Annotated in this window: 50 protein-coding genes, 7 tRNA genes and 1 pseudogene; 25 read left to right on the top strand and 33 right to left on the bottom strand. The window is 74.4% G+C overall.

The window, feature by feature from the left end; genetic code table 11:
* The 8 genes from FB00_RS15840 to FB00_RS15805 form a co-directional block, all read right to left on the bottom strand.
* A partial coding sequence (locus FB00_RS15840) for an ABC transporter ATP-binding protein (RefSeq protein WP_052877726.1) occupies positions 1-728 on the bottom strand: 728 nt, incomplete at its 3' end.
* A complete protein-coding gene (locus tag FB00_RS15835; RefSeq protein ID WP_047233865.1) occupies positions 725-1,819 on the bottom strand; it encodes an ABC transporter permease in 1,095 nt (364 codons plus the stop codon). The genes FB00_RS15835 and FB00_RS15840, both read right to left, overlap by 4 nt.
* 123 nt (positions 1,820-1,942) lie before the next feature.
* Positions 1,943-2,428 (bottom strand): CAP domain-containing protein, encoded by a 486-nt coding sequence (locus FB00_RS21255; RefSeq protein ID WP_197088830.1) that lies wholly within the window; start codon positions 2,426-2,428, stop codon positions 1,943-1,945.
* Between the two features lie 59 nt (positions 2,429-2,487).
* Positions 2,488-3,804, bottom strand: a complete 1,317-nt coding sequence (locus FB00_RS15825; RefSeq protein ID WP_047233864.1) for a UDP-glucose dehydrogenase family protein — start codon at positions 3,802-3,804, stop codon at positions 2,488-2,490.
* A complete protein-coding gene (locus FB00_RS15820; RefSeq protein WP_231581892.1) occupies positions 3,801-5,459 on the bottom strand; it encodes a polysaccharide biosynthesis tyrosine autokinase in 1,659 nt (552 codons plus the stop codon). Before FB00_RS15820 ends, FB00_RS15825 begins: the two co-directional genes overlap by 4 nt.
* A gap of 112 nt (positions 5,460-5,571) precedes the next feature.
* A complete protein-coding gene (locus FB00_RS15815; RefSeq protein ID WP_231581891.1) occupies positions 5,572-6,561 on the bottom strand; it encodes a GDP-L-fucose synthase family protein in 990 nt (329 codons plus the stop codon).
* Positions 6,558-7,589 (bottom strand): GDP-mannose 4,6-dehydratase, encoded by a 1,032-nt coding sequence (gene gmd, locus FB00_RS15810; RefSeq protein WP_047233862.1) that lies wholly within the window; start codon positions 7,587-7,589, stop codon positions 6,558-6,560. Before gmd ends, FB00_RS15815 begins: the two co-directional genes overlap by 4 nt.
* Positions 7,586-8,911: a glycosyltransferase gene (locus FB00_RS15805; RefSeq protein WP_082141395.1), complete on the bottom strand. Its 1,326-nt coding sequence runs from the start codon at positions 8,909-8,911 to the stop codon at positions 7,586-7,588. Before FB00_RS15805 ends, gmd begins: the two co-directional genes overlap by 4 nt.
* Before the next feature lie 84 nt (positions 8,912-8,995).
* Here FB00_RS15805 and FB00_RS15800 point away from each other — a divergent pair, with 84 nt between their 5' ends.
* Positions 8,996-9,535, top strand: a complete 540-nt coding sequence (locus FB00_RS15800; protein ID WP_052877728.1) for an acetyltransferase — start codon at positions 8,996-8,998, stop codon at positions 9,533-9,535.
* A 17-nt stretch (positions 9,536-9,552) separates the two neighbouring features.
* On the opposite strand, the gene FB00_RS15795 is transcribed toward FB00_RS15800, so the two are convergent.
* From FB00_RS15795 to FB00_RS15755, 9 genes and pseudogenes are all read right to left on the bottom strand, one after another.
* Positions 9,553-10,140, bottom strand: a complete 588-nt coding sequence (locus FB00_RS15795; protein ID WP_197088829.1) for an acyltransferase — start codon at positions 10,138-10,140, stop codon at positions 9,553-9,555.
* A complete protein-coding gene (locus FB00_RS15790; RefSeq protein WP_052877724.1) occupies positions 10,137-11,234 on the bottom strand; it encodes a glycosyltransferase family 4 protein in 1,098 nt (365 codons plus the stop codon). Before FB00_RS15790 ends, FB00_RS15795 begins: the two co-directional genes overlap by 4 nt.
* The gene (locus tag FB00_RS15785; protein WP_047233861.1) at positions 11,231-12,676 is read right to left on the bottom strand and encodes a hypothetical protein; all 1,446 of its coding nucleotides are present in this window, start codon (positions 12,674-12,676) and stop codon (positions 11,231-11,233) included. The genes FB00_RS15790 and FB00_RS15785 overlap by 4 nt, the downstream gene beginning before the upstream one ends.
* A gap of 19 nt (positions 12,677-12,695) precedes the next feature.
* The gene (locus FB00_RS22865) at positions 12,696-13,736 is read right to left on the bottom strand and encodes a polysaccharide pyruvyl transferase family protein (RefSeq protein WP_047233860.1); all 1,041 of its coding nucleotides are present in this window, start codon (positions 13,734-13,736) and stop codon (positions 12,696-12,698) included.
* The gene (locus tag FB00_RS22860) at positions 13,733-14,359 is read right to left on the bottom strand and encodes a hypothetical protein (RefSeq protein WP_047233859.1); all 627 of its coding nucleotides are present in this window, start codon (positions 14,357-14,359) and stop codon (positions 13,733-13,735) included. Before FB00_RS22860 ends, FB00_RS22865 begins: the two co-directional genes overlap by 4 nt.
* Positions 14,360-14,459: 100 nt before the next feature.
* Positions 14,460-14,990 (bottom strand): annotated as a pseudogene (locus tag FB00_RS23260) (oligosaccharide flippase family protein); the annotation flags it as partial.
* Between the two features lie 12 nt (positions 14,991-15,002).
* The gene (locus FB00_RS15765) at positions 15,003-16,526 is read right to left on the bottom strand and encodes a sugar transferase (protein ID WP_082141392.1); all 1,524 of its coding nucleotides are present in this window, start codon (positions 16,524-16,526) and stop codon (positions 15,003-15,005) included.
* 192 nt (positions 16,527-16,718) lie between these two features.
* The gene (locus FB00_RS15760; RefSeq protein WP_047233857.1) at positions 16,719-17,285 is read right to left on the bottom strand and encodes a hypothetical protein; all 567 of its coding nucleotides are present in this window, start codon (positions 17,283-17,285) and stop codon (positions 16,719-16,721) included.
* Between the two features lie 91 nt (positions 17,286-17,376).
* The gene (locus FB00_RS15755; protein ID WP_047233856.1) at positions 17,377-19,137 is read right to left on the bottom strand and encodes a DUF4012 domain-containing protein; all 1,761 of its coding nucleotides are present in this window, start codon (positions 19,135-19,137) and stop codon (positions 17,377-17,379) included.
* A gap of 244 nt (positions 19,138-19,381) precedes the next feature.
* Here FB00_RS15755 and FB00_RS15750 point away from each other — a divergent pair, with 244 nt between their 5' ends.
* The gene (locus FB00_RS15750) at positions 19,382-19,927 is read left to right on the top strand and encodes a low molecular weight phosphatase family protein (protein ID WP_047233855.1); all 546 of its coding nucleotides are present in this window, start codon (positions 19,382-19,384) and stop codon (positions 19,925-19,927) included.
* Positions 19,928-19,974: 47 nt separating this feature from the next.
* On the opposite strand, the gene FB00_RS15745 is transcribed toward FB00_RS15750, so the two are convergent.
* The 5 genes from FB00_RS15745 to FB00_RS15720 all read right to left on the bottom strand — a co-directional run bounded on the left by FB00_RS15745 (position 19,975) and on the right by FB00_RS15720 (position 23,428).
* Positions 19,975-20,160 (bottom strand): hypothetical protein, encoded by a 186-nt coding sequence (locus FB00_RS15745; RefSeq protein ID WP_047233854.1) that lies wholly within the window; start codon positions 20,158-20,160, stop codon positions 19,975-19,977.
* Between the two features lie 167 nt (positions 20,161-20,327).
* Positions 20,328-20,591 carry a helix-turn-helix domain-containing protein gene (locus FB00_RS15740; RefSeq protein WP_197088828.1) on the bottom strand — a complete coding sequence of 88 codons (264 nt, stop codon included), beginning with the start codon at positions 20,589-20,591 and terminating at the stop codon, positions 20,328-20,330.
* 690 nt (positions 20,592-21,281) lie between these two features.
* Positions 21,282-21,353, bottom strand: a tRNA-Val gene (locus FB00_RS15730).
* A 54-nt stretch (positions 21,354-21,407) separates the two neighbouring features.
* Positions 21,408-22,328: an aminotransferase class IV gene (locus FB00_RS15725; protein ID WP_047233852.1), complete on the bottom strand. Its 921-nt coding sequence runs from the start codon at positions 22,326-22,328 to the stop codon at positions 21,408-21,410.
* Positions 22,325-23,428 carry a chorismate-binding protein gene (locus FB00_RS15720; protein WP_047233851.1) on the bottom strand — a complete coding sequence of 368 codons (1,104 nt, stop codon included), beginning with the start codon at positions 23,426-23,428 and terminating at the stop codon, positions 22,325-22,327. The genes FB00_RS15725 and FB00_RS15720 overlap by 4 nt, the downstream gene beginning before the upstream one ends.
* Positions 23,429-23,604: 176 nt before the next feature.
* On the opposite strand from FB00_RS15720, the gene FB00_RS15715 reads away from it, so the two are divergent.
* From FB00_RS15715 to FB00_RS15675, 9 genes are all read left to right on the top strand, one after another.
* Positions 23,605-23,677: transfer RNA gene (locus tag FB00_RS15715), tRNA-Gly, on the top strand.
* 48 nt (positions 23,678-23,725) lie between these two features.
* Positions 23,726-23,796, top strand: a tRNA-Cys gene (locus tag FB00_RS15710).
* 20 nt (positions 23,797-23,816) lie between these two features.
* A tRNA-Val gene (locus FB00_RS15705) sits at positions 23,817-23,888 on the top strand.
* A 155-nt stretch (positions 23,889-24,043) separates the two neighbouring features.
* Positions 24,044-24,116 (top strand) — tRNA-Gly (locus FB00_RS15700).
* Positions 24,117-24,170: 54 nt separating this feature from the next.
* Positions 24,171-24,241: transfer RNA gene (locus FB00_RS15695), tRNA-Cys, on the top strand.
* Positions 24,242-24,264: 23 nt separating this feature from the next.
* Positions 24,265-24,339, top strand: a tRNA-Val gene (locus FB00_RS15690).
* A 58-nt stretch (positions 24,340-24,397) separates the two neighbouring features.
* Positions 24,398-25,288, top strand: a complete 891-nt coding sequence (locus FB00_RS15685) for a hypothetical protein (protein ID WP_047233850.1) — start codon at positions 24,398-24,400, stop codon at positions 25,286-25,288.
* A 51-nt stretch (positions 25,289-25,339) separates the two neighbouring features.
* Positions 25,340-25,663, top strand: a complete 324-nt coding sequence (locus tag FB00_RS15680; protein ID WP_047233849.1) for a DUF2277 domain-containing protein — start codon at positions 25,340-25,342, stop codon at positions 25,661-25,663.
* Positions 25,664-25,749: 86 nt separating this feature from the next.
* Positions 25,750-26,067 (top strand): hypothetical protein, encoded by a 318-nt coding sequence (locus tag FB00_RS15675; protein WP_231581890.1) that lies wholly within the window; start codon positions 25,750-25,752, stop codon positions 26,065-26,067.
* 3 nt (positions 26,068-26,070) lie between these two features.
* On the opposite strand, the gene FB00_RS15670 is transcribed toward FB00_RS15675, so the two are convergent.
* Positions 26,071-26,286 (bottom strand): hypothetical protein, encoded by a 216-nt coding sequence (locus tag FB00_RS15670; protein WP_047233847.1) that lies wholly within the window; start codon positions 26,284-26,286, stop codon positions 26,071-26,073.
* 207 nt (positions 26,287-26,493) lie between these two features.
* Here FB00_RS15670 and glgX point away from each other — a divergent pair, with 207 nt between their 5' ends.
* The 4 genes from glgX to FB00_RS15650 all read left to right on the top strand — a co-directional run bounded on the left by glgX (position 26,494) and on the right by FB00_RS15650 (position 34,203).
* Positions 26,494-28,683 carry a glycogen debranching protein GlgX gene (gene glgX, locus FB00_RS15665; protein ID WP_047233846.1) on the top strand — a complete coding sequence of 730 codons (2,190 nt, stop codon included), beginning with the start codon at positions 26,494-26,496 and terminating at the stop codon, positions 28,681-28,683.
* Positions 28,680-31,349 (top strand): malto-oligosyltrehalose synthase, encoded by a 2,670-nt coding sequence (gene treY / locus FB00_RS15660; RefSeq protein WP_047233845.1) that lies wholly within the window; start codon positions 28,680-28,682, stop codon positions 31,347-31,349. Before glgX ends, treY begins: the two co-directional genes overlap by 4 nt.
* A 68-nt stretch (positions 31,350-31,417) precedes the next feature.
* Positions 31,418-33,256: a malto-oligosyltrehalose trehalohydrolase gene (gene treZ, locus FB00_RS15655; RefSeq protein WP_047233874.1), complete on the top strand. Its 1,839-nt coding sequence runs from the start codon at positions 31,418-31,420 to the stop codon at positions 33,254-33,256.
* 14 nt (positions 33,257-33,270) lie between these two features.
* Positions 33,271-34,203 carry a PPK2 family polyphosphate kinase gene (locus FB00_RS15650; RefSeq protein ID WP_082141389.1) on the top strand — a complete coding sequence of 311 codons (933 nt, stop codon included), beginning with the start codon at positions 33,271-33,273 and terminating at the stop codon, positions 34,201-34,203.
* Between the two features lie 31 nt (positions 34,204-34,234).
* Here the strand turns inward: FB00_RS15650 and zapE are convergent, their stop codons facing one another.
* Positions 34,235-35,275, bottom strand: coding sequence for a cell division protein ZapE (zapE, locus tag FB00_RS15645; protein WP_047233844.1), 1,041 nt, complete (start codon positions 35,273-35,275; stop codon positions 34,235-34,237).
* A gap of 124 nt (positions 35,276-35,399) precedes the next feature.
* Here zapE and FB00_RS15640 point away from each other — a divergent pair, with 124 nt between their 5' ends.
* Both FB00_RS15640 and FB00_RS15635 read left to right on the top strand, forming a co-directional pair.
* Positions 35,400-36,290, top strand: coding sequence for a dihydrofolate reductase family protein (locus FB00_RS15640; RefSeq protein WP_231581889.1), 891 nt, complete (start codon positions 35,400-35,402; stop codon positions 36,288-36,290).
* 5 nt (positions 36,291-36,295) lie between these two features.
* Positions 36,296-36,781, top strand: coding sequence for a hypothetical protein (locus FB00_RS15635; protein ID WP_047233843.1), 486 nt, complete (start codon positions 36,296-36,298; stop codon positions 36,779-36,781).
* 31 nt (positions 36,782-36,812) lie between these two features.
* Here FB00_RS15635 and FB00_RS22410 read toward each other — a convergent pair whose 3' ends face one another.
* Positions 36,813-37,553 (bottom strand): aspartate/glutamate racemase family protein, encoded by a 741-nt coding sequence (locus FB00_RS22410; protein WP_047233842.1) that lies wholly within the window; start codon positions 37,551-37,553, stop codon positions 36,813-36,815.
* An 84-nt stretch (positions 37,554-37,637) separates the two neighbouring features.
* Between FB00_RS22410 and FB00_RS21740 the strand changes: the two genes are divergently transcribed.
* Together FB00_RS21740 and FB00_RS15620 are read left to right on the top strand one after the other, a co-directional pair.
* Entirely contained in the window at positions 37,638-38,324 is a 687-nt protein-coding gene (locus tag FB00_RS21740) for an HAD family hydrolase (RefSeq protein ID WP_331386750.1), read from the top strand.
* 48 nt (positions 38,325-38,372) lie between these two features.
* The gene (locus FB00_RS15620; protein WP_047233841.1) at positions 38,373-39,605 is read left to right on the top strand and encodes an ATP-grasp domain-containing protein; all 1,233 of its coding nucleotides are present in this window, start codon (positions 38,373-38,375) and stop codon (positions 39,603-39,605) included.
* 44 nt (positions 39,606-39,649) lie between these two features.
* Here the strand turns inward: FB00_RS15620 and FB00_RS15615 are convergent, their stop codons facing one another.
* Together FB00_RS15615 and gndA are read right to left on the bottom strand one after the other, a co-directional pair.
* On the bottom strand, positions 39,650-40,819 hold the full coding sequence (locus FB00_RS15615) for a DegT/DnrJ/EryC1/StrS family aminotransferase (RefSeq protein ID WP_047233840.1): 1,170 nt from the start codon (positions 40,817-40,819) through the stop codon (positions 39,650-39,652).
* Positions 40,820-41,018: 199 nt separating this feature from the next.
* On the bottom strand, positions 41,019-42,455 hold the full coding sequence (gene gndA, locus FB00_RS15610; RefSeq protein ID WP_047233839.1) for an NADP-dependent phosphogluconate dehydrogenase: 1,437 nt from the start codon (positions 42,453-42,455) through the stop codon (positions 41,019-41,021).
* A gap of 261 nt (positions 42,456-42,716) precedes the next feature.
* On the opposite strand from gndA, the gene FB00_RS15605 reads away from it, so the two are divergent.
* The 6 genes from FB00_RS15605 (at position 42,717) to FB00_RS15580 (ending at position 50,010) form a co-directional block, all read left to right on the top strand.
* A complete protein-coding gene (locus tag FB00_RS15605) occupies positions 42,717-43,340 on the top strand; it encodes a DUF3000 domain-containing protein (protein ID WP_231581887.1) in 624 nt (207 codons plus the stop codon).
* A complete protein-coding gene (locus FB00_RS15600) occupies positions 43,337-44,611 on the top strand; it encodes an HRDC domain-containing protein (RefSeq protein ID WP_047233838.1) in 1,275 nt (424 codons plus the stop codon). Before FB00_RS15605 ends, FB00_RS15600 begins: the two co-directional genes overlap by 4 nt.
* Before the next feature lie 21 nt (positions 44,612-44,632).
* On the top strand, positions 44,633-45,676 hold the full coding sequence (locus tag FB00_RS15595) for a lipid II:glycine glycyltransferase FemX (RefSeq protein ID WP_231581886.1): 1,044 nt from the start codon (positions 44,633-44,635) through the stop codon (positions 45,674-45,676).
* 193 nt (positions 45,677-45,869) lie between these two features.
* Positions 45,870-47,153 (top strand): thiolase family protein, encoded by a 1,284-nt coding sequence (locus FB00_RS15590; RefSeq protein WP_047233837.1) that lies wholly within the window; start codon positions 45,870-45,872, stop codon positions 47,151-47,153.
* Between the two features lie 2 nt (positions 47,154-47,155).
* Positions 47,156-49,321, top strand: coding sequence for a 3-hydroxyacyl-CoA dehydrogenase NAD-binding domain-containing protein (locus tag FB00_RS15585; RefSeq protein ID WP_047233836.1), 2,166 nt, complete (start codon positions 47,156-47,158; stop codon positions 49,319-49,321).
* Positions 49,322-49,437: 116 nt separating this feature from the next.
* Positions 49,438-50,010, top strand: a complete 573-nt coding sequence (locus FB00_RS15580) for a hypothetical protein (RefSeq protein ID WP_052877723.1) — start codon at positions 49,438-49,440, stop codon at positions 50,008-50,010.
* Between the two features lies 1 nt (position 50,011).
* Here FB00_RS15580 and FB00_RS15575 read toward each other — a convergent pair whose 3' ends face one another.
* From FB00_RS15575 to FB00_RS15550, 6 genes are all read right to left on the bottom strand, one after another.
* Entirely contained in the window at positions 50,012-50,767 is a 756-nt protein-coding gene (locus FB00_RS15575; RefSeq protein WP_047233835.1) for a PIG-L deacetylase family protein, read from the bottom strand.
* Between the two features lie 59 nt (positions 50,768-50,826).
* Complete coding sequence (locus FB00_RS15570; protein ID WP_082141386.1) at positions 50,827-53,070, bottom strand: DEAD/DEAH box helicase; 2,244 nt, start codon at positions 53,068-53,070, stop codon at positions 50,827-50,829.
* Positions 53,067-53,453 (bottom strand): type II toxin-antitoxin system death-on-curing family toxin, encoded by a 387-nt coding sequence (locus FB00_RS15565; RefSeq protein ID WP_047233834.1) that lies wholly within the window; start codon positions 53,451-53,453, stop codon positions 53,067-53,069. The genes FB00_RS15570 and FB00_RS15565 overlap by 4 nt, the downstream gene beginning before the upstream one ends.
* Before the next feature lie 2 nt (positions 53,454-53,455).
* Positions 53,456-53,653: a CopG family transcriptional regulator gene (locus FB00_RS15560; RefSeq protein WP_108047630.1), complete on the bottom strand. Its 198-nt coding sequence runs from the start codon at positions 53,651-53,653 to the stop codon at positions 53,456-53,458.
* Between the two features lie 60 nt (positions 53,654-53,713).
* Positions 53,714-54,337, bottom strand: coding sequence for a GrpB family protein (locus FB00_RS15555; protein ID WP_082141385.1), 624 nt, complete (start codon positions 54,335-54,337; stop codon positions 53,714-53,716).
* Between the two features lie 131 nt (positions 54,338-54,468).
* Positions 54,469-55,129 (bottom strand): radical SAM protein (locus FB00_RS15550; protein ID WP_047233833.1); only part of this gene is annotated, 661 nt, incomplete at its 5' end.

The following is a 55,129-nucleotide window of genomic DNA, read 5'->3' as shown; positions in this document are numbered from 1 at the left end:
AACGTCGGGCCGCGGCGCCACGTCCGCCCGAGCCCGCCTGCCGGCGGGCGGGTCGCGACCGTGAGCCGCCCGGGCGCGGCGGCGCGCACGTCGTCGGGCGTCCCCGCGGCGAGCACCGTGCCGGCGTCGAGCACGACGACGTCGGCGGCCCGCTCGGCCTCGTCGAGGTACGTCGTCGTGACGAGGACCGCCGCACCGGACGCCGCCGACTCCGCGACGAGCCGCCACAGCTCGACGCGGCTCACGGGGTCCACCCCGGTGCTCGGCTCGTCGAGGAGCAGGACGTCCGGCTCGTGCAGCATCGCGAGGCACACCCCGAGCTTCTGCCGCATCCCCCCGGACAGCTGCGACCCGAGCCGGCCGCGCGCCTCGGCGAGGCCCGCCCGCTCGAGCAGCTCGTCCGCGCGCCGTTCCCTGCGGGCGGCCGGCATGCGGTACGCGTCGCCGACGAGCTCGACGTTCTCCGCGACGCTCAGCGCCGGCCAGACGCCGCTGGAGGACGGCTGGTAGCCGACGCGGTCGCGCGTCGGGACGTCCACGGTGCCGCCCGCGACCGGCACCTGCCCGAGCAGCGCGCGCACGAGCGTCGTCTTGCCCGCTCCGTCGCCGCCCACCACCGAGGTGACCTGCCCCCGCGGGAGGTCGAGGTCCACGCCGGCGAGCGCGCGGACCACGTGCCCGGGCGCGGCGCGGAAGGTGACGTCGAGACCGCGCGCTCCCCAGGTCACCGGACCGCTCCGCTCGCCGCGGACGTCGCGGCCTCAGGCGCGGCGGGTCGGTGCCGGCGGGGATCTCTCGCGGGCGAGAGCTCGCGCGAGAGCCGCAGGACGGCCAGCCCGAACACGGCCACGGCCATCACGGCGAGCACCAGGAGCGGCAGCCAGAGCGCGGACCACGACGCACCGCGGACCATGACGCCCTGCGAGACCTCGGTGAACCACGTCAGGGGCAGGAGGTACCCGATCCAGCGCACCCCGGCCGCCATGGCGTCGAGCGGGAAGATCATGCCCGAGAGCAGGACCTGCGGGAGCATCGTCATGAGCGCGACCTGCACCGCCTGCCCGGTGGTCTGCGACACGGTCGAGATGAGCGCGCCGATGCCGAGGACGACGAAGAGGAACAGGGCCGCGCCCACGACGAACGGTCCGACGGGGCCGGCGAACGGCACGTCGAAGATCCACATGCCGAGCAGCGTCACGGCGACCATGTCGAGGCACGCCAGCAGGAAGTAGGGCGTGATCTTCCCCAGGATCACCGCGGCGGGGCCCAGCGGCATCACCGCGAGCTGCTCGAACGTCCCCGCCTCGCGCTCCTTGACGAGCCCGATCGACGTGATGATCGTCCCGATGAACGTGAGGATGAGGCCGATCAGCGCCGGCACCATCACCCACGAGGTGTCGAGGTCCGGGTTGAAGAGGATCTCCGAGTCCACCGCGTCCCCGAGGGAGGCGACGAGCACCTTCGCCGACTGCGCGGCGAAGAGGTTGGACCCGTCGATGTAGACCGTCGGCTTGTCCTGCCCCGGCGTGGGCGCGACGACCGCGACGTCGCTGCGGTCGTCGCGCAGCGCCGCGCGGGCGTCGGCGTCCGTGCCCGCGGGGTCCACGCTCACGACGTCGAGCGTGTCCGCGGCGGAAGGGTTCGCCTCGATCGCGTCCACCGCCTGCTCGGCGCCCGGCCCGACGGCCGTGACGGTCAGCGTCTCGACCGTGAAGTTTGCCGCGAACCCGAACACGACGAGCAGCAGCAGCGGCATCCCGACGAGCATCGCGACGGTGCGCCGGTCCCGGCGCAGCTCGCGGAACTCCTTGACGACCATCGCACGCACGGCGACCTCCCCGACTCCCCGCGCGTCGTCGCGCAGGACGAATTCAACACCCGTTGAAAGAGACGCTAGGTCGACCGTCGCGACGGGTCAAGGGTGCCGGGGCGGAGACGGTGGTCAGCCGAGGAAGACCTGCGCGCAGACGAGGCCGCCGACGTCCTCGGTCGCGTCTGCCACGCATGCGACCCCCACGGACGTCAGCGCCTGGTCGAGGAGGTTCGCCCGGTGCCCGTGGGACGCCATCCACGCGTCGACGACGGCCTCCGGCTCGGCGGCGGCGCGGCTGAGGTTCTCCGCCGCGGTGCCGCGCGCAGGAGCGCAGGCGGCCACGACCTCGTCGAGGGGTGCGTGCTCGAGCGGGGCGCCGACGAGCGCTCTGGCACGGGACAGCGCCTCCTCGGTCGCGCAGCCGCTCTCCTCCAACCGGGGCACCCCTGCCTCGTCGCGTTCCTCCTGCGTCGCCGCCAGCAGCCGGGCGGCGTACTCCGTCGGCTCCCACTGCTGCGTCGCCGGGGGGTCGGCGGCGCTCGGATCCCCCTGCTCACCGTCGTGGCTCGGCGCGCACGCCGCGACGGACAGGCTCGCGAGCGTGGTCACCAGCACCGCGAGCCCGCGTGCTCCGGCGCGGGGCCCGGAACCGACACGCGCCGCCGGGACGCCGTTCACCGCCGACCGAGCGCGCGATACGTCCACCCCGCGTCGCGCCACGCGGCCGCGTCGAGCGCGTTCCGGCCGTCGACGACGCGGGGGGCCGCCACGAGGCCGTACAGCTTGCCCGGGTCCAAGTCCCGGTACTCCCGCCACTCCGTGAGGACCAGCACGGCGTCCACACCGTCCACCGCCTCCTCGACGGTCTCGGCGAAGCCCAGCAAGGGGGCCTTGGCGCGCGCGTTCGCCAGCGCACGCGGGTCGGTGACGACGACGCGCGCGCTCCGGTGGTGCAGCCGCTCCGCGACGTCGAGCGCCGGCGAGTCGCGGACGTCGTCGCTGTCCGGCTTGAAGGCCGCGCCCAGCACCGCGATCCGCGCCCCCGCCAGCGGGCGGCCGTCGAGGACGCCGACCGTGAGGTCGACCATGCGCTCGCGCCGGCGCAGGTTGATCGAGTCCACCTCCCGCAGGAAGCTCACGGCGGGGTCCGCGTGCAGCTCCTCGGCCCGTGCCATGAACGCGCGGATGTCCTTCGGCAGGCACCCGCCGCCGAACCCGAGCCCGGCGTTGAGGAATCGCCGACCGATCCGCTCGTCGAGGCCGATCGCGTCGGCGAGGAGCGTCACGTCTCCCCCGGCGACCTCGCACAGCTCTGCCATCGCGTTGATGAACGAGATCTTCGTCGCGAGGAAGGAGTTCGCCGCGACCTTGACGAGCTCGGCCGTCGCACGGTCGACCACGAGCCGCGGCGTGCCGTCGCCGAGGGCTGCGGCGTAGACCGCGTCGAGCATGTCGACGGCACGAGCGCCGGCCGCGTCGTCGGGCACGCCGTAGACGAGCCGGTCCGGCCGCAACGTGTCCTGGACGGCGAACCCCTCGCGCAGGAACTCGGGGTTCCAGACGAGCGCCGCGGTGGGGCGGACGGCGGCGAGCTCGTCCGCGAGCCGCGCGGCCGTGCCCACGGGGACGGTCGACTTGCCCACCACGACCGCGTCGGCCGCGAGGTGCGGCACGAGGGCCTGGAAGGCGGCGTCCACGGACGACAGGTCGGCGGCGTACGAGTCGGCGCGCTGGGGCGTCCCCACGCACACGAAGTGGACCTCTGCGTCGGCCGCCGCGGCGGGGTCGGTCGTGAAGGTGAGCCGTCCGGAGGCGCTCGCCTCCGCGAGCAGCCCGTCGAGCCCCGGCTCGTAGAACGGTGCCCGCCCGTCGCGCAGCGCGCCGACCTTCCGTGCGTCGACGTCCACCCCGACCACGTCGTGGCCCAGCGTCGCCATGCACGCCGCGTGCACCGCCCCCAGGTAGCCGCAACCGATCACCGAGATCCTCATGTGCTCCCCTTGCTCGAACGTCGGCCGTCACCCTGTCGGCGCGGTCGTGGCCGACAGCTGCGGGCACGGACCGACCGCTGCCCTATTTCTTGCGCGGTACCACGACGTCGTCGAACGACCGGACGGGCCCGGACGGCACCGCGGCCGGGAACCCCCGGTCCGCGACCGGAGGCGGCGGGGGCGGGGCGCCCTCGCTCCCCGGCGTCCCGGCCCCTCCCGGCGCGGGCGCGGGCCGACGCGCGTGCTGGTGCGCCCGCCCCCTGCGGTCGGCGGGACGTCCCGACCGGGTGGGCGGGCCGGTCTCCGCCACGTACTCGTAGTACCCGTACTCGTGCGCGCCCGGACCCTTCACGGGTACCCGGTTCACGACCACCCCGAGCATCCGCACGCCGACCGTGCCGAGCGCCGAGAGGGCGGTCTCGAGCTGGTTGCGGTGCACGGTCCCCGCCCCGACGACGAGGATGGCGCCCCCCCACGGCCCTCGCGAGGACCGCCGCATCGGTGACCGGGAGCAGCGGAGGGGTGTCGATCACGATCGCGTCGTACTCCGCGCGGAGCCGGTCGAGCAGGTCGGCCATCGGGGCGGCACCCAGCAGCTCGCTCGGGTTCGGCGGCACCTGCCCCGCGGCGATCACGTCGAGGTTGCCGTTGCCCCAAGGCTGCACGGCGTCCTCGAGCCCGACCTTGCCGATGAGGACCGTGGTGAGCCCGACCGAGCCCTCGATCCCCATGTACCGCGCGACGGAGGGTCGGCGGAGGTCCGCGTCGACGAGGACCACGCGCTGGCCCGCGTCCGCGAGGGTGATCGCCAGGTTGATGCTCGTCGTCGTCTTGCCCTCGCCCGGCAGGGCCGACGTCATGACGTACGTGCGGGCGGCAGGTCCGAGCTCGAGGAACTGCAGGTTGGTGCGCAGCCGGCGGAACGACTCGGCCCGGATCGCCTTCGGCGACTCCTGCACGATGAGCGGGTGCTGCGGGGCGTCCTCCTCGTACCCGATGACCCCGAGCACGGGCGCGTCCGTCACGTCCTCGACGTCGGCCGTCGACCGGACGCGCGTGTCCAGGAGCTCGCGCACGACCGCCACCGCGACGCCGAGCACGAGGCCGACGACCAGCCCCAGCGCCAGGTTGAGCCGGACGTTCGGCGACGCGGCGGCGGTCGGCACGGTCGCCGCGCGGACGGTGCTGATCTGCACCGGCGAGTCCCCGCCCCCGGTCGGGGTCTCGAGCTCCCCCACGACCGACGCGAGCGACCGGGCCGTCGCGTTCGCGATCTCGGCCGCGAGCTGCGGGGACTCGTCCGTCGCGGTGACGTTGATGAGCGCCGTGTCGAGCGGGGAGTCGGCGCGGACGCGCTGCGCGAGCGAGCCGGCGTCGTCCGCGAGGCCCAGCTCCTCGACCACCGGGTCCAGGACCCGCGGGCTCGTCACGAGCTCGATGTACGACTTGACCTGGCGCACGGTGAAGTTCGAACCCTGCAGCAGGTCCGTGGTGGAGTCGGAGCCCTGCACCGACACGTACACCTGGGACCGCGCGGAGTACGTCGGCGTGGTCAGGAGCGAGTACGCACCCGCGATCGCCAGCCCGAGCGCACCGGCGACCACGATCGTGACCCACCTCTTGCGCAGCAGGACGAGGTAGTCCCTGAGCTCCATCGTCGTCCCCCTCACCGGGCCGCTCCCCCTGAGCGTCCACCCACGACCGCCTCAATCTCGCACAGGGCACCGCACGTCGCGAGCCTGGGCGGCGTCTCCGCCCGCACCGGGGTCACGCGCGGACCCTCCCGGCCTGCTCGCGGTACCACGCCACGGTGCGCTCGATCCCCTCGCGCAGGCCGGTGCTCGCCTCCCAGCCGCTCGCGCGCAGACGGGACACGTCGAGCAGCTTCTGCGGCGTGCCGTCCGGCCTCGACGTGTCCCAGTGCGTCGCGCCGTCGTACCCGACGACGTCGGCGACCGTCTCGGCGAGCTCGCGGACGGTGACGTCCTGCCCGGTACCGACGTTGACCTGGACGGGGCCGTCGTAGTGCTCCAGGAGATGCAGGCACGCGTCCGCCATGTCGTCGCTGTGCAGGAACTCTCGCCGTGGCGACCCCGTCCCCCAGTTCGTCACCTCCCGGGCACCGGTCCGCACGGCCTCGTCGTAGCGCCGGATCAGCGCGGGCAGCACGTGCGACCCGGTCGGCGAGAAGTTGTCACCGGGGCCGTAGAGGTTCGTCGGCATGGCCGAGATCCACGGCAGCCCGTCCTGGCGGCGGACCGCCTGGACGTGCAGGATGCCGGTGATCTTCGCGATGGCGTAGGCGTCGTTGGTCGGCTCGAGGGGTCCCGTCAGCAGCGCGTCCTCGACGATGGGCTGCGGCGCGAGCCGCGGGTAGATGCACGACGAGCCCAGGAACAGCAGCCGCTCGACCTCGGACGCCCGCGCCGCGTCGAGGACGTTCACCTGGATGCGCACGTTCTCGCTGAGGAAGTCGACGGGGTACGCCGCGTTCGCCATGATCCCGCCGACCTTCGCCGCCGCGAGGACGACGTAGCGCGGGCGGTGCGCACGGAAGAAGTCGTGCACCGCGTCGCGGTCGGTGAGGTCGAGCTCCGCGGAGGTCCGTCCCACGAGCCGGGAGAACCCGGCACGTTCCAGCCGGCGCCAGATCGCCGAGCCGACCAGGCCGCGGTGGCCGGCGACGTAGAAGACGGCGTCCCGGTCGAGCGGTGCCGGTTCGTGGCGGACGAGGTCGCGCTCGTCGGGCGACGTCACGCCGCGTCCCACGTCGCGAGCGCGACCCTGTCGATCCACGGCGACCCGGCGTGGCCCAGGGCCTCGACGTCCGCGTCGACCATGATGCGCGCGAGCTCGCGCCCGTCGACGGTCGGCTTCCACCCGAGGTCGGCGTGCGCCCTGCTGGGGTCGCCGATGAGGGCGTCGACCTCCGTCGGACGCAGGTAGCGCTCGTCGAACCGCACGTGGCGCTCCCAGTCGAGACCCGCGTGGGCGAACGCCTCCTGGAGGAAGTCGCGCACCGACAGCCCTATCCCCGTGGCGAGGACGTAGTCGTCCGGCTCCTCGGCCTGCAGCATGCGCCACATGCCCTCGACGTACTCGGCCGCGTACCCCCAGTCGCGGACCGCGTCGAGGTTGCCCAGGTACAGGTGCTCCTGACGACCGGCCTGGATGGCCGCCACGGCGCGCGTGATCTTGCGGGTCACGAACGTCTCGCCGCGGCGCGGGCTCTCGTGGTTGAAGAGGATCCCGTTGACCGCGAACATGTCGTAGGCCTCGCGATAGTTCTTCGTGATCCAGTACGCGTAGAGCTTGGCGGCCGCGTAGGGCGACCGCGGGTAGAACGGCGTCGTCTCGTTCTGCGGCGGCGGCGTCGCGCCGTAGAGCTCGGACGACGACGCCTGGTAGTACCGCGTCTCCACACCCGCCAGACGCACCGCCTCGAGCAGGCGGATCGCCCCCGTCCCGGTGGTGTCCGCCGTGTGCTCGGGCTCGTCGAACGAGACCCGGACGTGCGACTGCGCCGCGAGGTTGTACACCTCGTCCGGGCAGATCTGCGCGATGAGCGACACGAGGCGCGCACCGTCGGAGAGGTCGGCGTAGTGCAGGAACAGCCGCGCGTCCTCCTCGTGCGGGTCCTGGTAGAGGTGGTCGATCCGCGCCGTGTTGAACGTCGAGGCGCGGCGGATCAGCCCGTGCACCTCGTAGCCCTTGCGGAGCAGGAGCTCCGCGAGGTACGAGCCGTCCTGCCCCGTGATCCCCGAGATCAGTGCCTTCTTCGTCATACCGTCTCCCCCTTGCTCTCCCGGAGCCCACCCGGACCGGTGAGCACCCTCTCCTCGTCGTCCCGCACGGGCCGGGGCGGTTCGTCCCCCGGCCCTCCCGCACGCCAGCGCGACAGCCATCGCTCGAAGCGCGTCACCGCCGCGTCCTCGGAGAGGACGGAGCGGCGGTACTGCCGCCCGGCGGCCCCGAGCCGGTCCGCGCCGGCCGGGTCGTCGGCGAGCCGCACGACCGCGTCGACGAGCGCGCCCGGGTCCTCCGGCTCGACGCGCAGCCCCGCACCGGCGGCCGCGAGCTCCTCGGCCGTCGTCGACCCGGCTGCGGTCGCGGCGAGCACCGGCCGGCCGGCGTCGAAGTACGACGTCAGCTTGCTCGGCACGGACATCTGCGACAGCCCGGCCAGCTCGTTGACCAGGAGGACGTCGGCCGCCGCCATCGCCGCGACGAAGCCCTCGTCGGGCAGCGGGTCGACGAACTGGACCGACCTGATCCCGCCCGCCGCCGCCTCGAGCTCGCGGCGCCGGCTGCCGTCGCCCAGCAGCACGAACCGGACCCGCAGCCCGCGCCGGTCGACCAGCCGCCCGGCCTCGACGACGTTCTCGAGCCCCTGCTTCGCGCCCTGGTTGCCCGCGTGGAGCACGACGACCTCGTCGTCGCGCCAGCCCAGCGCGCGCCGTGCCGCAGCGCGGTCGACGGGCGCGCGCTCCGGCAGGTGGGTCCAGTTGCGGACGGTCGTGACGCGCTCCGGCGGCACGCCCAGGACGCGCACGAGGTGCGCGGCGAACCGGTCGTGGATCGCGACGACCGCGTCGGACCCGCGCGTCACCGCGCGCTCCACGGCCTGGACGACCCGCGCGACGGCACCGGTCGCGGTCCCGGTCTCCTCGACCCCGAGGGAGTACAGGTCCTGCGTCCAGAGCACGACCCGGCGCTCGCGTCCCACGACGCGCGAGAGCCGTGCGCGGGCCAGGGCCGCGGCCGCCGCGAAGAGCGACGGCGAGACGAGCAGGACGACGTCGCTCGCCGGCCAGCGCACCGCGGCCGAGCGGACACCGAACGACGTCTCGGCAGCCAGCCGGCGACCGGGTGTCGGCACGCGCGGCACGTAGTGGCGCAGGCGCCGGACCGGTACCCCGTCGACGACCTCGCGCGAGGACCAGGCGCCGTAACCGGCGCGCACGCGCCACTCCGGATAGTGCGGGTGGGTGGTGATGACCCGGACGTCGTGCCCGCGCTCCGCGAGCCGCCGCGCGAGGGCGGACGTGTACGGGGCGTTGCCCGACGGCTCGGGCGCGTAGTTCGCGCCGATCACGAGCACGCGCATCCTCGACGCCGTAGGGTCGGCAGCGGCAGACCGATCGTCTCGACCCCGGGGGCTGTGTTGACGACCGAACGGAACGACCAGGACGTGCCCGTCGTCCCGCTGCGGCGGGCGCCCGGCGAGAGGCAGGCGTGGGACCGGCCCGCCGCCGTCGTGTACCTGTGGGGCGTCGTCGAGCTGCTGCTCGTGACGAACCCCTGGCAGGTCAGCTCGCGCCTGCGCGTCGCGGCGCTGCGGGCCTTCGGCGCCCGCATCGGGGAAGGGGTGATCATCCGACCCCGCACCCGCGTCCGCTTCCCGTGGAAGCTGCGCGTCGGCGACGGCTCGTGGATCGGCGAGGGCGTCTGGTTCCACAACCAGGACCTCGTGGACGTCGGCCACGACGTGGTCGTCTCCCAGGACACCTTCGTCACCACGGGCAGCCACCGGCACCGCACGGACATGGGGCTCGTCACCGCCCCCGTGCGGATCCGTGACGGCTCCTGGGTGACGGCGCGCTGCGTCGTGCTCGGCGGCACGGACATCGGCCGCTCCGCGCTCGTCGCCCCGGCCTCCGTCGTGCGCGGCCAGGTGCCGGACGGCCGCGTCTGGGAGGGCCGGGCGCTCACCGAGCGCCGCAGGTTCTGACCGGTCGACCCACGGGGTCATCGCTGCCTCCTCCGGGCTCGCTCGTCGAGCGCCCTGCTGTGCCGGGCCGCGTCCGCGGCGTCGAAGCGTCGACGCACGACCCGCGCGGGCGAGCCCACGGCGATCGAGTACGGCGGGACGTCCTCGGTGACGACCGAGCCCGCGCCCACGATGCTGCCCTCCCCGATCGAGACGCCACTGAGCACGACCGACCCCCCTCCGACCCACACGTCGCGCCCGATGCGCACCGCGTCACGCGGCGTCGCAGGCCGGTCCCCGGACCACGTCGACTCGGAGACCGGGGTCCCCACCTCGTCGAACGCGTGATCGTCGCGACCGACGACCTGGACCGCCTGGCCGATGAGCGTGAAGTCGCCGATCTCGCCGTCGACCTCGACGATCGACCACGGGCCGATGGACACGTCGTCCCCGATGACGAGCCGGTGGGGCGCGCTGACCACGGCGAACCGGCCGAGCCTCAGGCCCCGGCCGTGAGTCACGTGCTGCCGCACCGCGAGGCGGCGCATGACGGCGCGGACCGGCCGCACGAGGAGCGGGGACAGCTGGGTGCGGGTGCCGTACACCGGCGTCGTGCCGCTCGTCATGCGACCCCCACCTCCTGCGTCCGCGCGACGCCCGCACCGAGCGCGTCGACCAGGCCGTGGGCCATCGACTCCGCGGAGTAGGCCTCGCGGACCCACGCGGACAGCTCGCGGTCGGGGACCTGCTCCCGCTCGTCCCACGCGGCGAGCACGGCGTGCGCGAGACCCTCCACGGAGTCGGTCGGGAACCACCGGACCGCACCGTGGTCGGCCAGCTCGATCTCCGGCGAGTGCGGCTCGTCGCGCGACACGAGGGTCGGCACGCCGAAGCCCGCGGCCTGCGTGAGGGACAGCCCGGCGAAGCCCGGGGAGACGGCCGCGAAGGCGCGCGCGTACACCGCCCGGAGCTCCTCGACCTCGTCGACCCATCCCGCGAACGTCACCACGTCCTGAAGCCCCTCGGCGCGGACGAGCCGTTCCAGCTCGGGCTTCTGCTCGCCGTCGCCGACGAGGGTGAGTCGCATCCCGGCGCGCCGACGGTGCGCGGCGGCGAACGCTCGCACGAGCAGGTCGACCTTCTTGGCCCGGACGAACCGGCCGACGTACACGAGCTCGTCCCGGACACCGCCCGTGTCCGCGGACACCCGGATCGCGTCGCGAGGGTAGAGCGCGTTCGTCGCGACCCAGACCGGCGAGCCGGGCAGCTCGGCCCGCGCGTCGGCGGCGTCGGCGACCGTGTAGGAGATCGTGCCGTGCGCGAGGCGGCGCATGAGGCGGCGCACCGGTGCGGTCCGCGCGTCCTGCCCCGCCCGGGGATGGACGTGGCCCCACACCAGCACCCGTCGCCCCGTCGCCCGCCGCAGACCGAGCAGCAGCCACGCGGTCACGCTGCGCGGGTTCAGGTCGACGACGGTCGTGCCCTGGCGCCACGCGTCGCGCCAGTGCCCCACCTGGAGGAAGACGGCGGGGCGGCGCACCCGGACCATGCGCACCCGCTCGTACCACCCGACGCCCGTGTCGGTCCGCACGCTCGGGTCCTGGTGCGCCTCGCTCACCCACACGGAGAGGTCGCCGGGATACCGCTCCCGGACGATCTCCGTGCACGCGCGCCGGTAGCGCGGCATCACGGCGAGGTAGAAGCCTGCGCTCTCTCTCATGGCACACCCTTCGTCAGGTGGTCGGGTACTTGGGACGGCGAGGGCGGCGGGGCCGCCTCACCCGCGCCGGGCGGGTCTGCGTGGCGGGACCGGGGCGGTCCCGGGCCCAGGAGGAGCCGCAGCAGCCAGAGGCCGACGATCGTGACGACCACGACCTGCGCGAGGATGGCGAGCTGCGCGGCCGGGTTGCCGCGGACGACGTTCGGGACGAAGGAGATGAAGCCGAGGGTCAGGACGAGCCTCGCGCCCCGCGCCGAGGGCAGGGCCGCCTGGCTCGCGTGCACGAACCACCCGAAGACGAGCATGCCCAGCACGACCCCCGCGAGGGCGAAGTCGAGGTAGAGGGCGCCCGGCAGGCTCGGCACGGGGCACAGGTACTCGGCGCACGAGCCGCCGAACATGGCGCGCAGCCGCACGTTGCTCCAGGTCTCCGTGCTGAGGACGCCCGCCGGCAGCGGTGCGAGCACCAGCTCCAGCACGGTCCCGCGTCCCCACCCGACCGGCAGGTCTGCGCCCAGTCGCGGCGCCGCGTACGCGACGTAGGAGAACATCTCCGTGTCGTAGGACAACAGGAAGCTCTCCGCGACCCCCCGGGTGCCCTCGACCTCGTAGAACTCCTGCATCGCCGTCCCCAACGACGCCCCCTCCGAGCGCGAACCGGCGCTGCGCACGAACGGGACGATCGCGAGCGCGAGGAGACCGACGACCGCCAGCGCGACGTGGCTCGGCCGGACCCGGCGGTCCCACGCCCTCGCGGACGCCGCGACGACGGCCAGGAGGACCACCGGGAGCAGGAAGCGCCGGGTGCCGAGCGCGGTGGTCGGCACGACGGCGAACGCCACCGCCGCCCAGTAGAGCAGGCGCTCGCCGGGCGTGGGTCGCGTGCGGCGGTCGCGCACGACGCGGACCGCCGCGAGCGCCAGCGCGCCCACGACCGGCAGCGCCATGACGATCGCCGGCATGCCCTCGAGCCGCGCGTCGACCGCGGCCGACCGCCCCGAGAACATGAGCGACAGGAAGCCCGCGCCGCCACCGTAGGCGGCGACGGCCGCGAACCAGAGCAGGACCGTCGCCACGCAGAACGCCGCAGCACCCCAGAGCGGCACGCGCGCGAGGGCGTCCGCCGCCCCGGTCCGTCCGTCGCCACCGTCGCGCGGGACCGCCCCGCCCACCCGCGTCGGCGCGCGCCGCGCGGCGCGCGCCGCGTACCCCACGAAGAGGGAGACCACGGCGACCAGCCCGACCCACGTCGCCTGCTGGAACCCGTCGGTGACCCGCAGACCGTAGAAGTCGTAGGCCGCACGGTCGATCATGAGCAACGGGCGCAAGCCGTAGATCGCGACGAGCATGAACACCGACAGGCCGAGCGGGCCGACGAGCACCCCGCGGCGAGTCCCCCCGAGCGCGAGCAGGAGCACCGCCCCGAGGACGGTGGTCAGCACAGGAACGGTCGGCGACATCTCAGGAGCCACCCTTCAGTCCCTCGGCGCGCGCGACGACGAGCGCCCGTACCTCGTCGACCGCTGCCCGGGCGGCCCGGCGGTCGACCGCGACCGGGTCGCCCAGCGGTGCCAGGAGCGCACCGACGTCGCCGGGCGGCTCCGTCGTGGGGAGCACTGCGAGGGTCGTCGGCAGCTTGTCGCTCGCCGGCGTGCTCACGGGCACGACGACGGCCCCGTTGCGGGCCCCGAGCAGCAGCGCGTGGAGCCGGTCGCTCACCACCACCCGGGCAGAGAGCATCGCCCGGGTCACCCGGGCGAGCTGCTCACGATGGTCGCCGACCCACGCGACGTGGTCGATCCCGTGGACCTGGGCGAGGCGGGCGTGCTGCTCGCCGTCACGGCGGACCTGGGTCACCAGCACCGGGCGCGTCCCGGTGCGCCGCGCCGCCTCCAGCGCGTCCCGGACCAGCGCCTCGTCGACCGGCCGGTCACCGCGGAACGAGAGCACCATCGCGTCCTTCCGCCTTCCCGACGACGACGCGCCGTCGTCGCTCGCGAGGGCGAGGTCCGGCCCGACCCGGACGCGCGGCCCCAGGAGCTCTCGGGTCACCTCGTCGCGCGCCACGTACAGGGACTGCAGGCGGACGCTGGCCGACTCGACGAACCGACCCGCCCGGCTGTCACCGCGCACCGCACGGCCGAGCGTCAGCGACTCGCCCCCACCGAGGCGTACGAGCACGACGTTGGCGAGGTTGGTGAGGCTCTTGAGCAGCGCACGGGGGCGCCCGTCCAGACGTGCTGGTCCGGGCGCGAAGACGAGGAGCGGGCGCTCGCGGCCCACGACGGTCCGCAGGAGCCGCGCCTGGAAGCCCCACGGTCGCGTGACCACGGTCGTCCCGTCCAGGTCGTACGAGGCCCGGTAGGACCGGCCGGCCCGTCCCGCGAACACCACGACCTCGTCGCAGCACTCCCGCAGGACGCGCAGCATCTCCTGCCGGATGACGACGTCACCCAGGTTGTCCTCCTGGGCCAGGATCGAGCAGAAGCCCACGACGGTCATGGCCGCGCCTCCTCGGCCCGCGGCGTGGTGCTCACCGGAGTCGCGCGCACGCTCGGTGTCGCGCGGTGGTGCCCCACCAGCCTCCGCGCCAGCAGCGCCGACTGGAGGACGAGCGCCACGCCGTAGGCCGCGGCCGCCCCTGCCGCGCCCGCGACCAGCGCCCCGACCCCGGCCCCCACGAGCGCGACCGCCGACATCGTCACCGCCGCACCCGAGACGAACCCCGCGTCGCCGTAGCCCTGGAGGAGCGACGTGCAGACCGAGGCGACCGCGCCGAACGGCAGCGCGAGGAGCATGATCTGCACCGGGACGACGGCCGGGCGGTACTCGTGCAGCACGGGGAGCGCCTCGACGAGCGCCGGGACGCACGCCGCGAGCAGCACGTAGACGGCGGCCACGCCGGACACGAGCCAGGCGAGGTGCGACAGCACGCGCCGACGTGCCGCGGTGTCGGGAGCACGCGTCGCGTGCGGGAGCAGCGCGACCGCGAGCGAGGTGGGGACGAGCCGCAGCGGGACGGTCAGCCGGCTCGCCAGCGAGTACAGCCCCCCGGCCGTCGTGCCACCGGTCAGGACGACGATCGGGACGTCCAGGTTCCGCGCCTGCACCGCGACGGTGTTCACCCAGAAGGGCCTCGCCTCGCGGACCACCTGGGCGAGCGGCGCCCGGCGGCCCCCCCGGGAGCCGGCGGCGGTTCGCCGCGTTGAGCCAGACGACGGACAGCAGCGAGCCCGTCGCCATCGCCGTCCCGTACGCGAGGACGGGCTCGGTGCCCCCGGCGCAGAGCGCGGCGAACCCCGCTGCGGCCACCGCTCGGCGGACCACGAGGTTGGCAGTCGCGAGGGGCGCCCGTCCGTCGGCGATCGCGATGCCCGCGACGGTCTCGGCGTTGCGCTCGGCGGCGGCCCACACGGCGAGCGGGAGGACCGGGGCCAGGCTGCCACCACCGAGGACGACGAGGACGAGCCAGCCCGCGAGCGCGGCCGAGGCGAGCAGCGGCCCCGTCGTCAACCGGTTGAGCACCACCGCCGACCGCACGCGCCCGTCGTCCGGGGCCTCGGCACGCGTCCGCACGAGGTAGGTCGACAGGCCGAGGTCCCAGACCGCCTGCAGGACCGTGAGCGTGGCGACGACCGACCCCACGACACCCAGCTCGCTCGGCCCGACGAGCACGGCGAGCGCACCGAAGGTCACCGCCTGCAGCGCCGCGGCCGCGAGCCGGCCGGTGGTGAGCCAGGCGAACGCGCCGATCACGGCTCCCCACCATCAGTACGCACCGTCACGCCCCACCACCGCTCGCAGCGTCCGCAGCAGGATGAGGAGGTCCCCGGTCATGGTCCAGTTCTCGACGTAGTAGAGGTCGAGCCGCACGCTCTCCTCGAGCGTGAGGTTGTTGCGGCCGGAGACCTGCCACAGTCCCGTCAGACCGGGCTTGACGAGCAGGCGCCGACCGATCTCGTCGTCGTACTGGTCGACCTCGAGCGCGACCTGCGGGCGTGGCCCGACGAGGCTCATGGAGCCCCCGAGCACGTTGAGGAGCTGCGGGAGCTCGTCGATCGAGTAGCGGCGGATGAACGCACCCACGCGGGTGACCCGCGGATCCTGCCGGGGCTTGTAGAACACGCCCACGTTCCCCGCGCCGAGGACGTCCTCGAGCCGTGACTCCGCGTCGACGACCATCGAGCGGAACTTGAGGACGGTGAACGGCTCGCCACGCAGCCCCACCCGCTCCTGCGCGAACAGGACCGGACCACGGCTCGTCAGGCGTACCGCGAGCGCCGTCACGAGCAGCGGGACGGAGAAGAGCACGAGCAGCCCGAGGGCGCCGACCACGTCGAACGCGCGCTTGAGCACGTGCTGCGGGCCCGAGTACCCGGGCGCCTCGACGTGCAGGAGCGGCAGCCCGGCGACGGGCCTGGTCCGGATGCGCGGACCCGCGACGTCGGTCAGCGCGGGCGCGAGGACGAGGTCCCGCCCCCAGGGCTCGAGGTCCCACGCGAGCCGCTTGACGGTCCGGGGCGTCACGAGGTCGGACCCGGTGACCATCACGGTGTCGGCCCGCAGCGGCTCGACGAGGCGGGCGGTGTCCCCCACCTCGCCGACGACCGGGACGCCCGCCACCGTCTCGTGCGGCTCGACGGCACCCCCCGGGACGCACGCACCCACGACCTGGTAGCCGCTGTCCGCCGCCTCGCGCAGCCTCTCCACGAGATGGGCGGCGCCGTCGCGCCCGCCGACGACGAGCGTCCGGGACCGGCAACGGCCACGCCGACGCAGGTGGACCAATTGGCGACGGACCGCCCACCGCCCCAGCAGGAGGAGGACCAGCCCGACGGGCAGCGCGATGGCGACGTACCCCCGGGCCAGGTCGTACCTGACGAGGTAGGCGGCGATCGCGACCACGCCGAACACGGCGACCGTCGTGTTGACCACGCGCGCGTACTCGGGCGCACCCGATCCCAGGCTGCGGCTGTCGCGCGAGAACGCCGCCCGCAGCGCGCACCACCAGACGATGAGCAGCGCGACCGAGATGGCGCCGTACTGGAGGTCCAGCACGGTCCCGTCGATCCCGTCGAACCGGACGAGGTACGCCGTCGCGACGGCGGCACCGACGGCGAGCGCGTCGACGGCGGCGACGCGCCGCGCGAGTCGTGTCTTCCAGCCCGGGCGCCGGTAGGCGCCGAGCGCGATCCGGACGAGCTGTCCGGTGTCGAAGGACGGTGCGTCGACCCGCCGTCCCGTGCCGCCGACGTCGACGGCGTCGATCTCCTGATCCTTCTCCAACGTCATGGTGGCCCCCTGCGACGTCCGTGGTGGCGGTCGCCCGCGGGCGACGACGCGGCCGCCCGTGGGGCGTGCGCGCGTCGCCGTCGCCGGACGGCCTGCCGGGTCTCACCGTCGCGGACCGGGACGTCATCGTCGCGGCGACGGTCGGTCGCGTGACGACCGGTGAGCGAGGTCCCGCCCGAGGGCGGGCAGCCCTCAGCCCTTGGTACTCGTGGACTTGCGCCGGCTGCGCGCGACCAGGACGACCGCCGCGCCGCCCGCGACGAGCAGCGCCGCACCGCCGAGCAGCATCACGTCGTCGGACCCGGTCTCGGCGAGCCCGCCCGAGGTCGCGTCACCGGCGCCGTCGGCCGAGTCGCCCCCCGAGCCGGTGCCGCCGGACCCGTCGGAGGCGGGGACGGCGACGATCTGCTGGCTGGAGAGCACCGTGCCGTTCGCGTCGGTCGCGACGAGCGAGTACGTGCCCGGCTCGGAGAGCGTCACCGAGAACGACGCGAAGCCGTCGGTCGTGTTCTTGGTCAGCGCCTTGGTCCCGGCGATCGAGATGGCGCCGTCGGGGACGTCGGGCGACGAGATCGTCAGCGTGATCGTCGGGTTGCCCGCCGGGCCGCCGACCGTCACCGTGAACGTCTCGCCGATCACGGGCGTGGTCGTGGAGACGCCGACCTCGTACTCGTCCGCCTCGTAGGCGGTCGCGACGGCCGGTGCCGCGGCGAGCGCCGCGGCGAGGAGCAGCGTGGTCGCTGCGCGTCGAAGCTTCATGTCAAGGCCCCCTGCGTTCGTGGACTCGTGCGGGGGCGGTGCGGACGGCGTCGTCGACACCGTCCCTCGCACGTGCCCCCGCCGTGCTCCCTCAGGAGAACACACCTGCGCCGCACCCGATAGCCGGGAGGGCGGTCGTCTCGTCCCTGGCACCAGGAGTTTTCCTCACGGAAACATTGGCGCGCTGGTTCTTGCCGCTCACGACCTCGTACTCGTACGTCACCGACTCCCCCGGCGCGACCGCCACCGACCGCGCTCCGACGACGAGCCCGTCGTGCACCTGGGCGAAGAGCCCGCGCCCCGCGTCCCCCGGGGACGCGCCACGGATCCCGCCGCCCTCCGGGGCGTAGACGAGCAGGTTGGTCCGGATCGTGCCGTCCCCTCCCGCACCGAGCACGTACTCCGGCAGCCGTGCCGCCTCGACCTCCGTGAGCGTGGAGGCGAGCGTGACCCGCAGGGTGAAGGCCTGGGAGCCGTCGGGCCGGCAGGTCACGTCACCGAGGGCCACGCTCGAGTCGAGGTAGTAGCCGCTCTTGGACGCGGTGGTCGCGTTGAGGTAGACGCCGACGACGGGCGACGACGGTCCGCCCGCCGGTCCGGCGCGACGGCCCACGAGCTCGCCGGACAGGACCGTGCCGGCGAGGAGGTCCTGCTCCGCGGCCCGCGCGGACCACACGAGCACACGACCGTCCTGCGCCGACCCGGCGAGCGCGGCGACGAGGGGCGCCGCGTCGACCGACCCCGCGGTCAGACTGTCGAGCACCTGCCGGGCGACGAGTGCCAGCACGGCGTCCTGTTCCGCGGGGTCCGCGTGGTCGACGTAGACGCCGTTGAGCAGGTACCCCGCCGCGTCGTCCGCCGTGAGCCGGAGCGTCCCGCCGTCCGGGGTCGCGACCTCGACCGGCCCGGTCGCGCCGAGCACGCTCGCGAGGGCGACGGGGTCGACCGCGACGACCCCGTCGACCTCCTGGCCGGTCTCTCGCAGCCAGGCCTCGCGCGCCACCCGCGCAGCGCGTGGGAAGTCGGGGGTCGACGTGACGTTGAGCATGTACCTGCCGAGGTCGTCGCCGAACAGCGCGGCCTCGGGACCGCTCAGGTCGACCACGCTCTCGGGGAACGGACCGAGCGCGCTGCCCGGGCGGACGTCGAGGAGCTCAACCGCTCCCGAGTCGGCCCGCAGGTGGAGCACCGACCCGGCGATCCCGCCGGTCGCACGCGGCTCGGCGTTGTTCTGGACCAGCACGAGATAGTCGCGCGCCCCCTCGGCACCGAGCATCGGCGGGACGAGCTGGACCGCACGCGCGGCCGTGGCCGTCTGGGACGCGACCCCGCCGAGCTGTTCGCGCAGGTCGTCCACCGCGGAGGCCAGGGGTCCGACCAGCGCCGACGTGTCGATCGCCGCGACGGTCTCGAACGACGCCGTCACGGCCCGGTCGGCCGCGACGACGTCGTCGCGCGCCCGACGGAGCGGCTCCAGGTCGACCGCTCCTCCCGACGGTGCGAGGGCCGACGGCGACGCGACGGCGACCGCGTCGGCGAGGCGCGGCAGCGCGTCCTCGGCGACCCGCTCCACCGCGCCCGTGACCTCGCCGAGGGCTCGTGCGTCGTCGCCGACGAAGGGCAGCGCGTGGGCCACCGTCCACTGGGGCCCGTGCGTCGCGGACGCCGCGACCCCCGCGGCGCGACGGACCTCCTCGATCGCCGCTCCGGCGTCCTGACCCGCCCGCACCTGCTGCTGGAGCTCGGGAAGGGTCGAGGCCACGTCCTCCAGCGCGGCGCGCGCCCGCAGGACGTCCGTGACCAGCCAGGCGGACCACGCCAGCACCGCGACGAGAACGACGCCGGTGGCCACGGCGAGGCGTCTGCGCAGCCGTCGCGACGTCGCTCGTCGGTGCGGCGTCCGCGCCGCGGGACCCTCGTGGCCGGGCCCGGTTCGTTCGGGCGGCGCGACCAGCGTCGCTCCCCCTGACCAGAGTGGACCCCATCCGTCGTGCACCATGCCGCCCCCCGCGACTCGCCCCCGGTGCGACGGCTCCGGTGCGGGCCGCCGCTCGCGCTACATTACCCAGACCCACGGTCGCAAGGAGGTCTGAAGCGTGCTCTCCGTCCTCGTCGTCTGCACCGGGAACATCTGCCGCTCGCCCGCGGCACAACTCGTGCTCGGTTCCGCGCTGGACGACTCCGTGGCCGTGACGAGCGCCGGGACGGGCGCCGTGGTCGGCGCTCCCGTCGCGCCCAGGATGGCCGGTCTCCTGTCGGGCCGCGGTCTCGACCCGTCGGGCTTCGTCGCCCGCCCGCTCACCGAGGGCCTGGTGAGGTCGGCGGACGTCGTGCTCGCGATGACGCGAGGCCACCGTGCCGCGGTCCTCGAGCTCGCGCCCGCGGCGCTCCGGCGGTCGTTCCTCCTCACCGAGCTCGCGGTGATCGCGGAACGGCTGGGACCCGGCACGGCACGGTCCGAGGACGCCGCGCGGCTCGCCGAGGTCGTCGCTGCCGCACCGCGCGCCCGCGCGAGCCTCGACCTGGACCGCGACGCGCCGGACGTCGAGGATCCCTACGGGCGGACGGACGACGTCTACCGCCGGGTGCTCGACCGCATCGAAGCCGAGGCTGCGCGGCTCGTCGCCGCCCTGCGGCGGTGACCGGTCCGCCTCCCTGCCCCCTGCACAAGGAGGAGGACCGGCTGCCGTCACGGTCGCTGGAGCACCGAGACGACGACCACCACGACCGCTCCCCAGAGCGCGAGTCCTCCGCCGCACCCGATGGCGAGGCCCTCGGCACCCGTCGCACCACGCCGACGCGCACGATCGGCAGGGACCACCGCGGTCGCTGCACCAAGGACGACCAGCACCCAGCCGACCGTCACCCAGAACATGCGAGCAGCGTGCACGGCGCTCCGAGCGCTCGCAGACTGGACATCTGTCCAGATGTGTCCGTTTCCACAGGTTAACGACCCTTTGCCCCGAAATCACGGAAGATTTGTCGCGAACATTCACCCGGTCCCGTCGATGGCATCGCTCACATGGCGAGACGACACCCCGCTCAACCGCCGGGCGTGCCCCCCGGACGCTGCGACTCGTCGGCGACCGCTCGTGCGGCAGGCCCGATCCGGTAGCGGCGGTCCGCACCCTGCACGAGCCACCGGTGCGCCACCAGGGTCTGCGCGATCCGGAACGCCCCGGGGCGGCTCACGCCGAGACACGACGCCAGATCGGCCAGGCGCATCGCTCCCGACGCGGCGACCAGCTCGACGGTGCGCACCGTGCGTGACACGGATGCGAGGACGTACGACCCCCTGCTCGACATGCTCGGAACCCTAGGAGCGTTGCCGACCGCTCGCATCGGACGGCGGGTGCGGACCGTGAGGAGGCACGCCGGGGCCGGACCGGTCGACCTCACGCCAGGCCCGCCAGGCGGTACAGCACGAAGCTGCCCGCGACCGCGTCGTCGAGGCTCGCGCCCCGGCCCGCCATCGGGATCGCGACGCACTCGTCGGGGGATCTCGACGCACTCGTCGACGACCACCAGGACGTCGTCCGGCACACCGTGGCGCTCGCGCCCGAGCAGCCCCGGCGGCACGGCGAGGCACGCCCCGACCGCGTCGCACGTGCGCAGGAGCGAGCCGAGGGTGGCGTCGTACGCGACCCACAACGGTGCGACGGTCAGGTGTCCCCAGCAACCGTGGCGGTTCGGGCGACGGGCGCGACGCAGCTCGCGCGGCTCGACTTGGCGCCGCTCATCGGCGCACTGAGGATGCCTCTCGGGTGCGGTTCATCGTGAGGCGCCTTTCAGCGGCGACGCCGGGCCATCGGCGGGCGACGGCGGTGCGCCGTCGCGCGGGCCGTCAGGCTAGCGCGGCCGTCCGGGCGACGACCACCCCGGCCTGCGGAGACGAGACCCACCCGCCTGTCCCAGGCGTGCTTCGATGCCGCGCTCCCACGCGATCCGCACACGACGAAGGCCCGGAACCATGACGGTTCCGGGCCTCGATCTCGGTGGGCGATACTGGGTTCGAACCAGTGACCTCTTCGGTGTGAACGAAGCGCGCTACCACTGCGCCAATCGCCCGAGTGCGAGGTCGATACTAGCCTGAAACGGACCGGATCGAAAAACCGGCCGCGATCAGGGGTCGAGGCGCTCGCGACGACGCCGCTCGAACAGCTCGCGCGCGGCGAGCGACAGCTCCCCGGCGGCCACGTCGACGCCGTCGAGCCAGGTCACGGGCTGAACGTTGCGGACCGAGCCGGCGAGGAGCAGGGCGGCCTCCCCCGCGGTCACCTCGTCGAGCACCGCGAACGGCAGCTCTCCGGGTCGGGCCTCGCGCACCGGCAGCCCGTCCTCGGCGGCCCACTCAAGCAGCAGCTCGCGCGTGATGCCGGCGAGGCAGCCCGACGCCAGGAGCGGCGTGACGAGCTCACCCCCACGCTCGACGAGGACGTTCGCCCCCGTGCCCTCGCACAGGTCGCCCGCCGTGTTCGCCAGGAGCGCCTCGTCGCCGCCCTTCGCGACGGCGTCGGCGAGCGCGACGACGTTCTCGGCGTAGGACGTCGTCTTCAGCCCCGCGACGGCCGACCGCTCGTTGCGCGTCCACGGCGAGCGCACGGCTCGCCCGGCAGGGCTGATGGTCGCGGGGCCCGCGGCGACGACGACGGTCTGCGCGCCGGGCGTCCGTCCGGACCCGAGAGGCCCGACGCCGGCGGTCACGGTGATGCGCAGCCGCCCGACGCCGCCTGCCCCGGCCCGTGTCCGGGCGTCGGCTTCCGCGAGCACGGCCGTGACGCCGTCGAGCACGCGCTGCTCGTCCGGCGCGTCGAGCCCGAGGCCGGCGGCGGACCGCGCGAGCCGGCGCAGGTGCCGGGTGAGCGCGAACGCCTGCCCGTCGAACACGGCGCACGTCTCGAACACGCCGTCCCCGACCGTGAGGCCGTGGTCCACGGCGCTGAGGGCCTCCTCGCGCGGACGGACCAGTCGCCCGTCCGCCCAGATCACGAGGTTCTCGGACGGTCGGTCGGACGTCGGCGTCGTGGCCGCAGGAGTGCTCATGGCTCCAGTGTGCCGGAGGCGAGGCCGACGAGTCGCCGCGCCTTGAGCTCGGTCTCCTCCCACTCGCGCGCGGGGTCGCTCCCCCACGTGATCCCCGCCCCCGTGCCGAAACGGAGCACGCCGTCGGACCACCAGAACGTCCGGATCCCGACGGCGAGCACCGCCTCGTCGCCGTCGACCCACCCGATCGCCCCGCAGTAGGGACCGCGCGGCACGGGCTCGAGCGCGTCGATGATCCGGAGCGCGGACGACTTCGGGGCGCCGGACACGGACGCGGGCGGGAAGGTCGCGTCGAGCAGCGCGGGCCAGAGTGCCGCCGGGTCGCCCAGGCCCGGACGGAGCCTTCCCGCGACGGTGCTCACGAGGTGCACGAGGCCGGGGTGCTGCTCGACCGCGAGCAGGTCCGTGACCTCGACCGTCCCCGGGTCGCACACGCGCTGGAGGTCGTTGCGCACGAGGTCGGTAATCATGACGTTCTCCGCGCGGTCCTTGGCGGTGAGCCCGTCCGGCGTCGGAGCGGTGCCCTTGATCGGTCCGGACGTCACCGTCCCGCCCGCGACGCGGAGGTAGAGCTCGGGGGACGCGGTCACTACCCAGACGGGGTCGACGCCGGAGCTCGCCGGGACGTGCAGGACGCCCGCGTAGGGCGCCGGGTTCCCCCGGGCCAGACGGCGCCCGAGGGCCGCGGCGTCCGGCTCGGTGCCGTCCGGGGCGACGAGCGGGGCGGACAGCACGCGGCAGACGTTGGCCTGGTAGACCTCGCCCTCGCGGACCTCCTCGCGCACGCGGGCGACCGCGGCCTCGTACGCCGCACGGTCCATCGAGCTCTCCCAGTCGGACGGCGCGGGCCCGCGCCATGCGTCCCTTCCGCCCGCCTCCCGCGCGAGCTCCGCCGGGTCGACGCGCTCCGCGAACCGCCAGGCGCGCGCTCGCCCGCCGCGAGCGGGGGCGTCGAAGTCCGCCACGACGAACCACGGGCCCTCGCCGGCGAGCCGCTCCGGCTCGCGCCACAGGTCGACGACCTCCACCACACCGGTGGCGGCGCGGCCCGCGAAGCTCGCGAGCCCCGGCCTCGACGACGTTCTCCCAGGTCCTGGCACGGGACCACGCTACCGAGCACACGCGCGCCACCCGGACGAGCCCGGGTGCGCACCCGACGCGCACGGGACGACGCCGGTTGGACTCCGGGCGCGAACGTGGACTAATGTCTGGGACGCGCCGGAACGCCGGGGGCCGACAGGAAGTGATTCCTCGAAGTTCTCACCCGTCCGGCCGCGCGGATGTGGCTCAGTTGGTAGAGCATCACCTTGCCAAGGTGAGGGTCGCGGGTTCGAGTCCCGTCATCCGCTCGGAGGCCCACTCTCCGACCGCTCTCGCGGCGGCGGAGGGCAGGTCGCGGTGGAGTGGCCGAGAGGCGAGGCAGCGGCCTGCAAAGCCGTATACGTGGGTTCGAATCCCATCTCCACCTCGCAGCAGCACCACCCTTCGGGGCGATTGGCGCAGCGGTAGCGCGCTTCCCTGACACGGAAGAGGTCACTGGTTCGATCCCAGTATCGCCCACGAGCACGACGCGAGAGGCCGCCCCGGCACCGTCCGGAGCGGCCTCTCGCGCGCCGACCATCACCCGGACCGGATGCACGGTCCGGACGGGAAGTCGGCTAGTATGTGCTTCGCGCCGGATCACGAAGGCTCTCAGGAGCCCGACGACCGGCCGCGCGGATGTGGCTCAGTTGGTAGAGCATCACCTTGCCAAGGTGAGGGTCGCGGGTTCGAGTCCCGTCATCCGCTCGGAGGCCCACTCTCTGGCCTGCTCTCTCGGGAGCGAGAGGGAGCACGTCTCATGGTGGAGTGGCCGAGAGGCGAGGCAGCGGCCTGCAAAGCCGTATACGTGGGTTCGAATCCCATCTCCACCTCGCATGCAGTGCAGCATCACCCCGGGCGATTGGCGCAGCGGTAGCGCGCTTCCCTGACACGGAAGAGGTCACTGGTTCGATCCCAGTATCGCCCACCAGCACGAAGGCCGTCCCGGGTTCCCCGGGGCGGCCTTCGTCGTCCACTACTCTCGGCCCATGCCCGATCTGCGCCCCGCCCACGACGTGCTGCCGCTCGGCACCGCCCCGCGCCCCACGACCGCCGCCGAGCTCCTCGCCCGGCTACGCCCCGTCCTGCTCGACGCGCTCGGCCCGACCGTCCAGGGCGCCGAGCGGGCCCGGCTCGACGCCAACCTCGACGGCGCCGACGTCGCGCGGCTCGACGTCGACCTGACCGGGGTGCACGTGCGCGTCGGCGGCGCGTCCCCGAGCACGCCGACGGACACGACGTCGACCGGCCCCACGACCTCTGACGTCGAGGACGTGCGCTCGCGCGAGGACGCGGTCCTGCGCCGGGTGCGCGTCGACGCCCACCCGCTCGTGGTGGAGGACGTGCCGGTGGACGTCGTCGCCGAGGCCGAGGGTCTGCGGTTCCACTGGGTCGAGGACGCGGCCGGCGGCCTCGGGGTCGAGGGCGTCGAGCCCGACGACGCCGCACCCCTCACCGGCCACGTCCGGGTCGCGGCGCCGCGCGACGCGATCGTCGCGACCGCGCGGCGGCTCGTCGCCACGGAGCTCCAGAACCTCGGCCTCACGCTCGCGTCGCTCGACGTCGAGCTCGAGTCGGCGGGACCCCGCAGCGTCACGCTCCGCGCGTTCGCCCGGGTCCGCAAGGGCATCCTCTCCGCGAGCGTCCGCGCGACGGCCACCGCCGAGGTCGACGCCCAGATGGTGCTCGCCGTCCGGGGCCTCGAGCTGTCGAGCCGCAACCCCGTCGTCGCGGCGCTGCTCGTCGCGGCACGCGGCGAGCTCGCCAAGGTCGAGGGTCGCCAGGTCGACCTCGTGTCCGACCTCCCCCCGGGCGTCCGCCTCGCGGACGTCCGCGTCGACGTCGGCGAGACGCTCGCCGTCTCGGCACGGTTCGCCTGACGACGCAGGCCGCTCTTGTGGTGCTCCTCGCCCGCACGTAGCGTCGAGGGCATGTGCCGGAACATCACGACCCTGCGCGGCCTCGAGCCCCCCGCCACGGACGAGGAGATCGAGGCGGCGGCTCGCCAGTTCGTCCGGAAGGTGACCGGGATCCAGCGCACGAGCGCCGCGACGCAGGAGCCGTTCGAGCGGGCGGTCGACGAGGTCACGGCCATCGTCGCGCGGCTCCTCGCCAAGCTGCCGGAACGTCGCAACCCGCCGACGACCGTCCCCCCGCTCCGGCGCGAGGAGGTCCGGGCTCGCATCGCCGCGCGCGAGGCCGCCGAGCGCGAGCACGAGCGGGCGCACGCCCTGGGGATCGCCCACACCCACTGAGACGGCCGGCGGGTCCACGGCCCCGTCCGGTCGGAGACGTGCGCCGCGTGCACGGACCCGCGCGTCGCCGTCTAGGCTCGGGCTCTGTGAGTGCCGCACCCGCCCCGACCCCGCCGCCGGAGCCCACGCGCCCCGAACCCGTCAGCGCGAGCATGCGCCGCGCGAAGGCGGACGCGCGCTCCGCGCACGTGACGATCGGGCAGGTCCGTGAGGACGCGGCCGGGCAGGTGACGATCGACTGCTCGTGCGGCATGTCGCTGACGAACGGTCCGGACTGGACCGTCGACGAGCACATCCGCCTCCATCGCGCCGAGGCGCGCTACCTCGCGCTGAGCGCCGTGGCTCCCGCCGGGATGCCCCGGCTCATCCCGGTCGACGCCGACCGGCTGCCGCGCGTGGACTGACGCTCAGAGCTCGTCGGGGTCGTCCCAGGACGTGCCCGACGACGCGCCGTCGATCGGCCGACGCTCGTTCTCCGAGAGCGACTGCGGGGCCTTGGTCGCGTCCCCACCGGTCAGCACGTCACCGACGGGCTCCCCCTCCTCCTCGCGCCGCGGGGACAGTCGGGCGGAGGCGACGTCGGACTCGTTGAGGTCGTCGCGGTGGTCTGCGTGGGTGCTCATAGGCACGGGTCTACCAGGTCCGTCGCCGCCATGCACGACCGTCCGCGGCGCGGGGCGGCCCGGGCGCCCGACGGTGAGACGGGTGCGCGGCGCACGCCGGTTGTCGTGCGTGCTTGGCACACTATTTCATCTGCGTGGCCCCCGTCACTCGGGATCAGGCGCCTCCTGCGACGACAGCGACCCGGGGTGCGTGGAATCCTCAAGGGCATGCAGACCTGGCCAGGCCACCCCTACCCGTTGGGCGCCACCTACGACGGGACGGGGACGAACTTCGCCCTGTTCTCCGAGGTCGCGGAGCGCGTGGAGCTCTGCCTCCTCGCCGACGACGGCACCGAGACGCGCGTCGACCTCGAGGAGGTGGACGCGCACGTCTGGCACGTCTACCTCCCCGGGAAGGGCCCCGGCACGCGCTACGGCTACCGCGTGCACGGCCCCTACGACCCGGCGAACGGCCACCGCTGCAACCCGGCCAAGCTGCTCCTGGACCCGTACGCGAAGGCGATCGAGGGCCGGGTGGACGGCGACGAGTCCCTGTTCTCCTACCGCTTCGCCGACGGCGGCGACGCGGTGCCCGGGGGCGAGGCCGCCGAGGGTGAGGACGCCGAGGACGCGACCGCTCCCCCGCTCAACGACGACGACTCCGCCGGGCACACGATGGTCTCGGTCGTCATCAACCCGTACTTCGACTGGGGGCACGACCGCCCGCCGAACCGGGACTACCACGACAGCGTGGTCTACGAGGCGCACGTCAAGGGCATGACGATGCTCCACCCGGACGTGCCCGACGAGCTGCGCGGCACGTACGCGGGCATGGCGCACCCCTCCGTGATCGAGCACCTCGTGACGCTGGGCGTCACGGCGGTCGAGCTCATGCCGGTGCACCAGTTCGTCAACGACCCCACGCTCGTCGAGAAGGGGCTGTCGAACTACTGGGGCTACAACACCATCGGGTTCTTCGCGCCCCACAACGGCTACGCGGCGTACGGCACGCGCGGGCAGCAGGTCATGGAGTTCAAGACCATGGTCAAGGCGCTGCACGAGGCCGGCATCGAGGTCATCCTCGACGTCGTCTACAACCACACCGCCGAGGGCAACCACCTCGGCCCGACGCTGAGCTTCCGCGGCATCGACAACAAGGCCTACTACCGGCTGGTCGACGGCGACGAGGCGCACTACTTCGACACGACCGGCACGGGCAACTCGCTGCTCATGCGCTCGCCGCACGTGCTCCAGCTCATCATGGACTCGCTGCGCTACTGGGTGACCGAGATGCACGTCGACGGGTTCCGCTTCGACCTCGCGGCCACGCTCGCGCGCCAGTTCCACGAGGTCGACCGCCTCTCGGCGTTCTTCGACATCGTGCAGCAGGACCCGGTCATCTCCCAGGTCAAGCTCATCGCCGAGCCCTGGGACCTCGGCGACGGCGGCTACCAGGTGGGCGGCTTCCCGCCGCTGTGGACCGAGTGGAACGGGCAGTACCGGGACACCGTGCGCGACTTCTGGCGCGGCGAGCCCTCGACCCTGCCCGAGCTCGCGAGCCGGCTCACGGGCTCGTCGGACCTCTACGAGCACAGCGGCCGCAAGCCCATCGCGTCGATCAACTTCGTCACGGCGCACGACGGCTTCACGCTGAACGACCTCGTCTCCTACGACGAGAAGCACAACGAGGCCAACGGCGAGGGCAACAACGACGGCGAGAGCCACAACCGGTCGTGGAACTGCGGGGTCGAGGGTCCGACGGACGACCCCGAGGTGCGGGCGCTCCGCGCGCGCCAGCGCCGGAACTTCCTCGCCACGCTGCTGCTCTCCCAGGGCGTGCCGATGCTCGCGCACGGCGACGAGATCGCGCGCACCCAGCACGGCAACAACAACGGCTACTGCCAGGACAACGAGATCACCTGGATGGACTGGGGCGGCGAGGAGGGCCTCGACGACGAGCGGGCCGCGCTCCTCGACTTCGCCCGCCGCGTTGTGTGGCTGCGCCGTGACCACCCCGTGCTGCACCGACGGCGCTTCTTCCTGGGACGCGGCGGTGCGGGGACGGCGGACGACGAGCTGCCCGACATCGAGTGGCTCGACATCACCGGGTCGCGCATGGACCAGCAGGACTGGGACCACGCGTACGCGCGGACCGTCATGGTGTTCCTCAACGGCGACGCCATCCCGGAGCAGGACCGGCGCGGCGAGCCGATCGTCGACGACTCGTTCCTCCTGCTGCTCAACGCCCACTCGGACGCCCTCGAGTTCACCGTGCCGCCCGCGGCGTACGGGGAGGAGTGGGACGTCGTGCTGGACACCGACGGCACGGTGAGCGTCGGCGACGCGCTGCACCCGGGCGACACGGTCTCCGTGACGGGCCGCAGCGTCATCGTCCTGACCCGACCGCCGCTGCGATGACGGCCATCCTCCCCACCGTCGGCGCGGCCGGCGCGCACGGTGCGCCGCCCCGCGTCCCGGTCTCGACGTACCGGCTCCAGCTCGGCCCCGACCTGACGTTCGACGACGCCGCGCGCCAGGTGCCCTACCTCGCGTCACTCGGGGTCACGCACCTCTACCTCTCCCCCGTGCTCCAGGCCGCGCCCGGCTCGACGCACGGGTACGACGTCGTCGACCACTCGCGCGTCAGCGACGAGCTCGGGGGGCGCGAGGGGCTCGAGCGCCTGGCCGCGAGCGCCCGGGCGGCGGGCCTGGGCATCGTGCTCGACGTCGTGCCGAACCACATGGCCGTCCCGACGCCCGCCTGGCACAACCGTGCGCTGTGGTCGGTCCTGGAGGACGGTGCCGACTCGCCCTACGCCCGGTGGTTCGACGTCGACTGGTCGGCGGGCGAGGGCGCGGTGCTCATGCCGGTCCTCGGCGCGCGCCTGGGCGACGTGCTCGCGGCGGGCGAGATCGCGGTCGACGAGGTCGAGGTCCCCGGGTCGCCGGAGCCCCGGCGTGTGCTCCGGTACTACGACCACGTCTTTCCCGTGCGGGCGGGCACGGAGGACCTGCCGCTCACCGAGCTGGTGGAGCGCCAGCACTACCGCCTCGCGTACTGGCGCGTGGGCGACGAGGAGCTCAACTACCGGCGCTTCTTCGACGTCGGGTCGCTCGTCGCGGTCCGGGTCGAGGACGAGGAGGTGTTCGACGCGACGCACGCGCTCGTGCTCGGCCTCGTCACGGACGGCACGGTCGACGGCCTGCGCATCGACCACCCGGACGGCCTCGCGGACCCGGCGCAGTACCTCCAGCGGCTCGCGGACCGCACGGACGCCGCGTGGGTCGTGGTGGAGAAGATCCTCGCGGGCGAGGAGCAGGTGCCCCCGGACTGGGCGACGGTCGGGACCACGGGCTACGACGTCGCGTGGCGGCTCCAGCAGCTCTTCGTCGACCCGGGCGGCCGGTCGGGCCTCGACGCGGTGATGACGCGCCTCACGGGCGCGGCGCCGGGCGGCCTGGGCGCGCTCGTCGAGGAGGCGAAGCGCGAGGTCGTCGCGGGGCCGCTGTACGCGGAGGTGCACCGGCTGACCGACCTGGCGGCCGCCGTCTGCCACGACGACCCGCGCCTGCGCGACCACACGTGGCGCGGCCTGCACCAGTGCCTGCGCGAGCTGCTCGTCGCGTTCGACCGGTACCGCGCGTACGTCGTCCCGGGCACGCCGCCGCGGCACGAGGCGGTCCGGGCGGTCGAGGAGGCGGCCGAGCGCGCGCGGGCTCGGCTCGACCCACAGCGCGCGGAGACGCTCGACGTCGTGGTCGACCTCGTGCTGGGCCGGGAGGTGGGGAGCGCGGGCCGGCGCCGGGAGGCGCGGCGCGACGAGCTCGTGGTGCGCTTCCAGCAGGTGTGCGGGGCCGTGACGGCGAAGGGGGTGGAGGACACCGCGTTCTACCGCTGGACGGAGCTCGTGAGCCTGTGCGAGGTGGGGGGCGAGCCGGACCGGTTCAGCCTCGGCGTGCACGACTGGCACGCGTTCGCGCAGCGGTTCGCCGCGCTCACCCCGCACGCCCTCACGGCGGGCTCCACGCACGACACCAAGCGCGGCGAGGACACGCGCGCCGCGCTCGGGGTGCTCTCCGAGGACGCGACGGGCTGGTCACGGCTCGTCGACGAGGTCCGCGCGGCGACCGCGCCCTACCGCGGGGTGCTCGTGGACGGTCTCGCGGAGAACCTCCTGTGGCAGACGGTCGCGGGGACGTGGCTGCCCGACGCGGGCGCCGGGGCAGACCCGGCCGACGTCGCGACCGACGGCACGTCCGTCGCGGCGATCGCGCCCGACCGCCTCGTCGACTACCTGCGCAAGGCGCTCCGCGAGGCCAAGGTCGCGACGTCCTGGACGAGCCCCGACGACGCCTACGAGGAGGCCGTCGCGGACGTCGCGCGGCGCGCGCTCGCCGACCCGGCCGTGACCGGCGCCTTCGCCCGGTGGTCCCGGGAGCACCGCGAGGAGCTGCGCGCCGCGAGCCTCGGGATCACGCTCGTCCGGCTCACGGCGCCCGGCGTCGCGGACGTGTACCAGGGAGCGGAGTCCTACGCGCCGACCCTCGTGGACCCGGACAACCGCCGCCCGGTCGACGTCGAGGCGCTGACGGAGCGGCTCGCGCGGCTCGACGGCGGGGCGCCCGCGCGCACGCTCGCGGACGAGAAGCTGCTCGTCACGGCACGCGCCCTGCGGCTGCGCCGCGCCCTGGCCGACGCGTTCGTGGGCGACGGCGCGGGGTACGCCCCCGTCGCGTCGTCGACGCCGTGCGCGCTCGCGTTCGCGCGCACGACGCCGCGCGGCCCGCGCACGGGCGCCGACGCGGACGCCGCGCCCGTCGCGCGCGTGGTGACCGTCGCGACGCGCCTCGCCGGCACGGTCGACCGGCTCGGCGGGTGGCGCGACCACGTCGTCGCGCTGCCCCAGGGGACGGGGGCGTGGGTCGACGTGCTCACCGGCCGGGAGCACCCGTCCGGCACGGTGCCCGTCGCCGACCTGCTCGCCGACCTCCCGGTCGCGCTCCTCGTCGACCGGGGCGACGCCGTGAGCGCCGCCGTCGCGAGGACGGGCGAGGCGCACGAGCCCGCCGGGGACGCGCCATGACGACCGACCCGACGACCCCGACGCCCGGCGCCCCCGCTCCCCGCGTCCCCCCGCCCCGCTCGACCCCCATGCTCTCCGTGCCCGGGCCACGACCTCTCGTCTGGGCGCCGACGGCGCGCGGTGTCGAGCTGCTCCTGCCCGAGCCCGGCTCGGGCACGTTCGACGGCGCCGAACGACGACCGCTGCGCCTCGTGGGCGCGCACGTGCCCGGCTGGTGGGGCTACGACCACGAGCTGCCGTGGGGCACGGACTACGGGTACGCGGTCGACGGCGGACCGGGCCGGCCCGACCCTCGCAGCCCGTGGCAGCCCTACGGCGTGCACGGTCCGAGCCGCACGTTCGACGCGGCGTTCGCCTGGACCGACGACGCGTGGGCGGGCCGGGACGTGCGGGGCGAGGTCCTCTACGAGCTGCACGTGGGGACGTTCACGCCGCAGGGCACGCTCGACGCCGCGACCGACCGGCTCGACCACCTGGTCGACCTGGGCGTCGGCGCGGTCGAGCTCCTGCCGGTCGCGGCGTTCGGCGGCGAGCGCGGCTGGGGCTACGACGGCGTGCACCTGTACGCGGTGCACGAGCCGTACGGCGGTCCCCGCGCGCTCCAGCGGTTCGTGGACGCCGCGCACGCGCGCGGGCTCGCGGTCGTGCTCGACGTCGTCTACAACCACCTCGGCCCGTCGGGGAACTACCTGCCGGAGTTCGGCCCGTACTTCACCGACGCGCACGAGACTCCTTGGGGCTCGGCGGTGAACCTCGACCGCCCGGGCAGCCGCGAGGTGCGCGAGTGGGTCATCGACAACGCCGAACGATGGTTCGTCGAGTTCCACGTCGACGCGCTGCGCCTCGACGCCGTGCACGCGCTCGTCGACGACTCCCCCACGCACCTGCTGGCCGAGCTCGCGCGACGCGTCGACCGGGTCGAGCAGGAGCTCGGGCGACCGCTCACCCTCGTGGCGGAGTCGGACGAGAACGACCCGGCCACGGTCACGGGCGTCGAGCAGGGCGGGCGCGGAATGCGCGCCCAGTGGGCCGACGACGTCCACCACGCCGTGCACGCGCTCCTCACGGGCGAGCGGCAGGGCTACTACGTCGACTTCGGCTCGGTCGCGGTGCTGCGCAAGGCCCTCACGGGCGTGTTCGTGCACGACGGCACGTTCTCCACGTTCCGCGGCCGCACGTGGGGCCACCCGGTGCCCGCGGGGGCCGACGGGCACGCGTTCGTCGTGAGCGCGCAGAACCACGACCAGGTCGGCAACCGCGCGTTCGGGGACCGGACGTCGGCCACGCTCGACGGCGGGGGGCTCGCCGCGGCCGCGGCGCTCGTGCTCGTCTCCCCGTTCACCCCGCTGCTCTTCATGGGCGAGGAGTGGGGCGCGTCCACGCCGTGGCAGTTCTTCACCGACCACGCCGAGCCGGAGCTCGCCGAGGCGGTCCGGCGCGGCCGTGCCGCCGAGTTCGCCGACCACGGGTGGACCGACGGCGCCCCCGTCCCCGACCCGCAGGCGCGGGAGACCCGCGACGCGAGCGTCCTCGACTGGGACGAGCGCGACCGCGGCGAGCACGCGCGGCTGCTCGCCTGGTACCGGGCGCTCGTGGCGCTGCGGTCGCGCCCGGACGTCCGCTCGGGCGACCTCTCGGTCGTGCGGGTGCACGGGCCCGGTGGCGTGGACGACGACGCGTCCGGCGAGGAGCCGTCCGCGGCGTCCGCCCCGCGCGGCGGTCCCGCGTTCGTCGTGGACCGGCGGACCGTCGCGGTCGCGGTCAACCTCGGCGAGGAGCCCCGGCGGCTCCGGCTGGCGCTCGGCGGCACGCCGCGCGTGCTCGCCGCGTGGGACCCGACGACGAGCGTGCACCGGCGCGGCGTCGACCTCCCCGCGCGTTCGGTCGCCGTCCTGGCCTGGGTGTGACTACGCTCACGCCCATGCCGACGACGAAGAAGAAGTCGAAGAAGAAGCACGGCAAGGGCTCGGCATCCGGCTCCGGTCCCGGCTCCGCGTCGGCGGCGCTCGACGCCGACTGGGAGGTCGCCCCGACCGAGTCGCTGCGCGTGCGCGCCGGGTTCGACCTCGCCTCGTTCGACCGGGGCTCGACCCCGGGCTTCACGGGCGACAAGGCGGCCGGCCAGGCCCTCGTCGCGCGGCACGCGGACGAGCTCTCCGAGCTCCAGGAGCGCCTGTTCGCCGAGGGCCGGTCGGGCGGCTCGCGCTCGGTGCTGCTCGTGCTCCAGGGGATGGACACCGCGGGCAAGGGCGGCATCGTGCGCCACGTCGTCGGCCTCGTCGACCCGCAGGGCGTCGCGCACCGCTCGTTCGGCGTCCCGACGCCCGAGGAACGCAAGCACCACTACCTCTGGCGCATCCGCCGCGCGCTGCCCGAGCCAGGGTACATCGGCGTCTTCGACCGTTCCCACTACGAGGACGTGCTGGTCGCGCGCGTCGACGGTCTCGTGGCGCCCGACGTCTGGGAGGCGCGGTACGACGAGATCAACCGGTTCGAGGAGAAGGTCGTCGCGTCCGGGACCACGATCGTCAAGGTCGCGCTGCTCGTGTCCTACGAGGAGCAGCGCGCTCGGCTCATGGAGCGGCTGGAGCGCCCGGACAAGTTCTGGAAGTACAACCCGAACGACGTCGACTCGCGCCAGAAGTGGCCCGCGTACCAGGAGGCGTACCAGGCCGTCCTCGACCGGACGAGCACCGAGGCCGCGCCCTGGCACGTGGTCCCGGCCGACCGCAAGTGGTTCGCGCGACTCGCGGTGAGCGAGCTGCTGCTCGACGCGCTGCGCCGCCTCGACCTCGGCTGGCCGCCGGCCGACTTCGACATCGAGGTCGAGAAGAGGCGCCTCGCCGCGACGTGAGCCGCGGCACCGTGCTCGCTCGGGCGCGGCGTCAGGCCGACGCGCGCGCGACCGCGCGACCGTCCTCAGCGAGCGCGCCGAGGCGGGAGAGCGCGCGGTAGTACTTCTTGCGGTACCCGCCCCGCAACATCTCCTCGGTGAAGAGGCTCCGCTCGCCGGTGTACCCGTCGGACCCGGCGAGCAGCACGGGCACGTCGCGGTCGTAGAGGCGGTCGACGAGGACCACGAGGCGCAGCGCGGCCGACTGCTCGGTCACGGTGTGCGCGCCGGTGAGCGCGACGACCTCGACGCCGTCGAGCAGGGCACGGTAGCGGCTCGGGTGCACCTGGGAGAGGTGCCCGAGCAGGTCGTCGAACGCGTCCAGCGTGGCTCCGGGCCGGCCGGTGACCGCGGCCCGCACGGCGTCCTCGGGAAGCGGAGCGGAGTCGGTGACGACCGCACGGTGACGGTAGTCCTCGCCGTCGACGCGCAGCACCTCGAACCGGGCCGCGAGCGCCTGGATCTCGCGCAGGAAGTCCTCGGCCGCGAAGCGGCCCTCGCCGAGCGCCTCGGGCAGCGTGTTCGACGTCGCCGCGAGCGCGACGCCACGGTCGGCGAGCTCGCGCAGCAGGCGCGACATGAGGACGGTGTCGCCCGGGTCGTCGAGCTCGAACTCGTCGATGCACACGAGCTTCTTCGTGGCGAGCGCGTCCACGGTCGCCTGGAAGCCGAGCGCGCCCACGAGGTTCGTGTACTCGACGAAGGTGCCGTAGGCGCTCACGTCGAGGCCCACGGCGTGCGCGAGAGACGTGAGGAGGTGGGTCTTGCCGACGCCGAACCCGCCGTCCATGTACACCGCGGGCGCGGTCTGCTTGCGGGGGCCGAAGAGCCCCTTGCGCGCGGGCTTCACGACGGCCGCCGCAACCTCCTCGAGCCGGGCGACGGTGCGCGCCTGGCTCGGGTACGCGGGGTTCGCGCGGTAGGTCGAGAAGCGGGCGTCGGCGAAGTGCCGGGGCGGCAGGAGGTCGGCCAGGAGCCGTGCGGGCGGGACGGACGGGCGGACGTCGGCGAGGGCGCGCGCACGTCCGGGCACGGCGGGAGCCGCGTCGGAGGCCGACGCGCGGGCGGTGCCGGGGAGAGCTGCCGGGGCTGAGGCGCCACCGGCGACGGGCGCAGTCACGAGGATCCAGCCTACGCCTGCGGCTAGCCTGGCCGCTGTGACCTCCACCACGGCACCCTCCGACGAGCCCGCTGCGGCGTCCACCGAGCCGCCCGCGGGACGCACGGACCTCCCCCTGCTCGACGTGCTCCTGCCCGCCGCGGAGCACCTGCCCCCCGACCCGCGCGAGGAGCGGCTCGCGACCCTCTACGCGTACGGGCCGCCGTCGCGCGCCGCCCACGTGGTGCGCGCCAACATGGTCGCGAGCGTCGACGGCGCGGCGTGGGGCCCGGACCACCGCTCGGGGTCCATCAACGACGACGCGGACTGGCGGGTCTTCCGGGTCCTGCGCGCGCTCGCCGACGTCGTGCTCGTCGGCGCGGGGACCGCCCGCGCCGAGGGCTACACCGCGCTCGACCGGCCGCGCGGCCTGCGGCACCTGCACGACGCCCCGCTCGAGCTCGCGATCGTGACCCGGACGGGTCGCGTGCCCGAGGCGCTCACGCACGGTCACCGCCCGCCGTACGTGCTCACCGGACCTGCCGGGGCCGCCACGGCGAGGGGCGACGTGCCCGCAGACCGGGTGCTCGTCGTCGGGCACGACGCCGCGGGCGCGCAGGACGAGCACGAGCCGGGCGCCGGCGTCGACCTCGCCGCGGGGCTCGCCGCGCTCGCCGACCGCGGCCTGGCCCGCGTGCTCACCGAGGGCGGGCCGACCCTCCTGGGCGACCTGCTCGCGGCGGACCTCGTCGACGAGCTGTGCGTCACCACCACCCCGACCGTCGTCGGGCGCGGTCCCGGCCGCATCGTGGCCGGGGCTGTGCGGTCCGGCACGACGGCGCTCCCGCCCCGGGGCGCGCGCCTCGCCCACCTGCTGCACAGCCCCGAGGACCGGCCGGGCTCCCCCGCCGGTACGACCGCCGCGCGCTGGCTCCTGCCGATAGGCTGACCCGCGTGACCGACACGATCCTCGTCCTGACCGAAGACACGCTGAACCCGGCCGACGTGCAGCACATCCTGTCGCTGCACGAGGACGAGCAGCTCGCCTACCGGGTCCTCGTGCCCGCGGACACGGAGCGCAACGTGATCTCCGGGATCATCGACCACCTGAGCGTGGGCGAGCTCAAGGAGGCGTGGGACGAGGTCCTGGGGCGCGAGCCCTCGCCCGTCCAGGCGACGGTGACGGCGGGCGAGCAGCTCGAGCGCAGCGTCGCCGAGCTGCGCGCGGCGGGCCGCGAGGCCGACGGCGCGGTCGTCGACGACGACCCGCTGCCCGCGCTGCACAAGGCCGTCGCCGCGGACGGCGTGCGCGAGATCGTCGTGGTGACCTACCCGCACGCCGTCGAGGACACGTTCCACACCGACTGGGCGTCCCGCGCGCGCGAGGAGCTCCACGTCCCGGTGCTGCACCTGTACTCGGGCACGAGCGAGCTCGGCTGACGCCTTCCCTCGTACCGCTGCAGCGGCCTGGTCAGGCCCCGCGGACGCGGTGCCCCGCGCGGCGGATGGTCGCGCGGGCGAGCTGGTCGGTCGAGTCGAGGTAGAGCGGGTCGGCGAGCAGGTCGTGGTCGACCGCGACGACCGACAGCTCCGTGCAGCCCAGCACGATCACCTGGGCGCCCCGCTCGACGAGCCGCCCCGCGACGGCGCGGAACGTCTCGATGTCGACGGGCCGGCCCGCCTTGACCTGCTCGTAGATGATCTGCGACACGAGGGCCTGGTCGGCGTCGTCCGGGACGAGCGCGTCGACGCCGTGACGGGCGAACGCGTCCTGGTAGACGCCCGACGCCGCGGTGCCCGCCGTCGCGAGCAGCCCCACCGCGCGCAGGTCCGCGACCCGTGACCGGGCCGCGTCGACCGTCGTGTCGATGATGGACACGAACGGGACGCTGATCGCGTCGAGCACCTGCTGGGTGAAGTAGTGCGCCGTGTTGCACGGCATGACGAGGAAGTCCGCCCCGAAGCGCTCGAGCCGCTCCGCGTCGCGCGCGAGCACCGGACCCGGGTCGGCGTCCGAGCGGCCGAGGATGAACGCCGTGCGGTCGGGGATCGTCGCGTGGTTGAGCACGACGGCGTCCACGTGGTCCTGGTCGCGCTCCGCCTCCGTGAGCTCGACGAGGAGCTGGAGGAAGTACGCCGTGGCGAGGGGCCCGACACCTCCGAGCACTCCGACGAGGGGCTGGGCGTGGTCCTGGTCCGGTCGCGACGTCACCCGTGGATCCTACGGCGGCCCGCCCCGCCCGCCGCCACGGCCACAGGTCCCGGCCCGACGACCCCCGCCGCTAGGGTGGCGGCCATGACCGTGCGCCACGTCCTGTTCGACGCCGACGGCGTGCTCCAGCACATCCCTGACGGCTGGTACGCGGCCGTCGCGCAGTACCTGGGCGACCGTGCGCACGACTTCGTCCGGGAGACGTGGAGCGAGGACCTGCCCATGCTCGTGGGCGAGGGCGACTACCTCCCCGTGCTGGCCGCCGGGCTCGAGCGGTACGGCGTGGCGGTGTCGGCGGAGGACGTGTACCGCGCGATCTGGTTCGACGCGCTCGAGGTCGTGGACGCGTCGTTCGACCTCGTGCGGGCGCTGCGCGCGAGCGGCTACGGCGTGCACCTCGGCACCAACCAGGAGCGCCGGCGCGTGCCGTTCATGCGTCACGCGCTCGGGTATGACGCCGAGTTCGACACGAGCTGGTACTCGTGCGAGCTCGGGATCGCCAAGCCGGACCCGCGGTTCTTCCTCGAGGCCGCGCGGCGCATCGGCACGGACCCGGGCGACGTGCTCTTCGTCGACGACACCGCGCGCAACGTCGAGGGCGCGCGCGCCGCCGGCATGGTCGGGGTGCACTGGGACGTCTCGCGGGGCCACGACGAGCTCGTGCGCGTGCTCGCCGGGCACGGCGTCGTCGTCCGCGCCGGTCAGGACCGCGCGGGTGAGGCCGTCGCGGGCGAGGGGGTCGGCCCGGGCGCGGCCGTACCCGGCCCGTAGGATGGCGGACGCCCGCCGACCACACAGAGAAACGGACGACTTTTCGCGATGACGTACGGCAACGCCGAGTTCCTCCCCATCGTCCTGGGGACCAACCTCAACACCTACAACATCGCGAGGTCGTTGCACGAGGCGTACGGCGTCCGCACGCTGGCCCTGGGCCGCTTCCCCCTGCGCGAGACGGCGGACTCCCGCATCGTCGACGTGCGCACCTACCGCGACTTCGACGACCCCGAGCGCATCGTCGCGGTCCTGCGCGAGCTGGCCCAGGAGTTCCCGGGCCGCAAGCGCCTGCTCATCGCGAACATCGAGTTCTACACGAACGTCGTGATCGCGCACCGCGCCGAGCTCGAGGACCTCTACCTCATCCCGCTCGTGGGCCAGGAGCTGGCGGCGCGGCTCATGAACAAGACCGACTTCTACCGCACCTGCGCGGAGCTGGGCGTGCCGCACCCGGAGACGGTGATCGCCACGGCGGCGCACGTCGACGCCCCGGGCTTCGGGGAGGACCTGCCGTTCCCGTACCCCCTCATCCTCAAGCCGTCGGACACGGACACGTACCCGCGCCTGCAGTTCGAGGGCAAGAAGAAGGTCTACCTCGTGCAGGACGCGGCCGAGCTGCGCGACGTCGCGCGCCGCATCTACGCCGCGGGCTACACGGACGACCTCATCGTGCAGGAGTACCTCGCGGGCGACGAGTCGGTCATGCGCGTGGTCAACACGTACTCCGACCGGCACGGCCGGCTGCGGTTCCTGTCCGCCGCCCAGATCGTGCTCGGCGAGTACGACCCGAAGCTCGTGGGCAACTACAACGCCGTCGTGACGATGAAGGACGACAAGCTCACCGAGTCGATCCGGCACCTGCTCGACAGCCTCGGCTACGTCGGTGCCGCGAACCTCGACGTCATGTACGACCGCCGCACCGGCACGAGCAAGATCCTCGAGGTCAACCTGCGCCAGGGCGCGGCAAGCTTCTACACGATGGCCGCGGGCGGCAACCTCGCGCGCTGCTACGTCGAGGACCTGGTGCACGGGCGCGAGCTGCCCGAGCAGGTCACGTCGGAGGCCCGGCTGTGGATCAACGTGCCCTACCCGGTCGTCCGCGCGCTCGTGCCGGTGTCGCTGCGCCACCGCGTGAAGAAGGCCCGCAAGCACGGGGTCTGGCACACGCTGCGCTACGCGCCCGACAGGAGCCTGCGCCGCCGGGTCGACGTGTGGCGCGTCGACCTGCGCCACACGCTCGACTACGTGAAGTTCGCTCGCTCGCGACCGTCGGCATGACCCCGGGCAGTGCTGCGCCGACAGGGATCGCCTGATCGAGGGTCTCAGGCGCCCAGCGCGGACCGCACCGCCTCGACGATCCGGCGCGCCGTCGCGACCCCGACCGTGGTCGGCAGGTTGACGACGCGCGCCACGAGGTCCTCGGTCGTCGCGAGCGCCGGGTCTCCCGGCGTGTACCCGTAGACCGTCGGGTCGTCCGGGCCGGGGAACAGCGCCGGCCGGTACCACTTGCCGACGTAGAAACCGGCCGCCGTGAGCTCCCGCACGAGCCGGTCGGCGGTCGCGGCGTCGGGCGCGAAGAAGGGGAACCGGACCAGCGGCGCGCGCTCGCCGATCCCGGCGGGCACCTCGACGACGTCGGACAGCCCGCGCACGTACTCCGCGACCGTGTCGGCACGGCGCGCCTCGACGTCGCCGCTCGACCGCAGCGCGTCGACCATCCGGCCGGTGACCCACGACGACGGCCGCTGCGGCGGGTGCGCGAGGCCGCCCCGGTTCTCGACGGGGGCGATCGCCGGCTCGTACGCGCCGACGGCGGTGAGCGCGCCGCGCACCTTCCCCGCCGCCCCGCCAGGGAGCCGGTTGAGCACGCGCACCTGCGTCCGGAAGCTGCGCGCGGCGAGGTCGAGCCGTGCGCCCACGACCGGCAGCGCGTCGAGCGCGGAGACGATCGCGGCGCGCAGCCCCGGCTCGAGCGCGGGGTTCACCCACACGGCGCCGCCGAACCGCGTCGGGAGCATCTTCTCCACCCCGAACGAGTGGAACGAGACGTCCGCGACCGGCGACCCGTCGGTGTCCCGCGCGAGGCGCGTCACGCAGTGCGCGCTGTCCTCGACGAGCAGCGCACCGACGGAGCGCGCGGCGGCGCGCAGCCGGAGCGCGGTCGCGTCGTCGACGATGCCGAACGTGTTCTGGAGCACGACGGCGCGCGTGGCCGGCCCGACGACGAGCCGCTCGGGGTCGATCGCGACGGTCGCCGGGGAGACCTCGGCGTAGACGGGCCGCAGCCCGGCGACGAGGACGGGGTCGACCGCCGTCGAGCACGTGAACACCTGCGTGACGACGTCGCCCGTCCCGCGCGCCTCCGCGAGGGCGCGGAACACGACCTCCATCCCGTAGCGGGCCTTGAAGACGAGGAACCAGTCGGCCGGGTCCGTGCCCGTCCGGTCGGCGAGCATCCTCGTCGCGGTCGCGTCCTGCGGGTGGCGGCTCATCGTTCTCCGTGTCGTCCGACGTCAGGGGTGGGGCCGACGCAGCGTCCGGCCGGGTCTAGCCTGCCACGTCGGAGGCGCGTGCGGCCCGGGCCGCACGCGCGCCGTCGTCCCGGGCCAGGCCCGGAGAGGCCGGACGCGCCGACGGCGGCCGCCGCGCCGGAGCGCGACGACCGCCGTCGGGTCGTGCGGTGGTGAGCCGTCAGGCGTCGGACTCGGTCCGGTCGCCCGACCACTCGGTGTGGAACGTGCCCGCCTTGTCGACGCGGCGGTAGGTGTGCGCGCCGAAGAAGTCGCGCTGCGCCTGGATCAGCGCAGCGGGCAGACGCTCGGCCCGGACGCCGTCGTAGTAGGCGAGCGACGACGAGAACGCGGGCGTCGGCACCCCGTTGAGGGCGGCCTGCGCGACGACGCGACGCCACGCCGCGAGGCCGTTGCCCACCGCGCCGGTGAAGTACTCGTCGGCGAGGAGCAGCGGGAGCTGCGCGTCGCGCTCGTACGCCTCGGTGATGCGGTTGAGGAAGCGAGCGCGGATGATGCAGCCGCCGCGCCAGATGCGCGCCATGGCTCCGCGGTCGATGTCCCAGCCGAACTCGGCGGACGCCGCGGCGATCTGGTCGAAGCCCTGCGAGTACGCGACCACCTTCGACGCGTAGAGCGCGAGGCGCACGTCCTCGACGAACGCGTCGCGGTCCTGCACGTCCCACGCCGCGGCGTCGGCGGGCAGCGCGGCGCGGCCCGCCTCGCGCTGCGGGACCGACCCCGACAGCGCGCGGGCGAACGTCGCCTCGGCGATGCCGGTGATCGGCACGCCCAGGTCGAGGCCGTTCTGCACCGTCCAGCGGCCGGTGCCCTTCTGCTCCGCCTGGTCGAGCACGACGTCGACGAACGCCTTGCCGGTCTCCGCGTCCACGTGCTGGAGCACGTCCGCGGTGATCTCGATGAGGAACGACTCGAGGTCGCCCGTGTTCCACTCCTCGAAGATCTTCCCGATCTCCGCGGCGGACGCGCCGAGCCCCTGCTTGAGCAGGTCGTACGCCTCGGCGATGAGCTGCATGTCGGCGTACTCGATGCCGTTGTGCACCATCTTGACGAAGTGGCCGGCGCCGTCGGGCCCGACGTAGGTGCAGCACGGCACGCCGTCGACCTTCGCCGAGATGTCCTCGAGGATCGGGCCGAGGCTCTGGTAGGACTCGCGCGTGCCTCCGGGCATGATCGACGGGCCGTTGAGCGCGCCCTCCTCGCCGCCCGAGACGCCGGTGCCCACGAAGTGCAGGCCCTGGGCCGCGAGCGCCTTCTCCCGGCGGATCGTGTCGGGGAAGTGCGCGTTGCCGGCGTCGACGACGATGTCGCCCTCCTCCAGCAGCGGCACGAGCTCGTCGATGACGGCGTCCGTCGCCGCGCCGGCCTTGACCATGATGACGACCTTGCGCGGGCGCTCGAGCGACGCGACGAAGTCGGCCATCGACTCGGACGGGACGAAGTCGCCCTCGCTGCCCGCCTCGGCGATCAGGGACTCGGTCTTGGCGTACGAGCGGTTGTGCACCGCGACCGTGTAGCCGTGCCGGGCGAAGTTCCGGGCCAGGTTGCGACCCATGACGGCGAGTCCGGTCACACCGATCTGTGCGCGTGCTGACATCTGCTTCCCTGCTCCTCGAGGGTCGGTCCCGGCGCACGACGGCCGCGCGGGGAGGGCGCGGAACCGGACCGGGCCGGGCGGGAGCGCGGCCGGGTGCACCGGTGATGGATACCCCGCCAGCCTAGTCCTCGTGCGCCGCACCGCTCCCGAGCGGCCACGATCCGGTCACCGGAAGCGTTCTTGACGAAGTCGGGATCACGATTCGATGACACCCGCGCGGCGCGCGTCCGGTTCGTCCGGTCGGCTCGTAGTGTGCCGAGGGTGATCACCGCTCACGGGACCGACGCTCCCCCGGAGTTCCGTGCCGTCCTCGACGCCCTCGGCGCGCGGCGGCTGCGACCCGAGGTGACGCTGCGCGAGGTCCCCGCCCCCCGCCGGATCGCGCCGTGGTCGGTCGCGCTCACGGGCGAGGTGGAGGCCGCGCGCTCCGAGGACCCCGACCTCGCGTCGGGCCGGTTCATCGTGCTCCACGACCCCGACGGCCAGGAGGCGTGGCAGGGCACCTTCCGTGTGGTGACCATGGTGCGCGCGACGCTCGAGCCGGAGATGGCGTCGGAGGAGATGCTCGCCGAGGTCGCGTGGACATGGCTCGAGGACGCGCTCCACGACACGGGCGCCGCCGTGCGAGCGGAGGGCGGCACGGTGACGCGCGTCCTGTCGCAGAGCTTCGGCGCGCTCGCCGGGAAGCACAACGACGTGGAGCTGGAGATGCGCGCGTCGTGGACGCCGGTGCCCGCAGGGGGCGCCGGTGCGGCGGACCTCGGAGACCACCTCGCGGCGTGGGCGCAGCTGTTGTGCACGGCCGCCGGGCTGCCTCCCCTGCCCGACGGCGTGACACCCCTCGGTGCTCGGCCCCCCGCGCGACGCAATACCGTGAACCCATGAGCTCGACCGCAGCACCCGCACCCCCGCCGCTCGACCCGACCCCCGCGGCCGGCACGCACCAGACCGTCGTCACGCCGCTCACCGAGCCGTCCGACGGGCTCGGCCGCGTCGTCGACACCCCGGCGGCCTTCGCCCGCATCGTCGACGCGTTCGCCGCCGCGAGCGGCCCGGTCGCCGCCGACGCGGAGCGTGCGTCGGGCTACCGCTACGGTCAGCGCACCTACCTCGTCCAGGTGCGCCGCGAGGGCGCGGGGACGGCGCTCGTCGACCCGGTCGCGGTGCCCGACCTGTCGCCGCTGCGCGAGGCGGTCGGCGACGCCGAGTGGGTCCTGCACGCCGCGTCGCAGGACCTGCCGGGCCTCGCCGAGCACGGCGTGGTCCCGGCGAGCGTGTTCGACACCGAGCTCGCGGCGCGGCTGCTCGGCATGGAGCGCGTCGGCCTCGCCGCCGTCGTCGCCGAGGTGCTCGGCCTGGGCCTCGCGAAGGAGCACTCGGCCGTCGACTGGTCGACCCGCCCGCTCCCGGACGACTGGCTGCGGTACGCCGCGCTCGACGTCGAGGTGCTCGTCCCGCTGCGCCGGGCCCTCGGCGAGCGGCTCGAGGAGGCGGGCAAGGCCGGCTGGGCGGCGGAGGAGTTCGAGGCGGTGCGCACCGCCGGACCGCCGGCACCGCGCCCCGAGCCGTGGCGGCGCACGTCCGGCACGCACACGCTGCGCGACCCCCGTCGCCTGGCGGTCGTGCGGAGCCTGTGGGAGGCCCGCGACGCGACCGCGCGCGCGCGGGACATCGCGCCCGGCCGCGTGCTGCCCGACCGCGCGATCGTCGCCGCTGCCGAGGCGCTGCCCCGCACGGCCGGCCAGCTCGTCGAGCTCCCCCCGTTCGCGGGCAAGGGCACGCGCCGCCGGGCGGCGTACTGGCAGCGCGCGATCGACGCCGCGCTCGCGCTGCCCGCGAGCGCCCTCCCCACGACACGGGGGCCGCGCACGGACGCCCCGCCGCCGCCGCGCGCGTGGGCCGACCGCGACCCCGGCGCCGCGGCCCGCCTCGAAGCGGCGCGCGGCGTCGTGCAGGGGATCTCGGAACGGTTCGCGCTCCCGGTGGAGAACGTGCTCCAGCCCGACGCGCTGCGGCGCCTGTGCTGGACGCCGCCGGACCCGCTCGATGCGGCGGGGATCGCCGCGTTCCTGCACGGGCGCGGCGCGCGCGACTGGCAGGTGGCGCTCGTCGCCGAGCCCCTCGCGCAGGCGTTCGCGAGCATCGGGCGGGCGTAGCGAGCGGGTAGGGTCGTCCGCGTGCACGACGCGAACCTGACGATCCGGACAGTCACCGACCGCGCCTCCTGGGACGCCCGGGTGAACGAGCTCGGCGGCCACCCCCTCCAGCTCTGGGGCTGGGGCGAGGTCAAGGCCACGGGAGCGTGGACCCCGCACCGCGTGGAGGCGGTGGACGCCGACGGCCGCGTCCGCGGCCTGGCCCAGGTGCTCGTGCGCTCGCTCCCGGCGCAGTTCAAGGCGCTGTGCCACGTGCCCCGCGGGCCCGTGATCGCGCCGGCGGGAGACGGCTGGGGCGCCGGCCCGGGCGTGGGCGACGACGCGACGCGCGACGCCGTGACCCGTGCGGTCGTCGCGTGGTGCAAGACGACGGTGGGCGGCGTGGGCGTCACGATCGAGCCCGACTGGCCGGTCGGGACGCACCTCGCGCTGCCCGACGCCCGCCCCGCGGCGAACCCGATCCTCTACCCGGTGACGCTGATCCTCGACCTCACGAAGTCCGAGGACGAGCTGACGAAGGCCATGGGCAAGTCGACGCGGTACGACATCCGCAAGGCGGCGCGCACCGGGCTCGAGGTGCGCCGCGTGACGGACGAGGCCGACGTGCGCCAGGTGCTCGACGTCTACCACGAGACCGCCGAGCGCGCGGGCTTCGCGCTGCACGACGACGAGTACTACCTCGCGATCCACCGCGAGCTCGGCGAGCACTCGGTGCTCGTCGCCGCGTTCTCCGAGGGCGCGCCGGTGTCGTTCGTGTGGTGCGTGTCGTCGGCGACGACGTCGTTCGAGCTCTACGGCGGCATCAACGACGCGGGGCGCAAGCTGCGCGCGAACGCGCCGGTGAAGTGGCACGCGATCACGCTCGCGCAGCAGGCGGGGCTGGTCCGGTACGACATGAACGGGCTGCTCAACGACGGGATCAGCGAGTTCAAGCGCAGCTTCGCCCAGCACGACGACGAGCTCGTGCACAGCGTCGACGTGCCGTTCTCGATGTGGTACTCCGCGTGGAACAAGGGCCTGCCGACCGCGAAGAAGGTCGTGCGCAAGCTCCGCGGGAGCCGCTGACCGGAGCTCGCCGCTTTCCACCACCACTCCGAGAGACCCGGTATCGCAGGATGCGATACCGGGTCTCTTCATGTCGTAGCATCGGTCTCGTGCTTTACCGATACTCGCGGTAGCGTGTATCGCACGTACGACCCCCGAGCGGTGCCGCTCCCGGACACCGCCGTCCCGACCATCTGCATCGGATGGAGATGCCATGACCGTGGCCAACGAGGCCCCCTCTCCCACCTCGGCACCCACCCAGGCCGCGCGCCGCCGCCCCGTGCGCGACGTCGTCTTCGTCGAGGGCGTGCGCAGCCCGTTCGGCAAGGCGCGCCCCGACGGGATCTACGCGGAGACCCGCGCGGACGACCTCGCCGTGAAGACGATCCGCGAGCTGCTGCGCCGCCGCCCCGAGCTGCCCGCCGAGCGCATCGACGAGCTCGCGCTCGCCGCGACCACGCAGACCGGAGACCAGGGCCTCACCCTCGGCCGCAGCGTCGCCGTCCTCGCCGGGCTCCCCAAGTCGGTGCCCGGCTTCGCGATCGACCGCATGTGCGCGGGCGCGATGACGGCGGTCACGACCACCGCGGCGAACGTCGCCGTGGGCGCGCAGGACGTCGTCGTCGCGGGCGGCGTCGAGCACATGGGCCACCACCCCATGGGCGAGGGGTCGGACCCGAACCCGCGGTTCGTCGCCGAGCGCCTCGTCGACTCCTCCGCGCTCGTCATGGGCGCGACGGCCGAGAACCTGCACGACCGGTACCCGCACCTCACCAAGGAGCGCGCCGACGCGTACGCCGTCGCGAGCCAGGCCAAGTACGCGAAGGCCCTCGCGAACGGGGACATCTCCCCCGACCTCGTGCCGGTCGCGACCCGGTCGACCGAGCTCGGGTGGGGCCTGGCCACGGCCGACGAGCTGCCCCGCCCCGGCACCACGGTCGACTCGATCCGCGACCTCAAGACCCCGTTCCGCCCCGGCGGGAAGGTCACCGCGGGCAACGCCTCGCCGCTGACCGACGGCGCGACGGCGTGCCTGCTCGCCGCGGGCGACGTCGCCGAGGAGCTCGGCCTGCCGGCGCGCATGCGCCTCGTCGCCTACGCGTACGCGGGCGTCGACCCCGAGGTCATGGGCATCGGGCCGGTCCCCGCGACCGAGCGCGCGCTCGCGTCCGCGGGCCTGACGATCGACGACATCGGCCTGTTCGAGATCAACGAGGCGTTCGCGGTCCAGGTGCTCGCGTTCCTCGACCACTTCGGCATCGCGGACGACGACGAGCGCGTCAACCAGTACGGCGGCGCCATCGCCATGGGCCACCCGCTCGCGTCGTCGGGCGTGCGCCTCATGACGCAGCTCGCGCGCCAGTTCGAGCAGCACCCCGAGGTGCGCTACGGCCTGACGACCATGTGCGTCGGGCTCGGCATGGGCGGAACCGTGATCTGGGAGAACCCGCACCACGCCGACTACTCCGGCCACACCTTCGAGACCGCGGAGAACTGACGATGAGCGCACCCACCGACACCCAGACCCCCGCGGCCTCGCAGGACGCGACGCAGGACGCCCCCCGCGGCGAGCGCGTCACGCACTCGCTCGTGCGCGACGTCGCGCTCCCCGGCGGCACGGGCACGCTCGCCCTGCTCACGCTCGACAACGGGCTCGACCACACCAAGCCGACGACGCTCGGCCCCGAGGGCCTCGCGGAGCTGCACGCCGCCCTCGAGACGCTCCAGCGCCGGGCCGCGGACGGCGAGATCGTCGCCGTCGCGATCACCGGCAAGCCGTACTTCCTCGCCGCGGGCGCGGACCTCACGCAGGCCGCGGCCGTCCAGGTGCGCGACGACGCGCTCGCCCTCGGGCGGGCCGGTCACGCCGCGTACTCGCTGCTCCAGGACATGGGCGTGCCGACGTTCGCGTTCGTCAACGGCGTCGCGCTCGGCGGCGGCCTGGAGGTCGCGCTGAACTGCACGTACCGGACCGTCGCGTCCGACGCCGGTGCGCTCGCGCTGCCCGAGGTCGGCCTGGGCCTGGTCCCCGGCTGGGGCGGCGCCTACCTCGTGCCGCGCCTGCTGGGGGTCGAGAAGGCGATGGACGTCATCCTCGCCCGCCCGGCCGCGAACAAGCCGTTCAAGGCCAAGGAGGCGTACGAGATCGGGCTCGTCGACGCGCTCTTCGAGGCGCCCGACTTCCTCGAGTCCTCGCTGCGCTGGGCCGAGGCCGTGCTGCGCGGCGAGATCGTCGTCGAGCGGCGCGAGCTCGACCCGCAGCCCGTGTGGGACGCCGTCGTCGCGGGCACGCGCCAGCGCCTCGACGCGGTCGTCGCCGGCTCGCGCCCCGCGCCGTACCGCGCGCTCGACCTCGTCGCGGCCGCGCGCACCGCGTCGCGCGAGGAGGCGTTCGCCGCCGAGGACGAGGCCCTCGCGGACCTCATCATGAGCGACGAGATGCGCGCGAGCGTCTACGCGTTCCAGCTCGTCTCGAAGGGCAAGCGGCCCCAGGGCGCGCCCGACGCGAAGCTCGCCCGCCCCGTCACCCGCGTGGGGATCGTCGGCGCCGGGCTCATGGCCGCGCAGATCGCGCTGCTGTTCGCCCAGCGCCTCCAGGTGCCGGTCGTCATGCGCGACCTCGACCAGGAGCGCGTCGACAAGGGCCTCGGCTACGTGCGCGCGACGGTCGAGAAGCTCGTCGGCTCGGGCCGCATGTCCGCGGACACCGGCGCGCGCATCGTCGGCTCGGTGCACGGCACGACCGAGCTCGGCGACTTCGCGGGCTGCGACGTCGTCATCGAGGCGGTCACGGAGATCCTGGGGCTCAAGAAGAAGGTCTTCGCCGAGCTCGAGGGCGTCCTCTCGCCCGAGGCCGTGCTGCTGACCAACACGTCCGCGCTCTCGATCACGGAGATGGCGGCCGACCTCCAGCACCCCGAGCGCGTCGTCGGGATGCACTTCTTCAACCCGGTCGCCCAGATGCCGCTCGTCGAGATCATCCAGGCGGCGAAGACCGACGACGCCGCCCTCGCCACGGCGTTCGCCATGACGAAGAAGCTCCGCAAGACGGCCGTCCTCGTCGCCGACCGCCCCGGGTTCGTCGTCAACCGCCTCCTCATCCTGCTCATGGGCAAGATCGTCGAGGCGGTCGAGAACGGCACGTCGGTCGAGGTCGCGGACCGGGCGGTCGCGCCGCTCGGCCTGCCGATGCCGCCGTTCGCGCTGTTCGACCTCGTGGGCCCGGCCGTCGGCCTGCACGTCCTCACGTCGCTGCGCGAGGACCTGGGCGAGCGGTTCCCCGAGTCCCCCGGTCTCCAGCGCATCGTCGACGAGCAGATCCCCGTCGTCCTCGACGCGCCGAAGGGCCTGCCCAAGCCCGTCGACCCGGCGATCCAGGCCGTGTTCGGCACGGGTGAGGCGGGCGGCCCAGGAGCGCTGGACGAGGCCGGCGTCCTCGACTCGGTGCTCACCGCGCTCACGCAGGAGATCGGGCGCATGCTCGACGAGGGCGTGGTGGCGAGCCCGTCGCAGATCGACCTGTGCATGATCCTCGGCGCAGGGTGGGGCTTCCACCTCGGCGGCATCACGCCGTACCTCGACCGCACGGGCTACAGCGAGAAGGTCCTGGGCCGCCGACTCCTGCCCGACGGCGTCGCGAACGTCCCGGCGGCGTCGCGCGTCTGACCGACCGCGGTCGGATCTCGGGCCGCGAGCGCCCTCCCGTGGTCGTACGACGACCACGCGGAGGTTCCGCTCGCGGCCCGATCCGTCGCGCTCGCGCGCTCCGTAGCGTCGTGGGCATGACGAACCGCACCCCCGCCCAGCCCGCCACCGGCCTTCCCCTGACCACGACCCCGCGCGGCACGACCGAGCGCCGGATGCTCGGCGCCCTCACGCTCGCTGCCGGTGCCGCGCTCCTCCTGTCCGCGTGCGGCAGCATCGGTGAGGCGGTCGCCGAGAACCGTGCGGGCCACACCAAGACCTACGAGTTCGCGACCGGGAAGGTCGGCAAGGCCGACGCCGTGCTCCCCGACTGGGTCCCCGACTCCGCCACCGACGTGCGCGAGGTGGTCCGTACGACGGGCGACGAGCGGATCCTCACGATGACGGCCGACCTCGGCGCGCTGCCCGCGAGCTGCACTCCCGTCTCGGCGCGGCACCCCCTGGAGCCTCGGCCCGCGCGTGGCGACCTGACCGCCGCCGACTACCGCACGACGGCGACGCTCGAGGCGTCGTGGTGGGACGAGGGCACCGAGCAGTCCGCGACCGCGATGTGCGGGACGTGGTGGGTCGGCTCGCGCGACGGCGCGCTGTTCGGGTTCACCCCCGAGCTGAAGGCCGTCGAGATCGAGGACCAGCCCGGCCCCGCCTGAGTCAGTCTTCCCAGCCCATGCGCAGGACCTCGAACGCGACCGCGTGCGTGACACCCATGCGCTCGCCCGTGGGCGCGCTCATGGACGCGAGGAACGCGGCCGGGTCGAAGTCCGCCCAGCCGAGGCCGTCGAGGTAGGCGGCGTGCGCGCGCAGGGACGCGACGCCCGCGTCGAACGTCGCGCTGACGTCCACGCCGTGCCGGGCGTCGGGCGACGCGGCGACCCACACCTGGCGCACGCCACCCCAGGGCTCGACCCCGTCCGTCTCGACCTGCTCGCGGAACACCCACCGGTTCCCCGCGTCGCGCACGGCGTCGACGACGGCCCGCCCCGTCGCGACGTGGTCCGCCTGGTTGAGCATCCCGCCCGGGAACGTCTCGCGGTAGTTCCCGGTGATCACGACGTCGGGCCGGTGACGCCGGACCGCCCCCGCGATCGCCCGCCGCAGCGGCAGCCCGTACTCGAGCACGCCGTCCGGCAGCCCGAGGAACTCGACCTCCTCGACGCCGACGATCCGCCCGGACTCGATCTCCTCCGCCTCGCGCACGCGTCGCGCCTCGTCGGGGTCCATGCCGTCGATGCCGGCCTCGCCGCTCGTCACCATGCAGTACACGACCCGCTTGCCCTGCCCCGTCCACCGCGCGACCGCCGCGGCGGCGCCGAACTCCATGTCGTCGGGGTGGGCGACGACGGCGAGCGCCGTGGACCAGTCCTCGGGCAACGGGGTGAGCGGGGGCAGGGCGTCCGGAGCGGTCATGACGCCACGCTATGCCGCGCCACGCCAGCGGGCGCGCCGACCGGGTGCACGGCGCCGCGTCATCGCTCGACCGGTTCGTCCTCCACGACGGCGTCGACGACGGGCGCATCCTCGACGGACGTGACCGCCGGATCGACGAACAACCGGGCGCGCTCGGCGTCGACGACCGCGCGCGCGAGCGACGCCTCGGACACGTCGACCGCGCCCGCGACCTCCTCGGCGAGCGCGCTGCGGCGCGCGTACGCGTCGAACAGCCGCGCCTTGGTGCCGAGAAGGCGCACGAGGTGCTCGTCGACGCTGTCGACCGTGAGCAGGCGGTGCACCTGGACGGTCTCGACCTGACCCATGCGGTGGGCGCGGGCGACCGCCTGCGCCTCGGTCGTGGGCTTGGTCTGGGGCTCGCACAGGATGACCACGGAGGCGGCCTGGAGATTGAGGCCCACTCCCCCGACGTCGATCTGGCTGACGAGCACGCGCGGGGCCCCGGAAGCGGCGAAGTCGTCGACGACGGTCTGGCGGGCATGTGCGGGCACCGAGCCGGTGAGGGGTGGGAGCGCGAGGTCGCCGAGCGCGCGCACGACCGCATCCACGACGTCCCGGAAGTACGAGAACACCACGACCTTGCGTCGGTTCTCGGCCGCCTCGCGCGCGAGCTCCACGAGCCGGCGCAGCTTGGCCGAGTCCTCCGGGTGGTCGACCGCGAACGCCGCGCGCCGCATCGCCATGAACGACCCCGCCGCGACCGCCTCGCGGTACGCCGCGCCGTCGACCGCCCCGAGCCGCTCCCACTCGTCGACCTGCACGAGCTCGGGCAGCTCCTCGAGCACGTCCTCGGCGTTGCGCCGCAGGTAGGCGGGCGCGACGGCGTGCCGGAACGCGTCGGGCCCGGCGGCCCCGTGCGCGGCGTCGAGGCGTGCCGCGAGCTCGGGCTGGAGGTAGCCCAGCAGGGTGCGGAACTCCTCGACCCGGTTCTCCATGGGCGTGCCCGTGAGCAGCAGCACGTGCTCGGTCGCCCGCGCGAGGGCCGCGACGGCCACGGACCGCTTCGCGAGCGGGTTCTTCACGAAGTGCGCCTCGTCCACGACGAGCACCGCCGGCGCCGCCGCGGCGAACGCCTCGGTCCCCGCGCGCCGCAGGCCCGCGAAGGTCACGACGGCGACACCGCCCGCAGTGCGCCACGCCGCGGCCGCCTCCTCCCGGTCCTCGCCGTGGACGGCGTGCACCGGGAGGCTCGCGTGCGCGCGCAGCTCGCGCACCCAGTTCTCCAGCACGCTCGCCGGGCACACGACGAGCGCGTGGGTCGCACCGCCGGCGACCAGGTGCGCGACGACGGCGACGGCCTGCACCGTCTTGCCCAGGCCCATCTCGTCGCCCAGGACGACGCGGCGCTGGGCGAGCGCGAAGCGGGCCCCGAACGCCTGGTACCCGCGCAGCGAGACGGTCAGCAGCGACTCGTCGAGCGCCTGCGTCTGCACGCGGTCCACGAGCTCGGCGGGCAGGTGCCCGGCCGCGGCGGCGACGTCGCGGCCCGTGGGGGCGACGCCGTCGAGCAGCGCGTAGTACGCCGCGGACCGGCGGCGGAAGTCCTCCCAGACGTCGTACGGGCGCGCGGGCTCGGCGAGCAGCCCGACGACGCGCCGCGCCTCCTCGGCGAGCCCGGTGGCCCGCGCCCGCTCGGCGACCGCGGCGAGCACCGTGACCGCCGCGGACGCCCGACGCCGCCGCTCGCCCCACGCAAACAGGCGGCGCGGCCCGCTCGCGGCGACCAGCGCGTCGGCGCGCACGCGCTCGTGCTCGGCAAGCGCGGCCCGCACCTGGTCGCCGTAGCGCGCGACGGCGGCGTCGGCCAGGTCGAGCGTGTGCAGCGCCTGGACGAGCGCGGTCGCGACCGGGTCCGTCGGCGTGAGGTCGATCCGGAAGCGCTGGCTCTCGCGCACGGCGCGCGCCACCTGCTCGGCGGCGGCGAGCAGGTGCGTCGCCGTCTGCGGGCCGATCTCGGGGAGCTTCTCCAGCCCGTCGCGCCCGAGCCGCGCGACCTCGCCGACCGTCCGCACGCCCGCGTCCGCGAGCGCCCCGAGCCGCAGGCGCTCGCGCGTGACGTCGCGCAGCGACGCGACGTCGACGGCGTCGAGGCGCGCCAGGACCTTCTCCTCGCGGCTGTCGCCGAACGCGGCGCGCACCTGCTCACGGGCCGTCCCGGGCGCGGCGGAGAGGGTCGCGAGCAGCGCGGCGAGGGCATCCGCGTCCGCGACGACCGCCCGAGCGGTGGCGACGTCGGGCAGCGCGCCGCTCGCGGCGGTCACGACTCGCGGCGCACGACGTGCTCCGCGAGCCTCCGCGCCACGGTCTCGACGTCGTCGATCTCGCCGGCTGCGACACCGACGACGAGGGCGTACGCGGTGTCCTGCGGCATGACGAGCCGCACCCCGTTGAGCGCGTAGAAGAGTCTGACTGCGACCCAGCCCAGTCGCTTGTTCCCGTCGATCAGCGCGTGGTTCTTCGTGACGGAGAGAAGCAGCGCCGCTGCCTTCTCGTCGAGGGCGGGGTAGGCCTCGACGCCGTACATCGACGCGGCCGGACGCGCCAGTGCGGACGACAGGAGCCCGAAGTCGCGGACGGCGGGCGGGTGCCCGAGGAACGCCGTGGCGGCGGCGACGAGGTCGTCCTCGTCGAGGTACACGATCACGGCTACTGCGCGAGCCGGTCGAGCAGCTCCTGGTCCTCCGCCACGATGTCGGCGAGCAGCCGGTCACGCATCTCGCGCCGCTTCGCGTCGTACTCCACGACGGCGCGTGCGACGGCTGTGTTCGCGGAGACGCCCTCGCGGCGGGCGATACGCTCCAGCGCCGCCTGCGCGTCGTCGTCGAGCCGCAAGGTCATAGCCACGTGAGCTCCTCTCGTTTGGTACCACCACGGTATCAGAGCTCGGGCGGCACCGTGCAGGGATCAGGCAGGAGCGTTCGCGCGCTCGGCGAGCCAGCGCTCCATCCGGGACTGCGCCGCGTCGAGGAACGCCGTCTTGTCGCGCGTGTAGTCGTCGTAGTCGTCGGCGTCCGCGTGGCGCGCGGCGAGGTCGCGCTTCGTCGCCTCGTACGCCGCGGCCTCGGCGGGGACGGCGCGCAGCCAGTCGCGGAACGCGACGACGTACGCCGCGAACGGGGAGTCGAGACGCCGGACGTGGAGGATCACGGGCGGCTCGTCGTCGTCACCGGGGCGGGTGAGCAGGCGCTTGGCGTAGAGCTCGGGGGCGGGGTCGGCGCGCGGGCGCGGGACGTCCCGGTACACGCCGGGCGAGTCGGGGCGCGCCCCGCGCTCGATCGAGAACCCGAGCGGCCCGAGCGCGGCGTCGACCTCCGCCTCGGAGGGCAGCGGCGCGACGCGCACCTGGAGGTCGATGATCGGCTTCGCCGCGAGCCCGGGGACGGCCGTCGACCCGATGTGCTCGACGACGACCGGGCCCGTGCGGTCGGGGCTCGCGAGGTCGGCGAGCGCGCCGGCGACGCGCTCCGTCCACCGCCTCCCGGCGTCGGTCCATCGGGGGTCGTGGGCGTCGACGGTCGCTGCAGGCACCCGCGCACCCTACGACCCGACCCCGCCCCGGGGAGCGCGAACCCGCCGAGACGTGAGAAGTGGCCCCGGGAGCACGGCGGTCCGGGACCACTCCTCACGTCTCGGCGAGCGGGCGCTCGTCGGTGGGTCGGTCAGTACGTCGTCAGGCCGTGGGCGCGGAACTGGTCGCGCACGCGCTCGGTGAGCTCGGCGGACGGCGCGGGCGTGTCGTCGAGCTCGTAGGTGCGCCCGAGCGCGTCCCACTTGTCGCGGCCCATCTGGTGGAAGGGCAGCACCTCGACGCGCGTCACCGTGCCGGGGCGGATCGCGTTGAGCGAGGCCGCGTACTCCGCGACCTTCTCCACGTTGTCCACGTCGTCGGTGAGGCCCGGGACGAGGACGAAGCGCACCCACACCTCGGGCGCGTGGCCGGTGAGGCCGCGCTCGGCGATCCGCCTCCCGAACCGCAGCGTCGGCTCGAGGTCGCGACTCGTGACCTTCCTGTAGGTGTCGGGGTCGCCGGACTTCACGTCGAGCAGCACGAGGTCCGTGTCGTCGAGCATCGCGTCGGTCGCGTTCGCGCCGAGGAAGCCCGACGTGTCGAGCGCGGTGTGCACGTCCATCGCCTTGGCGCCGCGCAGCACGCGGGCGGCGAACGCGGGCTGCATGAGCACTTCGCCGCCGGAGAGCGTGAGCCCCCCGTGCGTGGCCCGGAACACGGGCAGATAGCGCTTGACGCGCCCCAGGAGCTCGTCCGCCGTGACGGGCCGACCGTCCTTCATCGCGAACGTGTCGGGGTTGTGGCAGTAGAGG

It is taken from the genome of Cellulosimicrobium funkei (assembly GCF_001019615.1).
Taxonomy (GTDB): domain Bacteria; phylum Actinomycetota; class Actinomycetes; order Actinomycetales; family Cellulomonadaceae; genus Cellulosimicrobium; species Cellulosimicrobium cellulans_E.
This window is presented reverse-complemented; position numbering and strand designations above follow the sequence as displayed.

Coding starts and splice junctions, on each gene's coding strand:
- FB00_RS15835 (WP_047233865.1), bottom strand. CDS start 1,819: ATGGTCGTCAAGGAGTTCCGCGAGCTGCGCCGGGACCGGCGCACCGTC.
- FB00_RS15825 (WP_047233864.1), bottom strand. CDS start 3,804: ATGAGGATCTCGGTGATCGGTTGCGGCTACCTGGGGGCGGTGCACGCG.
- FB00_RS15820 (WP_231581892.1), bottom strand. CDS start 5,459: ATGGAGCTCAGGGACTACCTCGTCCTGCTGCGCAAGAGGTGGGTCACG.
- gmd (WP_047233862.1), bottom strand. CDS start 7,589: ATGACGAAGAAGGCACTGATCTCGGGGATCACGGGGCAGGACGGCTCG.
- FB00_RS15805 (WP_082141395.1), bottom strand. CDS start 8,911: ATGCGCGTGCTCGTGATCGGCGCGAACTACGCGCCCGAGCCGTCGGGC.
- FB00_RS15795 (WP_197088829.1), bottom strand. CDS start 10,140: ATGACGAGCGGCACGACGCCGGTGTACGGCACCCGCACCCAGCTGTCC.
- FB00_RS15790 (WP_052877724.1), bottom strand. CDS start 11,234: ATGAGAGAGAGCGCAGGCTTCTACCTCGCCGTGATGCCGCGCTACCGG.
- FB00_RS22865 (WP_047233860.1), bottom strand. CDS start 13,736: ATGACCGTCGTGGGCTTCTGCTCGATCCTGGCCCAGGAGGACAACCTG.
- FB00_RS15765 (WP_082141392.1), bottom strand. CDS start 16,526: ATGACGTTGGAGAAGGATCAGGAGATCGACGCCGTCGACGTCGGCGGC.
- FB00_RS15760 (WP_047233857.1), bottom strand. CDS start 17,285: ATGAAGCTTCGACGCGCAGCGACCACGCTGCTCCTCGCCGCGGCGCTC.
- FB00_RS15745 (WP_047233854.1), bottom strand. CDS start 20,160: ATGTTCTGGGTGACGGTCGGCTGGGTGCTGGTCGTCCTTGGTGCAGCG.
- FB00_RS15740 (WP_197088828.1), bottom strand. CDS start 20,591: ATGTCGAGCAGGGGGTCGTACGTCCTCGCATCCGTGTCACGCACGGTG.
- FB00_RS15725 (WP_047233852.1), bottom strand. CDS start 22,328: ATGAGCACTCCTGCGGCCACGACGCCGACGTCCGACCGACCGTCCGAG.
- FB00_RS15685 (WP_047233850.1), top strand. CDS start 24,398: ATGCCCGATCTGCGCCCCGCCCACGACGTGCTGCCGCTCGGCACCGCC.
- FB00_RS15680 (WP_047233849.1), top strand. CDS start 25,340: ATGTGCCGGAACATCACGACCCTGCGCGGCCTCGAGCCCCCCGCCACG.
- FB00_RS15670 (WP_047233847.1), bottom strand. CDS start 26,286: ATGAGCACCCACGCAGACCACCGCGACGACCTCAACGAGTCCGACGTC.
- glgX (WP_047233846.1), top strand. CDS start 26,494: ATGCAGACCTGGCCAGGCCACCCCTACCCGTTGGGCGCCACCTACGAC.
- treY (WP_047233845.1), top strand. CDS start 28,680: ATGACGGCCATCCTCCCCACCGTCGGCGCGGCCGGCGCGCACGGTGCG.
- treZ (WP_047233874.1), top strand. CDS start 31,418: ATGCTCTCCGTGCCCGGGCCACGACCTCTCGTCTGGGCGCCGACGGCG.
- FB00_RS15650 (WP_082141389.1), top strand. CDS start 33,271: ATGCCGACGACGAAGAAGAAGTCGAAGAAGAAGCACGGCAAGGGCTCG.
- FB00_RS21740 (WP_331386750.1), top strand. CDS start 37,638: ATGACCGTGCGCCACGTCCTGTTCGACGCCGACGGCGTGCTCCAGCAC.
- FB00_RS15620 (WP_047233841.1), top strand. CDS start 38,373: ATGACGTACGGCAACGCCGAGTTCCTCCCCATCGTCCTGGGGACCAAC.
- FB00_RS15615 (WP_047233840.1), bottom strand. CDS start 40,819: ATGAGCCGCCACCCGCAGGACGCGACCGCGACGAGGATGCTCGCCGAC.
- gndA (WP_047233839.1), bottom strand. CDS start 42,455: ATGTCAGCACGCGCACAGATCGGTGTGACCGGACTCGCCGTCATGGGT.
- FB00_RS15600 (WP_047233838.1), top strand. CDS start 43,337: ATGAGCTCGACCGCAGCACCCGCACCCCCGCCGCTCGACCCGACCCCC.
- FB00_RS15590 (WP_047233837.1), top strand. CDS start 45,870: ATGACCGTGGCCAACGAGGCCCCCTCTCCCACCTCGGCACCCACCCAG.
- FB00_RS15585 (WP_047233836.1), top strand. CDS start 47,156: ATGAGCGCACCCACCGACACCCAGACCCCCGCGGCCTCGCAGGACGCG.
- FB00_RS15580 (WP_052877723.1), top strand. CDS start 49,438: ATGACGAACCGCACCCCCGCCCAGCCCGCCACCGGCCTTCCCCTGACC.
- FB00_RS15575 (WP_047233835.1), bottom strand. CDS start 50,767: ATGACCGCTCCGGACGCCCTGCCCCCGCTCACCCCGTTGCCCGAGGAC.